The sequence below is a fragment of the Bacillus sp. NH11B genome (genome assembly GCF_001884205.1).
GTDB lineage: Bacteria > Bacillota > Bacilli > Bacillales > Bacillaceae_G > Bacillus_A > Bacillus_A proteolyticus.
In genome coordinates this window covers 1-57,671 of the sequence record NZ_MAOG01000017.1, presented here as the reverse complement: position 1 = coordinate 57,671, position 57,671 = coordinate 1, and the positions used below count along the sequence as shown (strand labels likewise).

Here is a 57,671-nt window from a genome sequence, read left to right as displayed (position 1 = left end):
AGGGAAATATTTAATGGTTTTATGTGTTATTTTACTCGCGTCGTGTGGTCAAGCCGAGCAAAAGAAAGAATCGAAACAAATAGAGGAGACAGTGAATGAAGTGAAAGAACCATTACAAGTAACTGTTATACAAAAAGGTACAGAAGAAAAAAAATTAAAGAAAATGGATGCGGAGTTAGTGGTAGATATTATAAACAAAGCAGAAAAACAAGAAGTAACAGGTAGCTTTGGTGAAGCAGAATATGAAATACAAATTAGTAGAGATGGGAAAATAGAAACGTATTATGCATGGTTAAGAGGAGAGGATCGACGGGGATGGGTGCAATATAAAAAAGCTATGTATATGCTGAATGAAAAAGATACGGAAAAACTTTTGGCTATATTTCCAAAGATTCCAGAACAAAAAGAAGATGAGATGCAGGTAGGGCCTTTAACGGAAATAACGAAAAAAGATTTGCAGATTACCGCGTTCCATATTAAAGCGGGTGATCAAAAAATGAATTATACAGTACGTTATACGATTTCACAATCACTATATAATAAGTTAGCGAAGGAACAAGAATATTATTTGCAATTGATTTTCCCGGAAAAGGTTCAAAAATTTATCGGAGCAAAAGAAAGTGAAATAATTGCAGCAGAAAAAGTAAAGGAAGGGTATAAACAGTATGAATTGAATGTTACTGTTCCGATAAAAGATGCTTCAGAATCACAATTAAAATCACTAGAAGCCTATTATGATAATTACGATTTGCAAATATTAAATAGTAAGAAAGAAAAAGTAGGAGCATTTCAAAACATTATTCAAATTGTTAAAGATTATGGTGAAAAAATGAACTTACAAAGATAAAGTGAAACTTTAATCAGTGGGGGATCCATCCCCTACTGATTATTAGCCTATACCAATCGGGCGTTTACGGGATAAATGTGAATCGTAAAGTCTATACAGATTTTCCTAGGAAATGATAAGAGAGGGGAAAGAATCCCCTCTCTATTACTTTGCTTTTGCAGATGGCTCATTCATTGATTTTCGTGTAATAAGAAAAGAAATCATAAGAGCGGAAAGAATGATAAGAGCAATAAATAAGTGATTTGGCAACAAATCTAATAATAATACGTAGCTAACGGTATAAAAAATAAGAGTTGAAGCTAAAAAAGATAGAGCGCCTATCATAAGGGATTGTAATTTCATTTGTAATACCTCCTTTCATTTGTATTTTTGGCTAAAAATGGATGTAATAAACATTATTTCTAACAATAGAAAAAAATATGTCATAATAAAGACAAGAATAGGTTTTGGTGAGTGTAAATGACTCAGTAAAGTGAGATAAAGGAGAGGAATATGAAAAAAAATAAAAAAGGGTTATAGGGAATTATCGTTGCAATAGGGTTATTTTTACTGTCTAAGTTAAAGTGGGTATTTGCCATTTTTAAGTTAGCAAAATTCTCAACAGTATTTAGTATGTTCTTATCGCTTGGGGCATACGCGGTTATATATGGATGGAAATTTGGGGTAGCGCTCGTTTATTTGTTGTTTGTTCATGAAATGGGTCATTTATGGGCCGCGAAAAGAAAAGGGATACCAACATCGCCGGCGATCTTTATTCCATTTATGGGAGCTCTTATTGGCATGAAAGAAATGCCGAAAAATGCAAAAGATGAAGCTTACATCGCCTTTATGGGGCCTCTTTTCGGCTTGCTTTCATTTTTACCGGCTATTCCACTATATATAATAACGAAAGAGCCATTTTGGGCGCTTATTATTTTGCTTGGAAGTATGATTAATTTCTTTAACTTAATTCCAGTTTCTCCGTTAGATGGTGGAAGAATAATTTCAGTTGTAAGTACGAAAATTTGGGGAGCAGGGCTAGTTGTACTACTTGGCTATTCTATTTACTTCAAAAGTATTTTAGGTGGATTTATTGTTATTATCGGTTGTATGGAATTGTATAGAGTAATAAAGAGAGATGAACCGATTAAGGAATTAGGATATAAAATCGATGGAATGAAAGAATATGTTGCTAGGCTTGAAGAGGAATTAAAAGAAACTGGTGCGGTGCATCGCACTATTTATATGATTCATCATGAGATGAATGTATTAAGACAAAGAGAGCGTGAGAAAGAATTAGAAACAGGAGAAATTCAAAAAATCGAAGTGCTAGAATACCTTTTACCAAAGTTTGAGCCGCTTGATTATGTCCCATATGAAGATGAAAAAGATGAGTATACAATTCATATAAGAGAAGCATTTGAAGTGTCGGAAAGAAAATTAAATGAATGGGGAATAGAAAAGGAACAACAAGAAAATTATTATAAAGTTGATACGAAAACAAAATGGACAGTTTTTGCTTGTTATATCGGATTAATGGCTATACTCGGTTATACAGCTTATGAAGGTTATATTGTTTTACAAGAGCATTTACCAAAGAGAAGTTTATAGAAAAATAGTGTCGAAATGACAAGAAGGATTTAAACAGGAATTACATTTCTGCGAGAGAATGTTACAAGTGTAACAGTACATTGTAATATTCATAGTAGAAAAGGAGTTCTGTATATGAAGAAATTGTTAAGTGTATTGGTAACTATTACTGTAATGGCAATAGCGAGCTATAGTCTTACGAAAGTACTACTGTATTATGCGAATAAGTCTGCTGGAGTAAATACAGTAGCACAAATAGAAGATGTGCAAGAGAAGAAGAAGACACTCGAGTTTGTTCGTACGACGCATGAAAGTTATAATAATTTCTTGAACTATGGTAAGGCAGAGGAATACACAGATGGGGATTGGAAACATTTTAAACAATGGTTTCAAGAGCAAGAACCTTCTTTAAAAAATATACATAAAGAAATAAAAAATGAAAAAATAAAACGTGATGTGAATAGAAGTTATGAAATTGTAAAAAAAGGTGTGGAGCTTCATAATATTGAGTATGTAGTCTATGCTCATCGCGTATATCATGACTTGGATATACTTGTAAATAAATATAAAGGTGAAACGAATGTGTGGGGGTATACCGAGTTTGGAGATGGGCAGAATATACAAGTAATTGAACAAGCGATACAAACGAAGTAGTAGGCTAGCTAGAATTCTAGTTAGTTTTTTTTTGAGCACTATTAATTATGGCTAATTAAAATTTACTTAATATGTGCATTGTTCATATATTTTTCACAAAAACACCATGCCAATAGTGATTAAAATCACAATATGTATTATACAATTCAGTTAAACTAAAATCAGTTAAAGAAATAGAGGAGTGGGATACAATGTTAAGTGCAAAAACAATTGAAATCGTAAAATCAACAGTACCGTTATTACAGGAAAAAGGCGTTGAAATTACAACGAGATTTTATCAAATTTTATTTTCGGAACATCCGGAGTTATTGAATATTTTCAACCATACGAATCAGAAAAAGGGAAGACAACAACAAGCATTAGCAAATGCGGTTTATGCAGCTGCAATGTACATTGATAATTTAGAGGCTATTATTCCAGTTGTAAAACAAATAGGTCATAAGCATAGAAGTTTAGGTATTAAAGCAGAGCATTATCCAATAGTAGGTACATGCTTACTACGAGCGATTAAAGAGGTCGCAGGCGCACCAGACGAAGTTTTAAATGCATGGGGAGAAGCGTATGGCGTCATTGCTGATGCATTCATTAGCATTGAAGCGGATATGTATGAAGAAGCTGCACATAAAGAAGGTGGATGGAAAGATTTCCGCAACTTTGTGATTGTTAAAAAGGTGAAGGAAAGTGACGTTATTACATCATTTTATTTAAAACCTGAAGATGGCGGGAAAGTTTCATCATTCATCCCAGGACAATATGTAACGATTCAAATAAATATTGAAGGTGAAACATATACGCATAATCGTCAATATAGCCTATCTGATGCTCCTGGAAAAGAATACTATCGCATTAGTGTAAAGAAAGAAAAAGGTGTAGATACACCAGATGGTAAAGTATCTAATTACTTACATGATCATGTAGGAGAAGGAGATGTCTTACCAGTAAGTGCACCAGCGGGAGATTTCGTGTTAAATATGGAGTCAACATTACCTGTTGTATTAATTAGTGGTGGAGTAGGTATTACACCGATGATGAGTATGTTAAATACGCTAATCGAACAAGAATCAAAGCGTAATGTATGCTTTGTTCATGCGGCGATAAATAGTAATACACATGCGATGAAAGAGCATGTTGAGACAGTAGAAAAAGAGTATGAACAAGTGAAAGCATATACTTGCTATTCTTCACCGACAGAGCAAGATGTGGAAATGAAGAATTTTGACAAAGAAGGATTCATTGAACGTGGATGGTTACAAACTATTATTCCAACAATTGAAGCAGAATTTTATTTCTGTGGCCCAGTACCATTTATGAAGCATATAAATGCTGCATTAATTGATTTGGGTGTTAAACAAGAGAACATTCATTATGAATTTTTCGGTCCTGCAGCAAGCTTACAATAGATTAACGTTGCTAAGCAAAAAACGAGGTATTATTTTACCTCGTTTTTTGCTTGTTCTCTTAATAAGCGATTTACTGTTTCGCGGCGTACACCTATAAGTTGACCAATTTCAGTTTGTGTTAATATTTCATAAATAGGGATGTCACCTAAATATAAGGTGAACCACTCTTGTAAACGATGAAGGCGCTCTTTAGGAGAGACAGTTGTCAATTGATCGATACGCTGTTGCATCATTCTTAATTTCGATTGTAATTGCGTAGCGATATTTTCATACGATGCAGGATTTTCCTGAAGTTGACCGTACCATTCATTGCTAATTATAGGCTCAACTTCTGTTTTCATTAAAGCGATAGCTGTACCGTGATATTCCTTCGGTGAAATTAAAGAATGGTGAGGTATCGTTTCACCAGGAACGATAATATTAAATAAAAATGGTGTTCCGTCTGCTTCTAACCGAATAACTTTTAATAAACCTGTTTTTATAAAATATAATGGACCGTCCTCACCTTGACGGAATAATACATCTCCCTTATGTAGAATCAATGTTAGCCCCCCATTAAAACATTTCTATTTCTTATATTTTAGCGTATATGTATCAAGACAATATGCTTTTTAAACAGCAATTTCATTGACGAAATGTATGCTATTACAGTAGTATACTATTTAGTGTGTAATAGTACTAGCAATGAATACGCTGTAGGGGGTTTAGTATATTGTTAGATGCGATGAAGATGACGGATATGAGAATTCCGGCGAATGCTACCATTCATGTAGAAGAGATGAAAGGTGGAGTCGTTTTATCCGTTGAAATAGACGGCCAAATTATTTATACGATGGCTTATGATGAAGAAACAGATAGTTATGCTGAATTATATGATCGAAATGATAAGAGGGCGTGCCAAGTACATGAAGACTTTATGGGATGGTCACTTCTTCACTAAAAAGATGTCAATATGACATCTTTTTTTATTGAATCGATAGATTATACAAAGAAATGAAATATAAGGATAAAATTTGTAATAAATGATTTTGCATTGTTAGCACTTTGTAACTGCATGCGACCTGTTTTTTCGCTATCATAAAGATAACAGTCGTAGCTATAGGAGTGATCAACTTGAAGAAAGTACATATTTCAAATTTTATGCTATTAAGTGTTTGTTTAGTTTTATTTGTTCTCCTAGGAGCCTTTTTATATTCATGTGTATAAGAAAAAACGCATTCTAGAAAGAACGCGTTATAAAAATGAAGTAATGATTAATCTAGTTCCAAGAATAATTAATGTGATACGTAATAAATTAATTACGGCATTACCACTTAATTTTGTGTTAATATAAGCCCCGATTTTTCCACCAATCCATGCACCAGGAATCAAAATTAATGCATAGATCCAGCTAACATTTCCAAGGGAGATGTGAGTTGCAGAACTTACAATTGCTGATAAAAATACGATAAACATCGAAGTTGCTACAGCAATGTGTGCTGGGAACGCAAAAAGGAGCATCATCGCTGGCACAAGTAAGGCGCCACCACCGATTCCGAATAATCCGGATATAAATCCAACTATAAAGGCAATAAAGATAGCGAGAAATGGTGGGAATTGATAGTCTACAGTATTTCCTTCTTTATCTGTAAAAGATCGTTTAATTACAGTCATATTTGATAGGGAAAGAGGTTTCAATTTGTCCCGTAACATAAGAAGAATGGAGACGAATATAAGAAAAATCCCAAAGTATAAAGAAAATGTATCTTGGTTTAAAAATTTGTTTGCCCATGACCCGATAATACCACCAGGGCCACTCCCGATAAATAAAATAAGTCCACTTTTATAATCTACCCGTTTATGTTTCATGTATGTAAGGGTAGAAGACAGCCCTGTAAAAACGACTGTTACCATAGAAGTTCCTACTGCGAGTTGTGGTGATAAACTGTGTAATCCAATTAATAACGGAACGATAATAATTCCGCCCCCAAGCCCTACTAGGCTCCCGACTGTCCCGGCGATTAATCCGATGAAAAGTAACATGATGTATTCCAAAATTGCCAACTCCTCTATATAACTTATCCAACAATCATTATACACGCTTTTTAATAAGAAATAGACTTGTTCACAAAAAAGTCGTCTTCCTAGAAAAATAAGGAAGACGACTTTTGATTAAAAGATTAAGTGTAATAAGTAGTAAAATAACGCAGCTAAAGAAGCTGAAATAGGAAGTGTAATTACCCATGTAATTAACATGCGTTTTGCAGTTCCCCATTTTACACCTTTCACACGATGTGAAGCACCAACTCCTAAAATAGAAGAAGAGATAACGTGCGTTGTACTAACCGGTAAGTGAATGAATGTTGCACCGAAAATAACAAGTGATGATGATAAATCGGCAGCTACACCATTTACAGGACGAATTTTCATAATTTGTCCACCGACAGTTTTAATAATTTTCCACCCACCGACAGAAGTACCAAGCCCCATTGCAGTTGCACAAGCTAATTGTACCCAGAAAGGGATGTCGTCAGAAGTATGATAGTTATTGGCCATAAGAGCCATCGTAATGATTCCCATTGCTTTTTGTGCATCATTCGTACCGTGTGTAAAAGCTTGTAATGCTGCAGTGAAGATCTGGAATATACGGAAGTTTTTGTTCGTTTTCGTTAAGTTAAAGTTTTTAAAGACGACTTTAAAAATACTATATACGATATAACCAATAACAAAAGCGATAATCGGTGAAATGATTAAAGCTTCAAGAATTTTTATAAACCCTTTATAGTTTAATGCGTTAACACCAGCAGCAGCAATTGCTGCACCAGCGATTGCGCCAATGATTGCATGCGAAGAACTACTTGGAATACCATAGTACCAAGTGATTAAATTCCAAGCTATTGCCGCAAGCAAAGCAGCTAAAATTACAAGAGAACCATTAGGTAAAGCAAATGGGTCAACTATATCTTTTGTAATAGTTTTTGCTACACCTGTAAATGTCATCGCACCTAAAAAGTTCATAAGAGCTGCCATAATAATTGCATGTCTAGGCTTTAGAGCTTTCGTTGAAACAGCCGTTGCAATAGCGTTTGCTGTATCGTGAAATCCATTGATAAAGTCAAAAGCTAAAGCGCAAATGACTACTAAAACGGTCAGTATCAAGAGTGTATCCATGATCAAACTCCTTACGCGTTCTTCATAATGATTGTTTCTAATACGTTTGCAACGCTTTGACAGCTATCAGCTACTTCTTCAAGCTCTTCGTAAATCTCTTTAAATTGAATAATTTTAATCGGATCTTTCTCGCGAGAGAATAAGTGCTTAATCGCATGACGGCGAATATCATCACATTGTGATTCGTAATCCTTAATCTTAATCGCATTTGTACGAATATCGACTAATTTCTTTTTAGACAGTAATTCAACAGAGTTTGCAATTTCAATCGCACATTGATTAATTGCTTCTACGAATTTAATCATGTATTCATCAGCTTCTGTAATAGAATACATTTCGAATAGACCAGCACTATGATCTAATCCGTCTAATACATCATCCATACTCATTGCAAGCTGTAGGATGTCTTCACGTTCAATAGGAGTAATAAACGCTTTGTTTAGCTCCATAATGATTTCGTGAATAAATGAGTCACCTTTTGACTCATATTCTTTCATGCGCATAGAAAACTCTTTTAAATCGCTAGCATTTTTAATTTTATACTCCACGAAAAACTGCGCGCCTTCTTTTAAATTTTCGGAAACATTCATTAGCATTTCAGAAAATTTATCTTTTTTTGATTTAAAGACCATTATTAGTTACCCCCACAAAAGTAATATATGTAAAATATATTGGCTAGTCAATTCTAACAAAAAACTGTCGTTTTTTAAAACATTTTATCGAAAAGTTTACAAAAACTTAACATAACTCACATTGTTGCATTAATAATATCAATACTAATGGTGAATATCTTACTTGTAGAATGTCCTTTTCTTGTAAAAAGTATGAATGTGAAAGAAAAGCTTTACACTATAGGAAAGACTACGTTATTATAATAAATTTAAAAGGAGGTATATTCTTCCTTTTAAAAAGAAGCGTGTAAACAAACGAAGGAAGTGAACGAATGAAATTGAAGAACACTCACTTAAAAAAAACGCTTGAGTGGTTCAATCAGAGGAAAAAACTACGCAATTCATTAATTGTATTGGGAAGTTTGCTCGTTACTCTATTTATTGCTGTAAATATAATAATTTCCATTCAAGATATATCTGAATTAAAACAAGCTGTACCACAACCGACTTTAATTTATGATGCAAATAATGAAGTTGCGACTAAATTAGCTTCTTCTAAAACAGAAGGGGTCAAAAGGAAAGATATTCCTGATATTATGGTTCAGGCAATTGTTGCAGTAGAAGATAAGGAATTTTTTAGTCATCATGGCATTTACTATAGTGGAATCATAAGCGCTGTATTTAAGAACATTACAGCTGGTGAAGTTGTGGCTGGTGGTAGTACAATTACACAACAACTTGCAAAAAATGTATTTTTAACACAAGATCGCACATACTCACGTAAAATAAAGGAATATTTTTTAACAAAAAAAATAGAGCGTACTTATTCAAAAGATGAAATTATAGAAATGTATATGAATCAAATTTATTTTGGTGAAGGTGCTTGGGGGATAAAAAGAGCAGCCAAATCTTATTTTGATAAAGATGTAAAAGACTTAACAATTTCAGAAGCTGCAACGATTGCAGGATTAATTAAAGCGCCATCTGCGTATTCGCCGTATAAAAACTTTAATAAATCCATTGAAAGACGTAATGTCGTATTAAGTTTAATGAAGGAACAAGGATATATTTCTGAAGAACAATATAATCAGGAGAAAGAATCAGGTCTTGTATTACGACGTGGTGTTGACGATAAATATAAGGGAAAATACTCTCAATACGTAGATTATATTGTTAGAGAAGCGATGGACAAGTATGAATTAACACAAAATGAAATTTTAGCAGGTGGTTATCGTATTTATACGGAACTTGACCCGAAAAAACAACAAGCGGTTGAAGATGTTGTGAATAATGATAGTTATTTTAAAGATAGTGGTTCAGATCAGCTTATGCAAACTGGAGTGGTCCTTATGAATCCCAAAACTGGCGGTGTTCCAGCTTTAGTTGGAGGTAGAGGTCCATATCAATTTTTACAGTTTAATCATGCGACACAATTAAAAAGGCAGCCCGGTTCAACGTTAAAGCCTCTTGCAGTGTATGTACCAGCGTTAGAGCAAGGATATGAAGTATACGATGTTTTAAAAGATGAACCATTTAATATTAAAGAATATGCACCACAAAATAGTGATCATACGTTCCATGGCAATGTGACAATGTATGAAGCAGTGGCAAAGTCATATAATGTTTCAGCAGTTTGGCTATTAGAGCAAATTGGATTAGATAAAGGATTGAAATCTTTAGAGCGGTTTGGTATTCCATTAGAGCCTGAAGATCGTACGTATCCGATTGCTTTAGGAGGTATGCATGTAGGGACTTCTCCATTTGTAATGGCTCAAGCGTATAGCACATTGGCAAATGATGGTGTCCAAGTAGAAGCTCATGCTATTAGAGAAATCCAAAATGCTGAAGGGGAAACGATTGGAAAATGGTATAAGAAAGAAACTCGTGTGACGAACGAGAAAGTTGCCCAAAAGATGACATACTTATTAAAAGGTGTTATTGAAAGGGGAACGGGTGAAAAAGCGAAAGTTAATAATATCGATACCGCAGGCAAAACGGGGACTACCCAGCTTGTAAATGGACCAAGCACTGGTGCGAAGGATTCGTGGTTTGTTGGATACACACCGGATTTAGTAGGTGCGATTTGGGTAGGGTATGATAAAACAGATAGTGAGCATTATGTGCCAGGAGGCAGCCAAATTACAACGACAATGTTCCGGGACATTATGAAGAAAGCGAATGGAAATCCAGCTCAAAAGGCATTTCAGTTATCACTAATACCTGAGGCGGATTATACAAAGCAATTAAAAATGATTGAGGAAGAAAAACGAAGGAAAGAAGAAGAGGAAAAACGAAAAGAAGAGGAACAACAAAGAAAAAAAGAGCAACAAGAGTGGTTTGACAAAGTGAAAGAGTGGATTCCATCATTTTGGTAAAAGAAAGAGGCGAATAACGAAATTCGCCTCTTTTTCGTATGGAAAATAAAGTGAAACTTTAATCGGTGGAAATCTTTGCATACCTTTACTAGTTATTAGTACATATCAATTGGGATAAATGATATTACTCGTTAAGTATAATATTCGTACTGCCAAAGGATTGAGAATCGTATGTGACGATTACGGTACCTTTACTAATAGGTTCGTAAGGTAATTCTTCTTCATAATTACCATTATTTTTATTGTGAATAGAAAGTGTGATTTCATCAATTTCTTTATTTGTATACTGATCTTTAATCGTTTCAGCAATTTGAAGTAGCGCTTCGTAACTAGAAGCTTCTGTAATAAGCATTCCTGTTATAACCTTTTTTTCATTTTGTGTGGAAGAGGAATACGGGATGTCGTTTTGTTTTGTATACAGAAGTTCGTATGGAACTGTTTTTCTTTCTGCTTTTGAAATGTTTGAATATTTTAGAGTTAAAAGAAATCCTATACATAAAATTATGCATACCATAAGAACAAACCAAAAACGTGTCAGTGATATAATTCTCATTATCATCCCTCTTTCATGTCTTTGTCTTCACTATTTATCATACAAAAAGAGAATTAAGCTAAAGTAAATTTGAAGTAAAGAAACGTAAAGAAGGAGTACTTATCCTCCAAAATAAGTACTCCTTTTTATTAAAAGAGAGATTTAACATACAATCAAAATAATACAAATTACTATAAACCAAATATTCTTGGTCTTTCAAAAATAAGATAAAAACTAAAAGTTAGTAAATTCGGAAGACTGATAGTGTAGCTGTTGTGTCACCAGTGTTAGGAATAGAAATAGTATTAGCTGTAGGTTGTACAGCGATTGTTGTACCAGCTTGTAAAGTAACGATTGTAGAGAAAGAAACAGCACTACCGATAACGTTAGTTGAAAAATTGCGAGTAGGTGGTTGACCGTTGAATGAAATACCGAACCCGAATGGTGAAGAACCCGGGAAGGTTGTAGATGCTGAGAAACTAATATCGTATACTCCTGTTTCTAGAATAGTTAAAGTATCTGAAGTGTCGTTAAAAATTATATTATTTATTTCAAAAACTTGATTGAATTGGATGTTTGTTCCAGGAGATATAGTTTGTGCATTGGAGTTTCCTATTGCTGCTATAGTTACAGGGATTGGTGTGCCCGCCGGTCCAGTAGCACCGGTAGCACCAGCAGGTCCTTGAGCACCTTGAGCGCCAGTAGCACCAGCAGGTCCTTGAGGTCCAGTAGGTCCTATTGTTCCTCCACCAAGGCAACCTGATCCATATTGAACTAGGATAGCTTGAATTTCTGTAATAAGCTTAACTAGTTTATCGATAGTACAGCAATCGATTTTGAATAACTTAGTAATATACAATAAATAATTAAGCAAACTTTGTAGCTCAACGTACAATGCTCCGCATGAGAAAGGTGAGGACTTTAGGATAGTTAATAAGTTAGCAATAATAGAACTACCAATTTTTTCTTGTGCAGGTGATAAATCTAAGCAACTGAGGAATTTTTGAAGATTATTCAGGAGAGCAATTAGTTTATCGATGTTTTCTTGAGAAGGGTTTTGAAATACAGCTTGAATACTATGACCAAGAGCTTGAAGAAGTCTAGCATACTCTTTTAGTTCTGCCTTAGAGATGTTAATATAACTGCAAGCTCTTACTTCGCAACAATCATTACCATAAAATACTTTCCCTTTCTTTTATAGAATAAATAGTCGTTACTATATAATAAAATGAAAACTAAACTGAATTCGTGAGGGACAAACTACTATTTCAAAAAAAATAAGAAGTTTACCTAAATTGTGAAAACAAAGAACAATGAAGAGATAGAGAAAGATTTATATGAGTTAAAAAAGAATAGGCTAGAATAAAAAAACTGCACGCAAATTGTTAAATTATATCTAACAATTTGCGTGCAGTTCGTGGAACAGCACAACCTTTTTAATGATTAATTCGTTCATAGTTCGCTTTAGGTAAAATTGGAATAGAAATAGTGAAAGTTGTACCGTTTTGATTACTAGACATTTTTAATGTACCGTTATGATTTTGAATAATTTTCTTCGTTACTGACAAGCCCAGTCCTGTTCCTGAATCTTTTGTTGAGAAGAATGGATCAAAGATATATTCTTGAATAGCTGGAGGAACCCCAGTTCCGTTATCTGTGAAAGTAATCCGAACAAAGTTATCTAGGCGATAACTAGAGATTTGAATGGAAAGAGGTCTTTCGCCTCGAGCATCGATAGCATTTTGAAATAAATTTAAAAAAACTTGCACGAGTTCATGGCGATCAATATTGACGAGTACACCATCTAATTCAGTAGAAAAATCATAGTCAATAGAAATGTTGTGCAAAAAAACTTCACTAGCAAGTAGTTGTTGAATATATTCGCGTAAAAACGTATTGATCGGAAAAGGTTCTCTAGTAAATTCACGCGTTTTTGAAATGGCTAAAAATTTTGTGATAATACTATTTGCACGATCTAGTTCAGGAATGAGTAGACTTTTAAACAATTCTTTATTGGATGGAGAAACGCTATCTTGTAGAAATTGCAAGTATCCACGTACCGTTGTAAGAGGATTTCGTACTTCATGTGCAATCCCAGCAGCAATTCGACCAGCTAGAGAAAACTTTTCGGCATCACGTTCTGTATTTAAATAATGAAATACACTAATAACTCGGAAAATCTCTCCATTATAATCACGAATAATGCGGTTGTTTACGATGCCGTAGTTTTTGTCCAATACTTCTTCATTATATATTTCGGTTCCCGTTTTTAACGTTTCAATAGCTTTAATTTGTTCTTCAGGTAAGTTTAATAACTGTTGAATTGGTTTCCCAATTATAGAATTTCGTATGACACCAAAATCATCTGCAGCAGCTTGATTACATAATGTAATGTTACCTTTATTATCAATAAAAGTGACGTGATGCGAAAATGCATCGAAAATATGAACAAAATATTTTTCGAGTTGTTCAAATAAAAATAGTGAATCGCAAGTAAGCTGAAAGGTAGGCTCTTTATCTTTTTGTTGTATGGGTTGAATAGAATGAGATGTTCTCGTTTTTTTTATTTGCAAACTAATATGTGGATTTTTATATGTGAAATGATGTGGTAATTGATTTACAAGCTCTTCATATAACCGCACTTTATTTTCTAACTCTTTTATTCGATTTTCATGAGATAAAATAATATCGTCTTGAAGCATAAATAAATAACCCCTCAATTTAAAAATTCTTCCATCTAGTATATCATATTTTTATATAGATACTCTTAAAGAAAGAGCTACTTTGTGAAATTGGTCGGATGGTATTTTTGTGAAGTAATATAGAATGAGTGTAGGCTGAAGTTGAGAAGGGAGGAATTCGTTTGCTTTTTATTGGAGTAACGGGATGGGGAGATCATGATTCTTTATATGTAAATCCCTATGAAAATAGAAATAAATTGCGAACTTATAGTGAACATTTTCCCATTGTGGAAGTAGATAGTTCATTTTATGCGATACAACCTGCGCGGAATTATACAAAATGGGCGATGGAAACGCCGAAAGATTTTTCTTTTATAGTAAAAGCCTATCAAGGAATGACAGGACATATGAAAGGGGAAATCCCTTTTTCTACGTTCGATGAGATGTTTGATGTGTATAAACAATCCATTCTTCCTTTAATAGAAGCGAATAAATTAAAAATGATTTTATTTCAATATCCACCATGGTTTGATTGTAAAGTGAAAAATGTAGATTTACTTCGATACACGAAAGAAAAAATGGAAGATTTACCATGCGCAATAGAATTTCGAAATCAAACATGGTTTTATCCAGAAATGAGAGATAAGACGTTACAGTTTTTAGAAAAAGAAAAATGGATTCATACAATTTGTGATGAGCCTCAGGCAGGAATAGGATCAGTACCGCTTGTATTAGAGGCAACAAACTCGGACATGGCGTTAATACGTTTTCATGGCCGAAATGTCCATGGTTGGCTGGATAAAGGAGAAAATTGGAGAGCGGTTCGCTGTTTATATCGTTATAATAGTAAAGAGTTGGCGGAATGGGTAGAACGATTAGAGCGATTGAAAAAGAAGACGAAGGATATATTTGTTTTGTTTAATAATAATTCAGGTGGAGATGCCGCGGATAATGCAAAACAATTGATGGAAATGTTGAATATTACATATGGTGAACCGAAACCGGAGCAATTAAATTTATTTGAATAAATACAAACAAGAAAAGCACTGCACAAACAGGGGGAATGTACAGTGCTTTTCTATATGAAAAAGAGGGGTAACAATGTTACTGAGCGTTTGGTTGATTCATCAATTGTTGGCTTCATAATAAATGATAATGGTTATCATTATCATAGTCAATAGTTTTTCGAAAAATAAATAAAAAACTTTTGATATTTTGAAAATAAATAAAAAAAAGAACAGCGATTACTGCTGTTCTTTTCCATTGACGAATTGTTGTAAATCAAAAGGAGTTATCGCTTGGATAAATTCCTTTGAGATAAGCGTTTGAACAAGAGTGCTTTCAGAAATGGTAGCACCTGTTTTCTTTTCATAAGATTTCTTTAATAAATCAAGTTTTTCAGCCGTTTCTTTCGGTAATTCAATTGTTAATGTGTTCATAATTTCTCCCCCTTACTATTAGAGTACCACTACAGTATAGGAGAGACAAGGAAAGAGAATATGAAATATAAAAAAGGTTACCAGATTTATAAATGGTAACCTTTTTTATGTATAAGAGTTATTAAGCAATACCGATATACTTTAAAGTTTTTGATGGAGTACTGTGGTCAAAGAAGTGTTGTAAAAATGCGATATCAACACCTGATTTGTATGCACAATAGCCCCAAGTTTTTCGAAGTGTATGTGAGCTAATCCCTTCTAATCCAACTTCTTTTGCAGCTTTGTTTAAAATGTACCATGCATGTTGTCTCGTAATAGACTTTGTCCCTTTTTGAGACTTTAATAATGGTTCATTGCGTTTCCAAGTTTTACGTTCTTTCATGTAGTCTTCGATTGCGTGCTGTAAGTCTTCATTTACAGCAAACCATTTATGTTTTTTTACTTTTTCATTGTAAAATAAAATGGAATGGCGAACATTTTCATTTTCATCGATTACATCACTGACTCTTAATTGTAAAATTTCACTTACTTTTAAGCCAGAATTTACAGCTAATACGAATAATAAGCCATCACGTTTCGAAGATTGTAAAAGTATATTTTTGATAGTTTCTAATTGTTTTTCGTTTTGAATAGGTTGTCCTGCTTGTTTCATTTCACGCACTCTCCTCTTTTATGTGTGTAAAGGAAAGGATTAACTTGTTTCTAACTATAAAGGGAGAGTGTGAATTTCATGTGAACTCCTAGTGAAATTAAGACAAATTATTTGACTTCTTTTACTTTTTGTAAATTAAAATAAAATACAACGCTATTAGTAGTATTATACACACCGTATTCGGCGTGATGGAGATCTAAAATGTTTTTCACAATAGATAACCCAAGACCAGTACCTCCAGTATGACGGCTACGAGAAGCGTCTAAACGGTAGAAGCGATCCCAAATCTTTTCAAGGCTTTCTTCTGGAATAGGATTACCTGTGTTTTCGATTTCAATTTTCACATTATCTTCCGTTTCTACAACAGAGACGTGTATTCTTTCTCCATCTGGAGTGTATCGAATTGCATTGCTAAGTAAGTTTACAACTACTTGCTCAATACGGCTACGATTTGCTTTAACAAATAGAGAAGAGTCAGCATGTATGTCCACTTGTAAATGTTTTTCCTCCATGCTAAATAATAATTTTGTATAGATTTGTTGAATTAATTCACCGATTGAGAATGTCGACATTTCTAGTTTGTACGTACCAGATTCAAGTTTTGCTAATTCTAACATTTCAACAATAAGCCTGTTCATATTATCTGTTTCTTCCAAAATAACATTTGTATAATATGTCGTATCTTTACTTACGCCATCTTGAATACCTTCAGCGAAGCTACGAATAACACTAAGTGGTGTTTTTAATTCATGAGATACACCAGAAATGAATTCTTTTCTCGTTTTTTCTAATTGACGTTCGCGTTCAATATCTTGTTGTAATTTTGTATTGGCAACATTTAATCGGTCGATTCGATCCTTTAAATTTACAGAGAGTGTATTAATACTACCTGATAACCCACCAATTTCATCGTCTGCTGTAACAGGTAACTTCTCGCTAAAATCAAAGTTGGCCATTTTTTTTGTAACGCGATTTATCTTAATTAATGGTTTAACAATGATTTTTGAGTAGTAGAAGGATAACAAAATAATAACGAGAAACACGATAATTAAGGCATAGACATAATAATCTTTTAAAACGAGCATCGCTTCATTAACGGGTTGTAAAGATGCTATCGCAAAAGCGTACTCCTTAATTTCTCCGTTTTCCATAATAGGCTTTACAAAGACACTGTTTTTTATATTTTCCCCACTATCTAAAATATACGTGTTTAATTGATTTGAATTAGAAGCACCTTGCCTAATAGTTCTTGCAAAATATTGAACAGCTTGTAATGTTTCAAAATCCTTTGCAAGACGAACCTCAGTTTTGGAAGGAAGCTGTAATTTAGATATTACCCCAGTAAAATCGATTGGAGAACCAGTATCATTATATCGATTTTTAAGTTTATTTTTAGATGGATTACCACTAATAGATTGAAAATCTGAATTGAATTGTTCATTTTCCCATCTAGTATTATTAGTTATTAATTCTAGAGGTGTTATCATATTATTCGGTTGGAGTAGTCCGTCTACATAAATTATTCCATCTTTTTTTAATCCTAAGTTTGCGAATTTATTATATTCTTCTGGTGTTAAAAGATTGTTAAGGGGGATGGAATAGGTTTTATTATTGTTAGGGTTAATCACATCAATGTAAAAACTGTTTTCACTTTTAATAATTCCGTTAGAATCTAAAAATTGGATTTCGGCATTTGTTTTATCATGAAATTCTTGTTTTAATTTTCTAGTGTCCTCAAAGTCTTGAGCGCTTTTTTCGTAATTATCTACGAATTTTTCAAAAGCCGTTTGAACGGTTTTTACTTTCTTATTAATATAAAACTTCTCTAAAAATAGAGATTGTCCAAGGAAAAAAAGGAGAAATATAATTGTAAATAAAGTTGATGTTAATAAAAATAGTTTAAAGACGATGCTTCTGTTCTTCACTGTTTCACCTCGTATGAAAAATACTGTAATATAAATGATTTCTTAATTATAACAAAGGTTATCAAAAAAATAGAGGGGAGAAATCTGTCTCTCTCTAAAGTAGTTTTTTATAGAAAGTCACATAAAGAGAAGGTGCAGTGACTGTCGAAGTATTGTAGCATAAAAAAGAACTCGCCAGACGTATGACGAGTTCTTTAGTGTACTATTGCTGAATTGCTGCATCTAAAGCGATTTCAATCATTTCGTTAAATGTAGTTTGACGCTCTTCAGATGTTGTTTCTTCACCAGTGAAGATGTGGTCGCTTACTGTTAATACGGATAATGCATTTACACCATATTTAGCTGCTAATGTGTAAAGAGCAGTCGTCTCCATCTCTACTGCTAATACACCGTAATCTCCAAGTTTTTTAACCATGTCCATGCTCTCACGATAAAATACATCTGCTGTTAATACGTTACCAACACGAACGTGTAATCCTTTTTCTGTTCCAGCATCGTAAGCTTTCTTTAAAAGATCAAAGTTTGCAGCAGGAGCAAAATCAAAACCTGGGAATGTTAAGCGGTTCATATTAGAATCTGTACAAGCCGTCATCGCAATAATAACGTCACGTACCTTAACATCTTTTTGAATTGCACCACATGTTCCAACACGAATTAAATTTTTCACGCCGTAGCTTTGAATTAATTCGTTTACATAAATAGAAATAGAAGGAACACCCATACCTGTACCTTGAACAGATACACGCTTTCCTTTATAAGTTCCAGTGAAACCTAACATGCCACGTACGTTGTTATAGCAAGTAACGTCCTCTAAAAATGTTTCAGCAATATATTTTGCACGTAATGGATCACCAGGTAATAGAATAGATTCAGCGATTTCGCCTTGTTTTGCTTCGATATGTACACTCATGAAAAGTCCTCCTTATTATGTATTGATAGAAATCAATATCATTTGCATTATACACTACGAATCCTGTCAATCAAAACCTTTTTAATATTTGTAATGTGTACAAAATAGGAGGATTTCATGAATCATCACCTAGAATATATATATAAGAAGTTTTGCATGGATAGAGACAATAAAAATGGTAGGTGATATTTTGAAAAATCTTGTCATTGGGCTTATTGCACTAGTACTTATTGTGGCAGGAGGATTTTACATAAAAAAATATCAAGAAACTGTAGAAACGACCGGAGATGTTCAAGAAGTGAAATGGGATGTGAAAAATAAAAAGGGAAATGAAAAAGCAGATATTTCGTTTCAATTGCTAAATAAAATGAATAATGAAGTTCGTGGTGTGAACGATCAAATTCGAGCGGTGATAGTGGATGGGAATTTGAAAAACATACAACAAACGAAGCCTATATTTGCTGGAAATGGATCGTATAAGCTATCTTCAGATATAGCAAAAGGTGAAGAGTACACGATATTTTTGTATGAAGATGAAAACAAGTCCGTGGAATCATTTTCTAAGAAAGATTTTGGTGAAGAAAAAAAGGAGAAAAACAAGGACAAGAATAAAAAGAAACTACCTGTCGATACTGTACTTACAAAAAATATAGGAGAGCATCAAGTGTCTCTTTTATTTGGTGCATTACATCCGAATGAGGCAACGACATTAACATTTCAGTTTCAAGCGAAAAAGGGAGAAAAGTTGAAATTAAATTCAGGAAGAGGAGAAGTCAACGCTCTTTATATAGTTGATGAGACGAGGGAGCATTTTTTATACGCGATTCCTGTTGATATGGATGAACAATTACAATATAGAATTACATTTCCTGAAGAAGGAACATATAAAATATGGGGAGATTTCTATATAAATGGTAAGAAGTATACAAAAGAGTTTAGTATACAAGTGCAAAAACGAAAAAACAGCTAAGTACTTAGCTGTTTTTTCGTTTTCCTATTAATTTTGTTACAGCGAGCATTGTAATTGGTAAAGAATGATTCTTTCGAAATGCTAAATATTTTCCACTCCATGCAGGTTTGTATTTTTCTTTGAAATGTCGTAAACCGCTGAAGCTATATGTGTAACGAACGTTATTAAATATTGCAGCGGCAACTCGTTCAGACCAGAACGATTGCGTTGATAAACCGACATTTGAGAGTGGTGCCATACCAATATTAAAGGAATGGTATTCATTTTCTTTTGCCCAGTGGAATAAGTGGATAAAAATTGCATCCATGATGCCGCTAGGAGCGTCTGGATAATAACGCATTAAATCAACGGATAATATGCCACTTTGATATACTGGCATAAAGGTTGTAAAGGCAATTATTTTTCCTTCTGCATCAGATAAAGTAGCGATAGGGGCACGGCTAATATACTCACGATCGAAGTACCCAAGTGAAAATCCTTTTTCTTTTTTTCCGCCAAGCCAAGCATCAGACACTTTCTTTAATTCCTCGTATAATTCGTCTGAGAATGGTGACTCATGAATAGAGAATGTATAACCTTCTCGTTCAAAACGGTTGAAAGTAGCTCGCATACCAGCACGTTTTTTCCCTGTTATTGTAAACGTATTTAAATCAACGACAGCCTCTTCGCCAAGTTTAAAGAAGTTATAGCCGAAATCGTGGTATAAGCTCATCCATTTACTTTCAATTTGATAAAATACGCAAATATACCCAAATCGATCAGCTTCAGCTAAAAATTCTTGCAACACAGTACGGTAGGAGGATGGATCACCAATTGGATCACCAAGTACAACAAGACGTTTTCCAGTAATTGAAAAGAGAAGAAGTGCTTTTCCATCACTACTAAAGAAGAACTGTTTATCTCCTAAAAAACCTAAATGACTAAGTACATTCCCGCCATGTTCCTCTAAGAAGTTTTCTAACCTTTTATCATTGGCTGGTTGCCCGGGAAATTCACTACGGTAACGATTGGCAATTAGTGAACCGATAAGTAAAAAAGTAGGAACGAAAAAGGCGGCTGCTAATGCACTTCGTTTAACTTGTGTAATATTCCGAACGACAAAATCAGGTTTGAAAGCTTCTTTTGCACCTGCAAATAAAATACCTAAGTTTTTATATAAATATAACGTTAGCAATAAGAATAGAAGAACTTTTACGACATCAGAAAGAGAGACTTCCATTTTTTCTCGTACAAATCTTTTACGAAGCATATATAATACAGCAAGTACGATTAATAAAATAAAGGTTTCTTCAATATCAATTCCTTTTAAGGTATTAAAGATTGCCGCTCCAATTAAAGAAACAATCGTCATATAGTAAGAACGCTTTGTTCCATAATATATTCCTCGTGAAAGAATAAGGAGGAGAATCCCAAATGTTAATGATAAGCTAAAAGAAAATTGAATTAGATGCTTTGGAGCTAAAATATGTAAGGCGTGAGCTCGATTGATACTTGTTGGTAGAATGGTTGACAAAATAACCATTAAGCCTGCAAATACTGTTAAAGCAGCGGATGCCCATGAACCTAATTTCCCTAAAAAATCACGTTGTAAAGTCCAAATCACACCAGTTGTTTCTAAAGCAGGTGCAATAAATGGTTTATCTTCAATTTTTTTAATGGCCGCTCCTGTCATTTCAAAGGCTGCAAAAATGAGACCAAGGCAGAATGGTAATATGTAATAGACAAGGCGATATAATAACATAGCAGGTAGTAGTACCCCTGTATCAACGCCATATTGTCCTAGTCCAGTTAAGAAAACAAGATCGAACGATCCAAGGCCACCGGGCACAAGACTTACGACACCGGCTAAAGCCGCAATTACATAGACACCTAAAAACTTTTGAAAGTCGATATCAATTCCAAACAATATTAATATGACATACATAACAATGCCGGCAGAGACCCACTCGACTAATGAAACTAATGAATATAAAACAGTTGGATTTTTCTCTTCTTCTTCATCATTCTCTTGTCCTTCAGTTTGTTTTGTTTTTCTATTTTTAATTTTAGAAAACCCAATATATATAGGAACGAAAAGAGCAAAGAAGATAAGAACAGGCCATAACCACGGTTTTTCGTGCAGAATAAATCTTGTATCTAATATTCCGATGAGACCGAGGAATGAAAGAATAGCTAATCCGTTAATAAATGCAGTTGTCATCCAGGCAATGCTTTTAATAAGTTTTCCATTATCTTTTATATGCGGACGATAGAGCATTGTACGTACACCAGCTCCAACAAGACCACCAAAACCGATAAATCCATTTAAAGTGTTAGCAATCCATGAAATGCGGAAAATCTTTTGTACAGGTATATCTGCTTTTAAGTAACGAAGCATAACAAAGTCATAAAAGAACATTGTTGATACGGCAAATGCACCGAGTGTAATTGCTAAAAAGACTCCTCCAGTTGGAATGTTTTTAATGGTTTGGATCGCTTCTAAAAAAGAAATACCTGCTAATTCTTTTTTAGCCTGAAAGAATACAATTGTTAAGACAACAAATGGGAAGATGATTTTCCCAATCTGTAAGAAACGTTTCCATGAAAACGACATAAATACAACTCTCCTTGTGTAAGAAAACTGAGACAATAATATTATTATGACAAACTTCAAGAAAAATAAAAAGGTAAATTCCTGTATAGGGAAGCTATTTTTTATATAGGTTATATTTAAAAGAATATTTCGTTTATCGGAAAATTGGGTTAAAATAAGGTGAAAGAAGGAAGAGAGGGGAAGTAGATGGTTATAATAGGTTATGCAGGATATGAGTTAGAAAAAGCAAAACCGAATACATCAGAAGATTTTTTTAATAGATCTGAAGTGACATATGTATTAAATAATCAAGAGAAAACCTTTTCTGTCTTATATGTTCGATATTTTGAAGAAATTTTACAAGAAATTACCCCTTTTGAAGGAAATCCAGTTTATAAAGTAGAAGAACAAGACGTATATTTACGAGATATTGTAGCAATCGCTTGTTTAGTGAACAATAAAGAGTTACGCGCGCAGAAGCGCTTGTATCTCAATGAAGTAACAGACTTTCAACGATACTTTGACGAAGGAACAGTGGTGAAAGTACAAGAAATATTAGCTGAATTACATAAAAATAAAAGAGTGGAAATAGCGTAAAACGGCAAAGGAGAGAGAAGCCATGTCTAATTTGATGGTTGAAAATCAAACAGAACAAGTTTCTATATTTTTAGAAGATGTCATTTCCTTAATAACTAATTATGTAAATTATCATACATTACCTTCTTTATTGGAGGAAACACCAACAGGAAACGAGCAATATTATAAAGGGATATTAGGGTCAATAAGGAGGCTTCTTGTTTTTTGTGAAGAAGGACTTGATGCATGTTTTGTTTTGCTGAATAGCCAGCCATTTCGAAAGACAGCAGCTGAAAAAGTTTTATATAAGATTTATCATCAAGTAATTGCAGAGTTTTTTTCACCAAAGAATGATCATTGGTATGAAAATAGTCGTTCCGCTTATACAGGGAAAAATTCTATTGTTTTTCAGCAAACACCACCTGGATCTATAGAACGAATGATGAAGGATTTAGAAGGGGAATTTCAATTGATGCGTGAAGAACTAGAATATTATGAGACAGATTATCAAACAAAAATGTTGCACAAATATTGATTAAGGAAAAGAAGCTAAGGACACTTAGCTTCTTTTCCTTTTGTCCAGTTATATAAGGGATTTTAATTGAATATAGTTAAAGTGGATAGCATCAAGGAGGTGTGACATGAGTCAGCAAGGTGTATTTACAGATTACTTTCATGAAGTAGAAAGTTGGTGTGAAAGTGTTCTTCAAGTATTAGATAGCCGTGCAATGGAAGTGTATGATGTCCATATGCTTGCTTATAAAATTCAAACGCTATTAGATCGTATGAAAGAGCATGAATACGACACAGATGCCGAGTTTATGTATGAAATAAGTGATGATGTAGAACATATTCAACACCATTTACAGGAGGTATTTGTGCAAGAAGGAGAGGAATATGAACTATGTGAAAGAGGGGATAGCGAACGAGCTGTTCCGATTGGGGGGCATACACTCCCACCATTACCTTATCCATATAGTGCGTTAGAACCGTACATTTCACGAGAAATTATGATGTTACACCATGATAAACATCATCGTAGTTACGTGGAAGGATTAAATAAAGCAGAGAAGATGATGGAAGAAGCGAGAAAAACAAATCAATTTGATTTAATTAAGCATTGGGAAAGAGAAGCGGCTTTTCATGGATCAGGTCATTACTTACACACGATATTTTGGAATAACATGAAAAAAGATGGTGGTGGAAGTCCGAGAGGGGCTTTTTCACAACAAATTGAGCAAGATTTCGGAAGTTTTTTACGTTTTCAAAAGCATTTCACAGAAGCAGCTTCTAAAGTGGAAGGTTCAGGATGGGCGATTCTTGTATGGGTACCCCGTTCAGGAAGGTTAGAAATTTTGCAAAGCACGCTTCATCAATTGTTTACACAGTGGGATACGATACCACTCCTTGTACTTGATGTATGGGAACATGCGTATTATTTACAATATCAAAATCGAAAAGATGAATATATTAAAAATTGGTGGAATGTTGTAAATTGGCCTGATGTAGAAAAGAGATTTGAAAGTGCAAAGCAAATTGAATGGACGCCGTATTAGACGCATATCCCATGCGTCTTTTTTATTGGAGGTGGAAGGAAGATTTCGTTCATATTTTAAAAGGCCAAGCATACACTTGTACAAAAAGTGCCAAAAGGACGTGGGGGGGAAATATGAGACGAATTTGTATAATAATTACGCTAATTATAATGTATGCAAGCGTTATGCCGATTCCTACATATGCAAAAATGAACGGTGGTGTCAGTGCTCGTAACGCAGTTTTAATGGAGCAACAATCTGGTCGTGTACTTTATGGGAAATTAGAACATGAGCCACAAAAAATTGCGAGTATAACAAAAATTATGACAGCATTGTTAGCTGCTGAATCAGGAAAAATGAAAGAACTAGTATCGGTGAGTAATGAAGCAGTACGAGTAGAAGGATCAGCAATTTATTTAAAACCTGGACAAAAAGTGAAGTTAGAAGATTTAGTCTACGGATTAATGCTTAGATCAGGTAATGATGCAGCACAAGTAATTGCTGAAAATGTGGGAGGAAGTATAGAAGGGTTCGTATATTTAATGAATGAAAAAGCGAAAGAAATCGGAATGAAAGATACGCACTTCTCAAACCCGCATGGCTTGGATGGGGATGGATCGCATTATTCGTCGGCTTATGATATGGCATTATTAACGAAATATGCAATGGGGAACGAGACCTTTAAGAAAATTTTTGGAACAAAAACGTATAAATCAGATTCTTGGGATTATCCGTGGAAAAATAAACATAAGCTTGTGACATCTTATTATGAATTTGCAACAGGAGGAAAGACAGGTTTTACGAAGAAAGCAGGACGGACACTTGTTACGACAGCTTCAAAAGATGGACTAGATTTAATTGTCGTAACTTTGAGTGCTTCTAGTGATTGGGATGATCATATGAATTTATTTGACAAAGGTTTTGAACGTTTCAAGCAAACGAAAGTTTTAGGACAAGGAGCACTCGCTGAAATAAATGAAAAGAAATATGCTAATCATGTTTATACGAAAAATAGTTTTTTCGTGCCTTTAACTGAAGAGGAAAAAAAGAGCGTGGTATTAAAAGTTGAACTCGATAAAAGTGTAAAACTTATGGATGGAGTAAAAGTTGGAAAGACAGATGTTTATGTTGGCAATGAGAAAGTTGGAGAACGGAATTTATTTTATAGTAAACGGAAGTTAATAGCTACAACGGGAATGTATTGGAATAATGTGCAAGAAATTTTTTCTTATATGATAGGTGTTGGGAACGATGGTTAATCTCGTCTGGGCAGCGATGGCGATCATAGGGATTGTATATGCCATGATAAACGGAACGATGGAAGAAGTAACTAAAGCTGTATTTGACGGGGCAAAAGATGCAGTAACAATTTGTATAGGACTTATTAGCGTTTTAGTATTTTGGCTTGGTTTAATGAAAATTGCAGAGGAAGCAGGGTTATTAAAAAAGTTAGTTACACTTTTTATGCCGATAGTAAAAAGGTTGTTTCCAGAAATACCGAAAGATCATCCGTCAATGGGATTTATTTTATCGAATATGATGGCAAACTTTTTTGGATTAGGTAATGCAGCGACCCCTCTTGGTATTAAAGCGATGGAACAATTGAAAGAGTTAAATGGAGGGAAGGATTCGGCCAGTCGCTCTATGGTGACGTTTCTCGCATTAAATACATCAGCGATTACTTTAATCCCTACTACTGTCATTTCGATTCGAATGACTTATGAATCAGCAAATCCTACCGAAATCGTTGGGGTAACATTCATTGCACAAGTACTCTCTATGATTGGAGCAATTTGGATTGACCGCTATTTTTACCGAAGAAGGAGTAGAAAGGGGCGGAAAAAATGAGTATTGTAAATACAATTTCATTATGGGTAATCCCTTGTGTAATCGGTTTTATCCTTTTATATGGCACGATAAAAAAAGTTCCGACGTATGAATCGTTTGTTGAGGGAGGAAAAGAAGGGATTCAAATTGCAGTTTCCATTTTACCGTTTATGGTGGGAATGCTTGTATCCATTTCGATTTTTCGAGCGTCTGGAGCGTTAGATGCGATGATATCTGTAATGAAGCCGATGTTAGACTTAATTCATGTCCCAGCGGAAATTGTTCCACTAGCACTTATACGTCCTATTTCGGGATCGGCTGGTTTAAGTATTACGACTGATTTAATTGCGACATATGGGCCAGATTCGTTTATTGGAAGATTAGCTTCAACGATGCAAGGTAGCACAGATACGACTTTTTATATTTTAACAGTATACTTTGGGGCTGTTGGTATTAGAAAAATGGGAGATGCATTAAAGGTAGGGCTTTTTGCAGATTTGATCGGAATTATTTGCTCGATTGTGTTTGTTTCTCTATTGTTTCGGTAATGCTATTCATTTTTTGCGCTATTTCGCTTATAATACGTATACGACCACTATTAACGTGTAGTTTAATAGTGGTTTTTTTATGCGGTATTTTTGACAAAATGATGAACTTTTATTGTGAGAAATATGAAAAATGTGGACAATAATAAAGGGTAAAAACATGATTTGACCTTTATATGTTTATTATCATCGCTATGTTGTTTAAGTGAGAAGGAGCGAATAGCCGTAAAGCGTATGCGGTTGCCAAGTCTTTCTAATGTAAGGTAAGATAAATTCGAGGTGAAAAAAAGAAATGGAACGATTACAAAAAGTGATTGCGCAAGCAGGTATTGCATCGAGAAGAAAGGCTGAGGAATTAATTCAGCAAGGAAAAGTGAAAGTTAATGGGAAAATAGTGAAGGAGTTAGGAACAAAAGTAACTCCTCAAGATAAAGTAGAAGTAAATAACATCCCTCTTGAAAAAGAAGAACCTGTTTATTTTTTACTATATAAACCAACTGGTGTAATTTCGAGTGTATCAGATGATAAAGGAAGAAGTGTTGTAACAGACTTTTTCCCTGAAATCAGACAACGTTTATTCCCAATCGGACGTTTAGATTATGATACGTCTGGCGTATTATTGATGACAAACGATGGAGATTTCGCCAATGTATTAATGCACCCGAGATATAAAGTTGAAAAAACATATGTTGCAAAAATTAAAGGACCATTAACAGGTGAGAAAATTCGCATGTTAGAACGAGGCGTTATGTTAGAAGACGGGAAAACAGCACCAGCAAATGTGAAAATTATTTCTTGGGACAAGCGTAAAGAGATGGCGATTGTACAATTAACAATTCACGAAGGCCGTAATCGTCAAGTACGTCGTATGTTTGAAGCGTTAGACTGTAAAGTAGTGAAATTAAAACGTGAACGTTATGCCTTTTTAGAAGTGGGTAGTTTGCGACCTGGTGATGCAAGAGAATTGACACCACATGAGGTAAAACAATTACGCGCACTTGCTTCTACAAAGCCAAGATAAGCTATAGAGTTAAAATTTCACCAGTGGAGTGCTCTGCTGGTGATTTATTCAATACAACATTTACAGAAAAGAATACATACCATTTACCGAGGAGAGGGGAGAAAAGATGAAGAAAAATCGCTTATTATTTCGTGTTATCATTCTGCTCATTTTAAGCGGTGCTGTAGGATTTACACTTTATCAAGGATTCTTTGCTAATAAAGAGAAAATGCAAATCGGAAAAGAAGCACCTAACTTTGTTGTGACGGATTTAGAAGGGAAGAAAATTGAACTAAAAGATTTAAAGGGTAAAGGTGTATTTTTAAACTTTTGGGGCACGTGGTGTAAACCTTGTGAAAAAGAAATGCCTTATATGAATGAATTATATCCAAAGTATAAAGAAAAAGGCGTTGAAATCATAGCGTTAGATGCAGATGAAACGGATATTGCAGTAAAGAACTTTGTGAACCAATATGGTTTGAAATTCCCAGTTGCCATTGATAAAGGACAAAAGATTATAGGAACATATGGAGTAGGTCCATTACCGACAAGCTTTTTGATTGATAAAGATGGAAAAGTAGTGGAGCAAATTATAGGTGAACAAACGAAAGAACAGTTAGAAGGCTATTTAAAGAAAATTACTCCGTAATAAAGAAAGCCTTTACATAAGAGGTGCATGTCAATAGCGCCTCTGATTTAAAAATTCTGAGTATTGCGGTAACTTGAGGTTAGAATATACAATAGTACATATAGATACAGGGGCGGTGAGAGTGTTGAAAGAAATTAAATGTGAATGTGGACATGTTAATCCGATAGGAACCATTTTTTGTGAAGCTTGTGGGAAACCATTTGAAAGCAATGAAAATGTAAAACTATTGGATATGCGCTATGAGGGGAGTGCGCGGAGATCTCTCACGCAAACAAAAACGATAGTCGATAAAATTTGGAGCTTTTTCTCTTCTGTAAAAGTGGGTGTATGGCTAATCGTAATAACTTTAGCTGCATCAGCGATAGGAACTATTTTTCCGCAAGAAATGTACATAACGCCAGGAATTGCACCAGCTGAATATTATAAACAAGAATACGGATTTTTAGGACAATTGTACTATCAATTAGGATTTAATAATTTATACGGTTCATGGTGGTATATGATTTTGATTGCTTCTATCGGTATTTCACTTGTGATATGTAGTTTAGACCGCGTTATTCCACTTTATAAAGCTTTAAAAAAGCAAGGCGTAAAAAGACATCCAAGCTTTTTAAAGAGACAGAGATTATATGGGACTGGTACACCTCAAGATGGTGATCTGGAAAGAGTGCAAAAGAATTTAAAGAAAAGAAACTATAACGTGAAAGTGGAAGACGGAAACGTTTTAGCAGAAAAGGGACGCTTCTCGCGTTGGGGTCCATATGTAAATCATATCGGTCTTATTATCTTTTTGTTCGGTGCAATGCTTCGTTTTTTACCGAGTATGTACGTAGACGAAGCACTTTGGTTACGTGACGGTGAAACGAAAGAAATACCAGGGACGGATGGACAATACTATTTGAAGAACGAAAAGTTTATCAAGGAAGTTTATGATAAGAGTAAGGACAAAGAAGTTTATGATGAAGCGATTGATCGCGTTGGTGATAAAATGATTGCGAAAAACTTCCAAACAAATGCTGTATTATACAAAGCGGTAGGAGAAAATATAGCGGGTCAAAAACCAAAATTAGAAAAGGTAAAAGAAGCGGAAATTCGCGTGAATGAACCACTGAAATTTGATCAATTTGCAGTGTATCAAGTGGATTATAAAGAAAGTGAATTTAAAAGTATGTCCTTTAACTTGCAAAATAAAGAAAATAATCAAAAGTGGGGACCGATTAAAGTAGATTTAACGAATCCTAAGGAAAAATATGATTTAGGAAATGGTTATTCTCTAGAACTATTAAGCTATTTTCCTGATTTTTATTTTGATGAGAATGGAAAACCAAATACAAAAACGAAATTACCAAACAATCCTGCATTTGTATTTAAAATGTTTACACCTGAAACACCAGATGGTGAAGTGAGTTTTGTTGGTATTCAGCAAAATATAGAACCTGATGGAAACAACAAATATAAAATGTCGTTTGCAGGTGTTGAAATGCAAAATGCAACAGCACTTACTGTAAGAAAAGATTTAACGCTTTGGATTCTCGGTATTGGAGGATTTATATTTATGGTTGGTGTCATTCAAGGTATGTATTGGAATCATCGCCGTATTTGGATACAACGTGTTAATGATGAATGGTGGATTGCAGGGCATACGAATAAAAATTGGTTCGGTTTAAAGAAAGATATTGAAAGAGTAATAGAAGGTACAGCAATTCCACAGCCAAATGATAAAGTAATTGATAAAAAAATTAGTTAAGGTGGGGAAACGATATGGTGCAAATAAGTAGTAACTTTCTCTTTACCGCATTTATTTTATATTTAATTGCGACTCTATTTTTTGGGGGAGCCATTAAAGAAAAGGGTCATAAATGGGCAAATGTAGGAATAACGATTACAATTTTAGGGTTTATAGCACAAACAGTATATTTTGTTACAAGGTGGATTGCATCAGGTCATGCGCCAGTTAGTAACTTTTTCGAATTCGGTACGTTTTTCGGTATGATGCTTGTCGGAGCATTTATTGTAATGTATTTTATGTACCGCGTAAGTATAATTGGACTATTTGCATTACCAGTTGCTCTTTTATTAATTGCCTATGCAAGTATGTTCCCGAGGGAAATATCCCCGCTTATCCCATCTTTAAAAAGTAACTGGTTACACATTCACGTGACGACTGCAGCAGCAGGACAAGCAATTTTAGCAATTAGTTTTATTACGGGCGTTATGTATTTATTGAAAAATGTAGATCAATCAACGAGAAGTAAACGTACATTTTGGTTAGAAACGGTAGTGTTCACACTTGTTTGTACAGTTGGATTTATTGCAGTAACGACAGTATTCTCCAGTATGAAATATGAAGCTAAGTTTCAATGGATTGATAAAAATGAACAACAAGTCGAGATGAAGTATAATCTCCCAGCTTTAGTTGGACCACATGAAGGGAAGTTACTGACAGAAAATAAACTAGAACCGACAGTCGAAGTTCCAGCAATTGTAAATGCGAAAAAATTAAATACTGTTATTTGGTCAGTAATAGTTGGAACACTACTTTATATTGTATTAAGACTCGTTTTACGCAAACGAGTATCAGCGGCACTTCAGCCACTAGTAAAGAATACGAATAGTGATTTACTAGATGAAATCGGATATCGATCTATTGCGATTGGATTCCCAGTTTTCACATTAGGTGCGCTAATTTTTGCGATGATTTGGGCTCAAATAGCATGGACGCGTTTTTGGGGGTGGGATCCAAAAGAGGTTTGGGCACTTATAACGTGGCTCTTTTATGCTGCAGTATTACATTTGCGATTATCTAAAGGATGGCATGGGGAAAAATCAGCGTGGCTTGCAGTAATTGGTTTTGCGATCATTATGTTTAACTTTATTGTAGTGAACTTAATCATTGCGGGTTTACATTCATATGCATAGAGAAATAAAATAGGAGAGTGTATGTCACTTTCCTATTTTATTTTTGTCAAATTTTCTTCTTTTTTGAGAAAAACATGACAAAGTAGCGGTTGATTTTGTAAAATGATGTCGAGGACATAATATACTGTTCAAATAAAATACATAGTTTTGGAAAAAAAATGAACAAACTTTATTATTCTTGTGAAGCATAATATGGAAAGTGAAACGTTTAAAAAATATTTTGTTAAATGAGAATAAGTGCAACATAATATTGTAGAAGGGTAGGTGTGAACCGTTGCGCTAAAATGCGTAGCGGGTAGAAATGGAAAATGAATCAAGAATATTAATTGTAGACGATGAGGATCGTATTCGTCGCTTATTGAAAATGTATTTAGAAAGAGAGCAATACACAATTGAAGAAGCGGATAATGGTGATACAGCTTTAGAAATGGCCTTACAAAATGATTATGATTTAATCTTATTAGATCTTATGATGCCTGGTAAAGATGGTATCGAAGTGTGCAAAGGGGTTCGTGAGAAGAAAGCGACACCAATTATTATGCTGACAGCAAAAGGTGAAGAAGTAAATCGGGTACAAGGGTTTGAGGTAGGAACTGATGATTATATCGTGAAACCATTTAGCCCACGTGAAGTAGTGCTTCGTGTGAAAGCGGTGTTACGTCGTGCTGTACCAACAACATTCTTTACACAAGATACAACGACGAAAGATGTTACTGTGTTCCCGCACTTAACAATTGATAACGATGCACATCGTGTTACAGCAGATGGTAATGAAGTGAATTTAACACCGAAAGAGTATGAATTACTATTATTCTTAGCGAAAGCTCCAGATAAGGTGTTTGACCGTGAGCAATTGTTAAAAGAAGTATGGCAATATGAATTCTTCGGAGATTTACGTACAGTTGATACGCATGTAAAGCGTTTACGTGAGAAGTTAAGTAAAAAATCACCAGATGCTGCGAAGATGATTGTTACCGTTTGGGGCGTTGGTTACAAGTTTGAGGTTGTGAACGACTGATGCTTTGGAGAAGTGTAGTAGGGAAGTTATGGATGACCATATTACTTCTCGTTTCGTTTGTTCTTGGATTTGTTGCGATTTTACTTTCGCAGTTTTTTAGAACATATTATGTTGATATGAGTGAAGCTAGGCTTCAAAAAGTTGCAACAAGTGTTTCAGAGTTAATTGAAGAAGGTGCCGATGTCAAAACGATTGAGGATATCGCCTACAAATTTTCTGACCCACTTTCAAGGATTATCATTGTAGAAGACGGTAAGGAAATTTCTTCTTCACCGAAACAAGAAGGATTAGTTACGCTTACAATGGATGATTTGAAAAATGATAAAGAATTAGCAGCTGTATTTACAGATAAAAAGGAAATCAAGAATAATATTAGAAAAGCCTCTAATAGTAGAAAAAATAAAAACACGGAAAATGATATTATGATTGTCGGGAAACCAGTGCAGTCAAAAAATCAAAGTGCAGTGTTTGTATATGAATCTTTACAAGTGCCGATACAAGGTATGGAGAGAACGACTGATTTTATTTTCTTATCAGCCGGGATTGCGATTATTTTAACAACTTTCTTTGCATTCTTCTTATCTACCCGAATTACAGCGCCGCTCCGTAAAATGCGTGAGGTTGCTTTTGAGGTAGCGCGCGGGAAATTTGATACGAAAGCCCCTATGGTGTCGCAGGATGAAATTGGGGAGCTCGCAACTGCTTTAAATCAAATGGGTAAGCAGTTGAAGTTTAATATGAATGCCCTGCAGCAGGAAAAAGAGCAGTTAGCTAGCATTTTGAGTAGTATGGCGGATGGTGTTATTACGTTAAATCAAGAAGGTGAAGTCGTTGTTATCAATCCACCGGCAGAAAATTTCTTACAAGTTTGGCAAGAAGAAAAAGAAGTAGAATTAAGTAAAAAACTTCCTTCTGAACTTGTTGAACTATTCCATCTCGTTGTAGAAAGCGAACAACAACAGGTTGTTGAAATTAATTTGCAAAAAGGTAACTACGTAGTTCTTATGACACCGCTTTACAATCAAACGAAAATTCGTGGAGCAGTAGCAGTATTGCGAGACATGACGGAAGAGCGTCGTCTTGAGAAAATGCGTCAAGACTTTATTGCGAATGTATCACATGAACTTCGTACACCGATGGTAATGCTTCAAGGGTATAGTGAAGCGATTTTAGATGATATTGTGCAAACAAAAGAAGAAATTAATGAGTTTGTTCAAATTATTTATGATGAATCTGTTCGTTTAGGTAAACTTGTAAATGAGTTATTAGATTTAGCACGTATGGAAAGTGGTCATGTAGAGTTACATATAGGTGAAGTTGATATTCATCCTTTTGTCGAAAAAATCGGCCGTAAATTCCAAGGGATTGCAAAGGATAAAGAAGTTCAATTAACAGTTGATTTCCAAAGCCCAATTGAACAATATCCGTTTGATGCAGATCGTATGGAGCAGGTATTGACGAATTTAATTGATAATGCAATCCGTCATACAAATGCGGGTGGACATGTTACACTTGTAATTAATACGGAAAATAGTGGCCTTGCTTTTGAAGTGCAGGATTCAGGTGCGGGTATTCCAGAAGAAGATATTCCATTCTTGTTCGATCGGTTCTATAAAGCTGACAAAGCGAGAACGCGTGGGAAAAAGGTTGGAACTGGACTCGGGCTTGCGATTGCTAAAAATATTGTTCAAGGTCATGATGGAAAGATTTCTGTATCCAGTGTCGTTGGAGAAGGAACTACATTCTCTGTATATTTACCAAATCGTATAATTTAGATATGCATGTTTTTTAAAAGTGATAATGAATAAAAGCTCTACTGTTTTTTATTTTTTTGTAAGTTCAATTAAATAAAGAATGGTAGAGTTTTTTCCTTTAATAATCAGTATGAAAAAAGAGAGGTGTCATAATAAAATGAAACTTTATACAAAAACAGGAGATAAAGGGGAAACGAGTGTAATAGGTGGCCGAGTGGATAAAGATCATATACGTGTGGAAGCTTATGGCACGATTGATGAGGCGAACTCTCATATCGGATACGCGCTGTCAAAATTGCAAGAGGAATGTTTTCGTGACATTTATAACGAGCTTGAAAATATTCAACATGAACTATTTGATTGTGGAGGAGATTTAGCAATAGTAGAGAAGAAAATTCCCTATAAAGTAACGATAGAGATGGTCGAGTATTTAGAGAGAAGAATCGATTCTTATACAGAAGAAGCGCCGCCATTAGAACGTTTTATTTTACCAGGTGGTAGCGAGGCATCAGCTACAATACACATTGCACGTACAGTTATAAGAAGAGCAGAACGTTGTATAGTGTCGTTGCAAAAAGAAGGAGAAACCAATGAAATTGTTCTAAAGTATGTAAATCGGTTATCTGATTATTTGTTTGCGGTAGCTAGAGTAATAAATGCGCGTTTACAAGTGAAAGATGTGGAATATAACCGCAGTGCACTTGTTTTTCGCAATAAAAAAGAGAAGGAAGTGGAGTAATTCACTTCTTTTTTTGTATACTTTTTTCTATAATATCCCACAATAGAGAAGGTATGACGGTTATTAGAAAACGGAGGATGTATATGAAAGCGTTAAAATGTGGCGTGGTGATATTGAGTATATTATTTTTATCTCAATTACATGTTTATGCTGAAGAGAATCAGTGGATATGGCCTGTTGATGGGCAGGTAAGTGATTATTTTGGGACAAGACATGGGAAACACTATGGTATTGATATAGCTGCGTCCATTGGAACGCCTGTTGTAGCTATTCAAAATGGTAAGGTGACAAAGTCTTATTTTTCAAGTAGTTATGGAAATGTTGTGTTTATTAAACATGGAGAATATGAGGCTGTTTATGCGCATTTAAATAAGAGATATGTAGTTCAAGGGGATAATATTTCAAAAGGAGAGCGAATTGGAGAGGTAGGGAATACAGGAGAATCGCGAGGAGCGCATTTACATTTAGAAGTGCATCAAGGAAGATGGACGATGGAGAAAAGGAATGCGATGAATCCGTTGCTTGTTTTAAATGAACAAAAAAACCAAGTAGTTTCATCATCATTATATGTTGTACAAAAAGGTGATACTTTAGTTAGTATTGCTCGGAGATTTAGTATGACAGTTGAGGAAATCAAAGTGAGAAATGGATTACGACAAGAGCGAATCTATCCGAACCAACAACTATACGTTAAGTAAAGGAAACTTCTCAAAGTATAACTTTTGAATAGATTTTTAAGAATACGATAGTAAATGAATTTATATCAACGTTTCGACAAGAAATGTTGACTTAGCAATAACATACGAAGATAAGAGTAACCTATTCGTAACGAAAAACCGTCCCAAAAAATCTTTTGGGACGGCTTCTTTTACCAAAAAATAAAGACACATATAAATCCAGAAATAGCTAAGTAGCTATATAAGTAAAAGACTTTTGTTCTTGTTTTTTCTTTTGTCCGAAATAGTACGATAGTTGGCTCGATTAGACCAATTGTAAGACAAAGTAAACCAAGAAGCATAAAGCCAATTGAAAGAGAATACAGGGCGATTTGTGGTGCTTGAAATGGAATCATCCATTTTAATAAAAATGCAATAAGTGCAGTGTAACAAATGCTACCGATGTATTTATTCAATGGTGTATTAGAACGGAAACCAGGAAGTTTCTTGGAAAAAGGACGGGAAACAACTTCCGTTTGTAAAGATGTATGTTCTTCAATTATTTTTTGAGCTTCTTTTCCTTTTTGGAAAAGGGATAAAATCCAGTTTCGCTCACCTTGAAAAATAAATTGAGAAGTTGTTAAATAGTGATCAACTTTTACCTTATTCCAACTCTTCCATGGATGACGCTCACGCAATTTTAATTTACTTTCTGTTTTTTTATCATACTGATAAATACTTATGCCATCTTGGTCAAAAGTAGCGTAGTATGTCTCTCTTGAGAATGTGCCTAGATCAATTGGACAGTAGAAAAGTAATTCTTTTTTTAAATAAAAGTATTCTTTTCTTAAGTTCTTTTTCATTGCTTCTCGAATAGAGTGTCTTTTATCTTTCTTCATGACATTTCCTCCATAACTCAGAAAATGTTCTTATCTTAACAATTCAACATCTTATCACTTTTAACGATATATGACTAGGGGATTCATAAGAGAAATACCGAATTATAAAAAATATGGGTTGTATTGTAAAATATATTGATTGTATCTTTGATTATATAAAATTAATAACTTATTTTTAATAAGTTACACTTTTTTTGTTCACAATACGATTATGTTGTTGTATAATGAAGTGGAAAATAGAATATCGGTCTATCTTCGGGGCAGGGTGAAAATCCCGACCGGCGGTGATGAACAGTTAATAATTTCGTTCTAAGCCCGCGAGCCGTTAAGGCAGGATTTGGTGTGATTCCAAAGCCGACAGTATAGTCTGGATGGGAGAAGATGGAGGTTCATGCGTTCAAAAAAGATAAGTATTTGAACGTCTGTTTGATGTGCCTTAAAATTCTCCCTTTGTGTAAATCGCAAAGGGTTTTTTCGTTCTATGAAAAAATAGGCATAGCAGAACCTTTCCACTTTCCATGAGAAGATCGATGGAAAAGGAGAGAGAAAGATGAAACAAAAAAACAGTGTAGTGCAGATGGTGAGTGTAGCGATGCTAAGTAGTATTGCGTATTTACTAATGATGTTGGATTTTCCATTCCCAGGGCTTCCGCCATTTTTAAAAATTGATTTTAGTGATGTGCCAGCTTTAATTGCGGCGATTATTTTTGGGCCGATTGCAGGAGTAATTGTAGAAGCGATAAAAAATATTTTACATTACGGGATTCAAGGAAGCTTAACGGGAGTGCCAGTTGGAGAAATTGCAAACTTTATTGCAGGGTGTTTATTTATTGGACCAGCAGCTTTCTTATTTAGAAAGTATCGTACTGTAAAAAGTTTAACGACAGGATTAATGCTTGGGACAATTACAATGGCGTTAATCATGAGTGTATTAAACTACATCATCATATTCCCAGCTTACACTTGGTTTTTAAATTCACCAGCTATGTCTAGTGATGCTATAAAAACAACGGTTGTAACGGCAATCTTACCATTTAATTTAATTAAAGGAATTGTAGTGACAATTGTATTTGTAGCGTTATTCTCACGCTTGAAAGTATGGGTGTTTGCAAAAATGAATAATGCATAAAATATAAAGTGAAACTTTAGTCAGTGGGGGTTTTGTTCATCCCCCGCTGATTATTAGCCTTCACCAATCGGGCCTTTACGGGCAGCACGACCCTCACCTAACTTATTTGCTTTCGCTGAATTTTGAGGTGGGGGTCTTACTGCTCGGCGAATAGTGGGATAAAATAAAACCATTAGTAGTATGGACTGCTAATGGTTTTTTATTAAGCAGAATGAAAATAGAAAACAAAAAATACCCCTCATCCATATGAGGGGCATTTTTTGAAGTTAATAAAAAACTATTCGAATTTTAAAGAGTCGCCATCAAATGATTCGTCAGCAACTTTAATTGAGTCAGTTGGACAGCCTTCGAATGCATCCATCATATCTTCAATTAATACATCTGGAATTTCAACGATACCTTGGTTATCGTCTAATGTCACAAATGCAATACCTTCATCATCATAGTCATAAATGTCTGGTGCAGCAGCGCCACAAGCACCACATGCAATACAAGTATCTTTATCAACGATTGTATATTTTGCCATCTTTTTTCCCTCCTGATAATATGTATGTGAAAAGTTCGTCAAAAAATTATAACCTTATTGTAAAACGGTTTTTAAAACTTTTCAACATAAAATTATAATGATAATGCTTATCAATTAGGGTGTCAACTTGTTTTTGAATTATTTCATAAGATTTTCAAAATACTTAAATGTTATTTCGTTTGATACAATAGAATATATACAAGCATGTAGTGTGAATATGATAAGTTAAATGCGATCGTATTGAAAAAGGAATGAAGTTAGACTGAAAGGTGGAAGCGGTAATGCAGCTACAATATACTTTATTATATTGTTTAAAACAATTGAATGGTGAAAGAACCGTTTCTTCGATTTATTATTTGTTAAAAGGAAAGAGATCGTCGCAAACATTACAAGATGGGAATATGTTTCAAATTTCTTTTTTGTTTGGGATTTATAAATCATTAAATAGAGCTGATTATGATCAAGAAGTTGCAAAGTTGTTACAGACGGATTTAGTGCAATCTATACATGATAATACATACGTGTTAACGACTGCGGGTATCATGCAATTAAACAAATGGGAAGATGAATTTGCCTTTCCGACGTATTTACATGGTTTACACTATGGTGAAATAGGTGAAACGTTTTGGAAGAGATTATCATTAATCGTTCAAACCATTTCGAATATACAACAGGCAAATGCGAAATTTATTCCAATTCAACAGGATACAGAAATAATGATGTGGGTGAAACGTTTTCTCACGGGAATACCATATACGAGAAATGAATTGGCTAAAAGATTGTGGAAGGAGATGCATACTCTTTTACAAAAAAATAATTCAGTAGAAGCGACAATCGTAACATACCGGTTAACTGGCTATGAACGTATTGGGTGTACTTTACAACAATTAGCGGAAATTACGAAACAAGATGTATTTCGAGTGTACTTTTTATTTTGGGGTACAATTCATTTCCTTATTCAAGAAGTTCGCAATAAAGAAAATGAATTTCCATTATTAGCTGAAATTATTTCTTATCCAAATGAGAAAGCTGATTTATTTAGCTTATCAACGAAAAAAACATATAATTTTTGGAGACAAGGACGCTCTTTAGAAGAAATAGCGACAATTCGGAATTTAAAGGTTGCCACGATAGAAGATCATTTTGTGGAGATTGCTTTACGAGAAAAAGAATTTTCTATTGAGATGTTTATGGAAAAAGAAAAAATAGAAAAAGTATCAAAAGTAATTGAAGCATTACAAACACGTAAATTGCGTGTGTTGAAGCAAGCGGTTGGAGAGGGAATCTCTTATTTTGAAGTCCGTCTTGTATTGGCACGGATGGAGGGTATTAATGAAGCTTGAGGAATATTTATATAAGTGGTTTGGATATTCTGAATTTCGTCCGGGGCAAAAAGGAGTTATTACGGACTTATTGGAAGGAAAAGATGTTGTAGCAATGCTTCCGACTGGAAGGGGAAAGTCAATGTGTTATCAACTTCCGGGGCTTCTGCAAGAGGGGACGGTGCTTGTTGTATCACCACTATTATCTTTAATGGAAGACCAAGTTACGCAATTAAAGTATGTCGTGAAAAATCGAGTTATTGCATTTAATAGTTTTCGGACGTTAAGTGAAAAAAGAGAAGCAATGAAAAAGCTATCTTTTTATAAATTTGTTTTCGTATCACCCGAGATGTTGCAGTCGGAACTCCTAATAAGAGAATTGAAAAAAATACATATTTCATTATTTGTCGTAGATGAAGCGCATTGTATTTCACAATGGGGATACGATTTTCGGCCAGATTATAAAAAATTAGATAAAGTAATTGAGAGTATCGGATCTCCAAATGTATTAGCATTAACAGCGACTGCTACAAAGGATGTACTGCAAGATATAGCGGAAAGTTTAAATCTAAAAAATGTCGCTGAGCATGTGTATTCAATTGATCGTCCAAATATTGCGATGGAAGTGCAATTTGTGGAAACGATAGAAGAAAAAAAAGAGGCGCTTTTTGAGCATATAATGTATTTGCAAGGACCTGGTATTGTTTATTGCTCAAGTAGGGCCTGGACAGAGCGTTTAACCGAGTACTTAAGAGGAAAAGGAATTACAGGTGTAGCTTTTTATCATGGTGGTATGGAACATGAAGAGCGTATGTTAATTCAACAACAGTTTATGAATGACCAGTTGCAAATTGTAATATGTACAAGTGCTTTTGGGATGGGGGTCAATAAGGCGAATACAAGATATATTATTCATTTTCAATATCCAACAAATGTAGCTTCTTATTTACAAGAAATTGGAAGAGCGGGGAGAGATGGTGAGCCAAGTATAGCCATTTTGCTATGTAGTCCATTGGATCATGATTTGCCAATTTCAATCATTGAAGATGAATTGCCAAGTAAATCACAAATACAATTTTTATTTTCGTTACTACAAGAAAGAATGTTTCAAACGAAAGTATTACCAATAGAAGATGTAGAAGAAATTTGTTATAATGCAGCAAGATTTAATGAACAATATTGGCGTTTTATCCGTTATCATCTCGAATATCTTGGAATCATACAACGGCGAAATCTTCTGCTAGAGAGCTTGTCAGATGAAATAATGCACAGATTAATAGCGGAAGTGGAAGTGAGATTGCGTAATAAATATAGTGAGCTAGAAAATATGAAGTCATGGATACAAGTTCAAGGATGTAGGCGTGAATATTTATTACAACAGTTCGGTTATAGAAAGGAAAAAGAGATAGAAAACTGTTGTGATTACTGTGGTATTACAAAAACAGAGTATAAAAAAAGACGAGCGCAACAGTCTGTTTTCGACTATAATTGGGAAACAGAGTTACAAAAGCTTTTCGGCCTAGGGAAGATGGAGGAATGATGAACATTCAAAGGCAAAATGTTGAAGATATGAGTCCGAGGGAAATAAGACTGAATCTATACATAACACAACTAATCATTATTGGCATTGGTTGTTTACTAGCATACATATTATTTCAAGATAAAAGAGAAGTTTATAGTTTATGGAAATGGGAACCGATTTCTATACTTGTACTAGGTGGCTTATTAGCGATTTGTATTGTGTTATTAGATTATGTTGCAATGCGAGTGTTTCCAGAATCTTGGTTTGATGATGGTGGCATTAACGATAGAATGTTTCAAGGAATCTCGGTCATGCATTTACTCGTTATCACGTTTATTATTGGCTTTGCGGAAGAGTTTTTATTTAGAGGTGTAGTGCAGACTCATTTTGGAATTGTAATAGCGAGTTTAATTTTTGCTGTGTTACATATTCGGTATATAACGAAGCCTTTTTTGTTTTGTTTCGTCTGCTTTATTAGCTTTGTTTTTGGTTATGTATTCGAGTGGACAGGAAATTTGTTTATAACAATCTTTGCACACTTTCTTGTTGATTTTATAATGGGACTCCAATTAAGAAAATAAATGGAAGGTGGTGGTGAACAACATGAGAAAACGAATTCCTAATTTTGAAGAGGAGTTAGAAGTTGAGCGAGTGGAAGAAGATGAAGGTTTACCGCCGCGTAGTGAAGTTCGTAGAAATAAAGAGAAAAAACCAAAATTTAAAATGAATCATATTTTCGTCCGAGTTTTAACATTTTTATTCATATTGTTACCTATTAGTATTCTATGGTATACAGATAAATATACACAGGTGAAAAATGATAGTAATAATGCTGGGAAAAGTGCGTTTGAAGTGATTTTCTTTGATTCAGCTAAGACTGAATCTCAAAAGCAGTCTGAGAAAGTAGCAACTCATATTGTGAAAGATGGAGAAAGTTTAGAAAGTATAGCGAAGCAATATTTCTCAGATGAAAATGGGATGGAAGTAATTAAAAAGTATAATGATTTGCAAGAAGACGAAGTGAGAGTAGGACAAGAATTAAAAATTCCTATAAAAGATAAGTCTGCGAAGTAAGAGAGCGAGTTAAATGAGTGATATAAAATAGCTGCATATAAAATGAAGGACTATACTTTACGAGGAGGGAGAGTAAAAATATATGACATGGATTATATTATTATGTACTCTCATATGCATTGGTTTTGTATGTCTTCTTGGAATGTATAAAGAAGCGATGCGTAATACTGTGCTGGAACATACATTAGTATTCGAAGAATTTCCGGAAAGTTTTCAAAAAGTTAATGTTTTTTTTATTTCGGATATTCATAGAAGGGTCATTTCTAGCTCGCTAATTGAACGAGTGAAAGGGAAAGCGGATATCGTAATTATTGGCGGCGATTTAGCTGAAAAAGGAGTACCTTTATCGCAAATCTCTTTAAATATTCAAAAGTTAAGAGAAGTAGCCCCTGTATATTTTGTATGGGGAAATAATGATTATGAAATTGAATATCACGAATTAGATGCTTTATTGTTAGAAAATAACGTGAAGGTATTAGATAATACAAGAGTTGTATTTGAGTCTGAATTAGGAGAGAAAATTTGCTTGCTCGGTATCGATGATGTTGGATTAGAACGAGATCGTTTAGATTTAGCATTGGCTGATTGTAAAGAAGAAGGTTTTCGCATTTTAATTAGTCACAACCCTGATATAATAAAAAAAATGTCTGGTAAAGAGCAAATTTCGCTCGTGTTAAGTGGGCATACACATGGAGGACAAATTCGGTTGTTTTCATCTGAAAAACATTTAAAGGGTGGCATATATAAGCATTTTAATATGACACTATTTGTTAGTAATGGGTATGGAACAACATTGTTTCCTCTTCGTTTTCGGGCACCTTCTCAAACGCATATCATTACGTTGTGTGGAGGGAAATAATGCCAACTTCAAATGGGAGCTATAATATAAAAGCTGTTTCGAATATACTCGGAATTCAACCGAGTACACTTCGCGCATGGGAAAGACGCTATCATATTATTGCCCCAAAAAGAAATCATGCGGGGCATCGTTTGTATACAGAAGAGCATATTCATATTTTGAAATGGTTAATGAACAAGGTTTCTGAGGGGATGATGATTGGACAAGCCGTTCAGTTATTAGAAGGGAATCGGTTGCAGAACAATATTCAAATAGAAAAAATTCCTGATAAAGAAGTTGTTTTAGTGGACGATATACTACAAGCTTTGTTAGAATTTGATGAAATTACAACTTCTGCATTATTAAACGAGGTTTTTAGTATATATTCAACGGAAAAAGTTGTTATAAGCATCGTTCTTCAAGTCGCAAACAAGTTGTTAATTTTAAAAAATAATAATGAGATTACAATGTTACAATTCAAATATGTTGTATCATTCTTACAAACACGTCTAGGAATGATTTATCATAATGCATCAGTGTATTCTTCCGTTAACAAAGTTTTCGTTTTGGAAAATAATATATTAAAAGGATTTATTTTCGCGACGTATTTACGAATAAAAGGATATCAAGCAATGTATATGGGGACAAGTTTAGATGAAGAAGGTATTTTACTAGCTATTGAACAATTGCAACCTAAGTATTTGTTTATATCTTTTGATGATGAACGAGAACTTGAAGAGGCAGTAAGATTTATTGATTTGTTGCAAGCAAAAAATAAAAATCTCTTTGTTGGTTTTATAGGAAGAAAAAGCATTGGGGATCAATTAAATCTTCAAAATATCCTTATTGGTAACACGAAAGAAGAATGGGATAGATGGATAAGAATGTCAGAATAGTTGTTCGAAAAGAACCATCTATTTTCTATTTCATATAATAAAAATTAGATGCAATGGTTACGTAGGGAGGGTATGAGATGAGACTGGAACGTTTAAATTACAATAAGATCAAAATTTTCCTAACATTTGATGATTTATCAGAACGAGGATTAACGAAAGAAGATTTGTGGAGAAATGCACCGAAAGTACAGCAACTATTCCGTGATATGATGCAAGAAGCAAATAAAGAATTAGGGTTTGAAGCGGATGGTCCGATTGCTGTGGAAGTATTTTCTCTACAAGCTCAAGGTATGGTTGTAATTGTAACAAAAGAAAATCAAGAAGTGGATACAGAAGATGAGTTCCGTGACGAGTTTATTGAAATGCAAGTGACTCTTGATGAAAGTGAACATATACTTTACGAGTTTGCTACATTAGATGATGTAATCAATTTGTCAAATCGCTTATATAACCTTGGTGTAACTGATGGGAAGTTGTATACATGGGATAATCGTTTTTATCTTTGGATAGAAGAAGAAGAGCAATTTCAATTATTGAAGGCGGATTTTATAGCTATTTTAGCGGAATACGGTAATCCGTCAACAGCAACAATTTATCGCATAATGGAATATGGTAAAGAATTAATGGATTCTCAAGCAATTGAACAAATATACAATTACTTTGTGAAAAAGCAAAACCTCAGCTAATGTAACGTAGCTTGAGGTTTTATTTTTATTCAGCTGAAGATTGGAAAATCTAAAATCTATAAAGCGAAGTTTAGGCAACAATACTAGCCGAACTGTATTTGAAAATTTGATCAGTATTTCTTGATGAAATATTGATTTTATTGAATGTGTTTTGGTGAAAATAAAAAACATTTAAATATTTAAGTGTTTTACTTTTCTAAAAGCAATAAAAGGACTATAATAATAGTGAAAACGCTTGCAATGCAAAATAGTTTGTATATATTTGTTAGCGTTTTCTATTGCATTCCAAATTTAACGGTGTATACTAGGCAATGAAGGTTTACTAAACAAGTGAAATTACAGGGGGTTTACTTACTATGGTAGCCGAAAAGGGAACTCAAACGAAAACACAACAACAAGGGGAACAACATTTTGAATTGTTAAATTCAACACAAATTGTAATTAATGAAGCATTAGAAAAATTGGGTTATCCAAACGAAGTATATGAATTATTGAAAGAACCAATTCGTATGATGACAGTGAAAATTCCAGTTCGTATGGATGACGGGACTGTTAAAATATTTACAGGATATCGTGCACAACATAATGATGCTGTTGGTCCAACGAAAGGTGGAATTCGCTTCCATCCAAACGTAACAGAAAATGAAGTGAAAGCACTTTCTATTTGGATGAGTTTAAAATGTGGTATTGTTGATTTACCATACGGTGGAGGTAAAGGTGGAATCATTTGTGACCCACGTGAGATGTCTTTCCGTGAATTAGAAAGATTAAGCCGCGGTTATGTACGAGCAATTAGCCAAATTGTTGGTCCGACAAAAGATATTCCGGCTCCAGATGTATTTACAAACTCACAAATTATGGCATGGATGATGGATGAGTATAGCCGTATCGATGAATTTAATTCACCAGGATTTATTACAGGTAAACCACTTGTATTAGGTGGATCACACGGACGTGAAACAGCGACTGCAAAAGGTGTAACAATTTGTATTCGTGAAGCTGCGAAAAAACGTGACATTGATATTAAAGGTGCACGCGTTGTTGTTCAAGGATTTGGTAACGCGGGTAGCTTCTTAGCTAAATTTATGCATGATGCAGGCGCGAAAGTAATTGCAATTTCAGATGCTTATGGCGCATTACATGATCCAAATGGATTAGATATTGACTACCTACTAGATCGTCGCGATAGCTTCGGTACTGTAACAAAACTATTTAATAATACAATTTCAAACAAAGAACTGTTAGAACTTGATTGCGACATTTTAGTTCCAGCTGCAATTGAGAACCAAATTACAGAAGAAAATGCTGATAAGATTAAAGCGAAAATTGTGGTTGAAGCTGCAAATGGCCCAACTACATTAGAAGCAACAAAAATCTTAACAGATCGTGGTATTTTACTTGTTCCAGACGTATTAGCAAGTGCTGGTGGCGTTACAGTATCTTACTTTGAGTGGGTACAAAATAACCAAGGTTACTACTGGACTGAGGAAGAAGTAGAACAACGTTTAGAAAAAGTAATGGTAAGATCATTCGATTCAATTTATGAAACATCACAAGTTCGTAAAGTAAACATGCGCTTAGCTGCATACATGGTTGGTGTTCGTAAAATGGCTGAGGCTAGTCGCTTCAGAGGTTGGGTATAATATATAATGTTTTGAGAAAACGTGATTTCCTTTCGAGGGGATCACGTTTTTTTGTTGAAGTATTAAATTGAGGTGTTGTATATGGAAAATGAAATGATGGAACGAGTAGAACAATTAGAAGAAAAGGTTAAGAGGTTAGAGGGAGAACTTGCAAGAACGATGGAAGCCAGAAAAACAAGTATCGTTCGGGTGTTCGGGGAAGGGTTACTGTTTTTAATATTTGGTTTGGTTGTAGTAGGGCCGATTATCGCCGTTGTAATCTCAATTCTTACTTGGCTTGCTGAAAAATAAAATAAAAACAAAAAGAACGCTTGTTCTGCACGAACAAACGTGCTATACTCTCCTTAGATAAACAAAACGGAAATGATTTTAAGGAGAGATAAATGATGAAAATGACAGTAGACCAAAGATTTATGATGCCAGCGGATGTTGTAGAACGAGTGGAAGTATTACGAAACAAGCAAAGTAAGCGTGGCACATTATTACAATCAGTAAATAAATTTTTCGGTTTAGATACGAAAGAAGATTGTGTTTGGTTTTACGGTTTTTATGGAGTGGCTGTAAGTATTTTATTATTTATGGTATTCACATCAAATATTTTCGATTTTATCTTCGCATAAGAAATATGCTATAAGGACATTGCTACCGAATACATATAAGGAAGTAAGGTAATCTTCTAAAGCGGGAGTTGGTAGTAATGGCGATGTTTCCTATAGAGCGTAACTATATTGGATATGGAAGTTCACGACCGGGAATTCCTCTTTCTAAAGTAAGGTTTATTGTAAGTCATGATACGGGGAATCCTGGTAGCAATGCGATAGGGAATCGAGATTACTTTAATGAAATACAACCGAAAGCTTCGGCGCATACATTTATAGATGATAAAACGATATTGGAAATTATTCCTATAAATGAAGTTGCGTATCATGTTAGATATGGTGTGCCGACGGATAATGACTTATATGGTTATGATGCGAATAAGGCTGCCATTGGGGTAGAACTTTGTTATGGCGGTGATGTTAACTTTTGGGAAGCATATACTCGTTTTACGTGGTATCATGCGTATTTATGCCAAAACTTCGGTTTGAATCCAAAAAAAGATATCGTATCACATAAAACATTGGATCCAGCTAGAAAGATTGATCCTGAGAATGTATTAGGGAAACAAGGTATTAAATTTCAGCAGTTTTTAGCAGATGTCTATCGGATGTATGTTTCGTTTAGATGACAAATATATGAAAAATGAATACAATAAAGATAGGTGCCTACTGCTGTAAGTAGGTTTTTTCTTGTTTATATAAAATAGAGCAGAGGTAGAAGACTAGGAGTGAACTGAGTATGCAAAAAGAGACAGTTATTATTATCGGAGGCGGTCCATGCGGATTAGCAGCAGCGATTTCGTTGCAAAAAGAGGGGTTAAATCCGTTAGTAATCGAAAAAGGAAACATTGTAAATGCAATTTATAATTATCCAACTCACCAAACATTTTTCTCCTCTAGTGAAAAATTAGAAATTGGTGAAGTGGCTTTTATTACAGAAAATCGTAAGCCATTTCGTAATCAAGCGCTTGCGTATTATCGTGAAGTAGTAAAGCGTAAATCTGTACGTGTAAATGCATTTGAACGAGTGGAACAAGTTCAAAAAGATGGTGATGTTTTTAAAGTTGAAACGACGAAGCGTGACGGAAACAAAGAAATATATGTGGCAAAATACATTGTTGTCGCAACTGGATATTATGATAATCCGAATTATATGAATGTACCTGGTGAGAAACTTGAGAAAGTAGCTCATTATTTCAAAGAAGGACATCCTTATTTTGATCGAGATGTCGTTGTAATAGGTGGTAAAAATTCAAGTGTAGATGCGGCGTTAGAGCTTGTTAAATCGGGTGCACGTGTAACAGTTCTATACCGTGGTGGGGAATACTCGCCAAGTATTAAGCCGTGGATTTTGCCGGAATTTGAGGCGTTAGTACGAAATGGGACAATTCAAATGCATTTCCATGCGCATGTAAAAGAAATTACTGAGCATACGTTGACGTATACAGTAGATGGTGAAGCAAATACAATTCAAAACGATTTTGTATTTGCTATGACGGGTTACCATCCAGACCACAATTTCTTAACAAAAATGGGAGTTCTGATTGATGAAGCAACAGGGCGTCCGATTTATACAGAGGGTAGTATGGAAACAAACGCTGAAAATATTTTTATTGCAGGTGTAATTGCTGCGGGGAATAACGCAAATGAAATATTTATCGAGAACGGTAGATTCCATGGAGATGCGATTGCGCACACCATTGCATCAAGAGGAGAATAAAAAGCAGCTGTCGAAAAACTCGACAGCTGCTTTTTTAATCGTGCATATACATATTTTGGATTGTTTCGTGAGAGTTTGTATTCTCTAATGCGACTAACAATTTAATACGTGCCTTTTGAGCGTTTAAACCGTATGTGAATATAACACCCATATCTTTTAGTTGTTTGCCCCCGCCTTCATACGAATATACATCTTGAACGATACCGTTGAAACAGCGAGACACTAATACAACAGGAATTCCTTTGCTTATTAACCGTTCTAAACTAGGAAGTGTTCGTGGAGGTAAATTACCTTGTCCAAGTGCTTCAATAACAATTCCGTCTACTGGTAGTGTTTCGATTGCTGATAATAATGTATCATCCATACCTGCGTATGCTTTTAGAACGACAACGTTTTTAGAAATCTGTCGTACTGCGCATGTTTCGTGATGCACTAAAGCATGATGGAAAACAACACCGCGTTTTGTTACCATGCCAATTGGTCCGTACTGTGGACTTTGGAATGTCGCGACATTACTTGTGTGCGTTTTTGTTACATTTGTAGCGCAATGTATTTCATCATTTAATACGACTAAAACACCTTTTTCAGCAGCTTCATTACTGCTAGCAACTTTTACAGCTGATAAGAAATTATATAGACCATCAGCACCTAATTCATTACTAGAACGCATTGCTCCTGTCACAATGATTGGGATGGTTGCTTGAACTGTTAAATCAAGAAAATAAGCTGTCTCTTCTAATGTATCGGTACCATGCGTAATGACTACGCCGTGAATATTATCTTGTTTTACTCTTTCGTCAATGATGACTTGTAATTGTAGCATTTCGCTAGGAGTCATATGAGGAGATGGAAGATGGAACACATCTTCGACAATTAAATCAACATCGCCTTCTAAATCAGGAATAAATTTCAAAAGAGGATTCTTTTCACCTGGTTGTACAACCCCAGTTTCTTTATCTTCTTCCATTGCAATCGTTCCGCCTGTGTGTAAAACTAGGATTCTTTTCAATGCTTATACCCCTTTCAAGTTGAAAAATACATTTAGAACATAACATGTTTTGAGTAAATTCGACAATGAAAATGTATAAAAGTATGCTTAGAAAATGACAATAAAATGAATTGCTTTAAGCGTTTGCTGGTAAGTGGTTATTAGATTAGGTTTTGTTTATATAAATTTACGAAATTAGATGTGTAAGTATAGAGGGGAAGGAGTGAGTTTTTTGGAAAAAGTGGAAAGAATTATAATTCGTATATTGCTGATTCAATTTATTTGTCTTTCTATTGTTCAACTACTTTTTATACATAAATCTTCAGTGAAATATTTATCGAAAATTGTTTATTACGAAGGTGTCGTCACGAAAAATAAGGCGCAAATCTTACAGGTGAATAAGTAGTTTTCATTTTCTTCTATGGTGGATTATGCTACAATAATTGAGGATTTAATGACGTGAAGCAAATGGGAAGAAGCAGGGGGAGAATACCTGCTTTTCGTTTTGTTTTATAAGTGAAAAATGAGGTGTTACAATGGATAAACGAATTTCGATTGCTATAGATGGTCCAGCAGCAGCTGGGAAAAGTACAGTTGCAAAAGTTGTTGCAAAAAAACTTTCATATGTTTACATTGATACAGGCGCAATGTACCGTGCTATTACATATGCAGCCCTTGAACAAAAAGTGGATCTTGAAAATGAAGAAAAGTTAATGGAAGTTGTAAAGAATGTGAATATTGAATTTCAGCAAGGGGAAAATACACAACTTGTATTTTTAAATGGACAAGATGTTTCTGAAGTGATTCGTACGCCTGATGTGACGAATCGCGTATCTATTGTAGCAAAGCATCGTCTTGTTCGTGAAGAAATGGTACGTCGTCAACAAGAATTAGCTGAAAAAGGCGGCGTAGTAATGGATGGCCGTGATATTGGTACACATGTACTACCAGATGCTGAAGTGAAAATCTTTATGCTTGCTTCTGTAGAAGAAAGAGCAGAAAGAAGACATTTAGAAAATATGAATAAAGGTTTCGATTCTAATTTAGAGCAGTTAAAAGAAGAAATTGCTAGGCGTGATAAATTAGATTCAGAACGTGAAGTTTCTCCTTTGAAAAAAGCTGATGATGCATTGGAATTAGATACAACTTCTTTATCAATTGAAGAAGTGGTCCAAAAAATTATGGGTATTGTTTCAGGAGTATTTGCGAAATAAAGAAAGAGGGCTATCCTCTTTCTTTATTTTTTTTGAAATGTAAAGGATACGTGAATTATAAGTCTCTTTTCTTGACAAATGGGCTAATTTGTAAGAAGTTAGTTACAGAGGAGAAAAACTGTCAGAATATATTCGCTATTATATTTCAAATCATACTTTCTTCAAGATGATTTTGCTGTATACTATTTGTATAGGTTTAATATGGTTCCTTGTGAACTGTATTGAAACAGAATATGTGATGATAAATTCTTAAACATGCAAATGAAAACATTTGTTTTCATTTCGTATATACATAAAAATGCTTTGTCAATTCTGTAGGGAGGTATTTCCATGGTAGAGAAAATGAATGAAGAAGTTATGAATTCAAAAGAATTACAAGTTGGTGACGTTGTTACAGGTTCTGTAACGAAAGTTGAAGAGAAACAAGTGCTTGTAAATGTTGGATACAAAACAGATGGCGTAATTCCGATTAGTGAATTAGCTAACGTTCATATTGAAAAAGCAAGCGATGTTGTAGAATTAGATCAAACACTAGAATTGAAAATTATTAAATTAGAAGAAGATGATCTTGTTTTATCTAAACGTGCTGTTGACGCAGAAAAAGCGTGGGTAGAATTACAAGAGAAATTTAATTCTGGTTATGTATTTGATGTTACTGTAAAAGATATCGTGAATGGTGGATTAGTTGTGGACCTTGGTGTTCGTGGTTTTATCCCAGCTTCACTTGTAGAAGTACATTATGTAGAAGACTTTGCTGACTATAAAGGGAAAACATTAGCGGTGAAAATTGTTGAATTAGACCGTGAAAAAAATCGTGTAATCCTTTCGCATAAAGCTGTAGTAGAACTAGAACTAGATTCTAAGAAAAAAGAAGCCATCTCTTCGTTAAAAGAAGGAGATGTTGTTGAAGGGACAGTACAACGATTAACGGATTTTGGTGCTTTCGTTAACGTTGGTGGTGTGGATGGTTTAGTTCACATTTCACAAATTTCACATGAACGTGTAGAACAACCTTCTGAAGTATTAGAGCAAGGTCAAAAGGTAAAAGTAAAGGTGCTATCTGTTGATGCGGATACACAACGTATTTCTTTATCAATTAAAGCAGCTCAGCCAGGACCTTGGGAAAATGTTGCTGGCGAAATAAAAGCTGGAGATATTCGTGAGGGAGTAGTAAAACGCCTTGTTACATTCGGTGCGTTTGTTGAAATTTTACCTGGTGTTGAAGGGCTTGTACATGTATCTCAAATTGCAAATCGTCACGTGAAAAATCCAAATGAAGTATTGGCAATGGGGCAAGAAGTAAAAGTGAAAGTGCTTGAAGTCCATGTAGCGGAAAAACGTATTTCTTTAAGCATAAAAGAAACGCTTGAAGAAAATAATGTAACAGAAGATTATAGCCAATATGAGCCAAATGCTGATTCAGCTACTTTCCAGTTAAGTGATATTATTGGTGAACAACTGAAAAAATTAAAGAAATAAAGAGGGGTACAAGTGGTAAGGGCAAAACGTAAATTAGATCATATTGAATATGCTCTTTCTACTGGTCAGTCTCGTACGCATGGCTTTCATGATATTGATTTTGTGCATCAAAGCTTGCCAAATTCAAGTTATGACACTGTAACATGTGAAACAAAAATCGGCGAACTTTCACTAAGTTCGCCGATTTTTATCAATGCGATGACTGGTGGTGGAGGAGAGCAAACGTTACATATTAATGAGCAATTAGCATATGTAGCGAAACATCATAACCTTGCTATGGCTGTAGGTTCGCAAATGGCAGCCTTAAAAAATGAAAGTGAGGCGGCTTCGTATAAAATCGTCAGAAAAGTAAACCCAAATGGCATTTTCTTTGCTAATTTGGGGAGTGAGGCAACTGTCGAACAGGCGGAGCGTGCCGTTGATATGATTGAAGCGAATGCACTGCAAATTCATTTGAATGTCATACAAGAGTTAACGATGCCAGAAGGAGACCGTGATTTTACGGGTGTACTTCAGCGAATTGAACAAATTGTGTTAAACAGTAAAGTTCCTGTCATTGTAAAAGAAGTAGGATTTGGAATGAGTAAGGAAACAGTACAGCAGTTAGCGAGTATAGGTATAACAGCAATTGATATTGGTGGACAAGGTGGTACGAATTTTGCTGCTGTTGAAAATGAAAGAAGACAGCGAATGCTTTCTTATTTTAATAACTGGGGCATACAAACTGTTACCTCGATTATTGAAGCAACCTCTACAAATAATAACCTCTCTTTTATTGCATCTGGGGGTATACAAACAGCGCTTGACGTGGCAAAGGCAATCGCATTAGGGGCGAATACAACTGCGTTTGCTGGATACTTTTTACGTGTTTTAATGCAAGATGGTATCGAGAAGTTAGTGGATGAAATCGATCTTTTACATACAGATTTAAAATTTATTATGACAGCTCTTGGCGCGAAGACGATAGAAGAGTTACAATCTGTACCTCTTGTTGTAAAAGGCGAAACCTATCATTGGTTAATGCAGCGTGGTATTGATACTACGCATTATAGTAGGAGATAAAAAAATCAACCGTGTGGTTGGTTTTTTTATAAAATAAAGAAGTGAGATATTGCGCTATATAATTCTATGAATGAAAAAAGAGCATATATTATGATTGAGATATTAATACGAAAACAAAAGAATTTATTAAAAAAATACGAAAAAAGACGGTTTCATACAATACTGAAACCGTCTTTTTTTATTTTTAGTGCTGATTTTGCTTTCGAGCTTGCTCCGGTGTATCAAGACTAGTTGCACCAGGATATTGAAGTGATTGGTCGCGATCAGATTCAACGCGGCGTGATTCTCTTAGCTTTCGTTCTTGGCGATCTTTACCCATTGTGAGTTCCACCTCCTTATTAAAAGTTTTGCTGTTATGAGAAAAACTATGCACAAAGAAAAGGTAGGATTAACTTTCATAAAAAGTTCCCATAATGGAAAACATAGGAGGTGAAATGATGGATGGGAGTACTTTTTATTTTGTGGCTTGGATAGGGTGGATTGTCGTGACCTTTTTTATGAAAAAAGAACCTATTCGTTGGAAGATAGGTGTTTGTATATTAATTTTTATTATTTGTTCCCCGTTAAATGTGACGATTGCTTCTTTTACTGTATCGGTAAATGCCCTTTTGCTTTGTATTATTTCTTTTGTAGGCATCACACTATACTCTATTTGGAAAAAATTATACACCTTACTTTCGGCGCTTATTATTGCAATGTTATATACAAGTTTCCATTTGTTAGAAGTATATGATCCGATTTGGATTGTGGTTGATAGGTTGTTGCTGCTAAGTGGTGCACTTGTGTATGCATCAATTTTATTGTACGGGGATCGCATATTAAGATTGTGCACCTTGTATATAGGGATGTTACAAGGAGAGTTGTTGGTGACGCTTATTTTTCATAAATTACATTTTCCTTATGAATATGGCAGTTTAGCCTTTTTTGATGTTGTTGCCGTTTCTACTTTATTTATGGCGATTTTACTATGGATTACAAAAGTATCAGTATATATGGAACAATTTAAGAGGAAAACGCGTAAAAGAAGGGCGAGGGTAATACATGACTGAATATACACCAGCCATTTTATGTGGCGTAATTGCCGGGACGGTAACTAGGGTGTTAATGCTTCGTACCGATACGAGGCAATATCCGACGAGGCTTCACGGGAAAATTATTCATATTGCGATGGGGTTAATTGCGGCTGCCTTAGGGGCAATTGCGATTCCGTCTATTTTGAAAAAAGATTTTTCTGCAATTACATTTCTTACGTTAGCGGCGACGCAATTTCGTGATGTGCGTAATATGGAAAGAAATACGCTTCAACAATTAGATGGATATGAGCTCGTACCACGTGGTAATACATACATTGAAGGGATTGCATTAGTCTTTGAAAGTCGTAACTATTTGGCGATGTTAACGTCGTTTGTAACAACGTTTGCGTATATAGGATTCCATTCATGGATTGCTGGGGTAATTACTGGTATGGTAAGTTTTTTCATTGCGAGAAAATTAATGTCAGGTAAAAGGCTTCATGATCTTGTAGAAATTGAGCACGTTCCACTTCGTTTTGAAGGAGCGGGACTTTATATTGATAATATTTACATTATGAATATTGGATTACCAGCAAGGCAAGAAGAAATTATGAAATATGGAATGGGTTTTATTTTAAAACCGAAATCAATTGATGCGATGGTTACAATTGCAAATTTAGGACAACGGCAAGCTATTTTACATGATGTCTCTGTTGCTCTAGGGATATATAGGGATTCAGGTACACCAGCACTTGTACCGTTAGCAAAGCGTGATTTAGAAGATGGAAGAGTTGGGATTTTTGTTTTGCCGCAAGACCAAGATGCCGAGAAAGCGATAGGTGTCATAGGGAATGTGCCAACGCTAGAAAGTGCTGTTCATATGTCATCGGAAGCCCCGAAAGGAAGGGAAGATAAAAGATGATGTTAGAAAGTGTTATTCTCGCAGTAATTACAACAACACCGGAAAAGTTTGCAGGTGGAGCTCCCTTATTTACTTGTGAGACGACAGAGGAACTAGAATTTGTTGCGAATAATTTAGAGGCGATATTAGATGGTATTGCGCATCGCTTACAAGAGAATGTATATATTATTGTGAAACATTAGCAACGTGTGTTATAATATGAGGTGTTTTGATACGTTGAGAAATATTCTGGAATGCAAATCCCTTCTTGCACAAAGAAGGGTTTTTTACATAATAAACAGAAGCAAGTTGAAAGGATGAAAGTATATGCCGAAACCAGTAATAGCAATAGTAGGCCGCCCGAACGTGGGAAAATCTACTATTTTCAATAGAATTGTTGGAGAAAGAGTTTCAATCGTAGAAGATATACCAGGTATAACGCGAGACCGTATTTATAGTGCGGGAGAATGGTTAAATCATGAGTTTAACATTATTGATACAGGTGGAATTGATATTGGAGACGAGCCGTTCTTGACACAAATTCGTCAACAGGCGGAAGTAGCGATTGATGAAGCAGATGTTATCATTTTTATGACGAATGGTCGCGATGGTGTAACTGCAGCAGATGAAGAAGTTGCTAAAATTTTATATCGTTCTAAAAAACCTATTGTACTTGCGGTAAATAAGGTTGATAATCCAGAAATGCGTAGTGATATTTATGATTTCTATGCATTAGGATTCGGTGAGCCATTCCCGATTTCAGGTACACACGGTTTAGGACTTGGTGATTTGTTAGATGAAGCTGCAAATCATTTTCCGAAGATTGAAGAAGAAGCGTATGACGATGAAACAATCCGTTTCTCTTTAATTGGACGTCCAAACGTAGGGAAATCATCACTTGTAAATGCACTTCTTGGTCAAGAACGTGTAATTGTAAGTAATATAGCAGGAACGACACGTGATGCTGTTGATACGCCATATAGCAAAGATGGTCAAGATTATGTAATCATCGATACAGCTGGTATGCGTAAAAAAGGGAAAGTATATGAAAGTACAGAAAAATATAGTGTACTTCGTGCACTTAGAGCGATTGAACGTTCTGACGTTGTTTTAGTTGTTTTAGACGGAGAAGAAGGAATTATTGAGCAAGATAAAAAAATCGCTGGATATGCTCATGATTCAGGACGAGCTGTTATTATCGTTGTAAACAAATGGGATGCAGTGAAAAAAGATGAAAAAACAATGAAAGCATTTGAAGAAAACATCCGTGCTCATTTCCAATTCTTGGATTATGCACCGATTGTATTCTTATCTGCGAAAACGAAAAAACGTACACAAACGTTATTACCGGTTATCAATGAGGTAAATGAAAGTCATAGCATCCGTGTACAAACGAACGTATTAAACGATGTAATTATGGATGCGGTAGCGATGAATCCAACGCCGACTCATAATGGTAGCCGTCTGAAAATCTTCTATGCGACACAGGTTGCGGTAAAACCACCGACATTTGTTGTGTTTGTAAACGATACAGAATTAATGCACTTTTCATATGAGCGCTTCTTAAAGAATCGTTTACGTGAAGCGTTCGGTTTTGTAGGAACGCCGATTCACATTATCGCTCGAGCAAGAGACTAATGGAGAGGATGTGATTTTATGACAAAAATCACAGTAATAGGAGCAGGTAGCTGGGGAACAGCGTTAGCGATGGTATTAGCTGACAATGGACATGATGTACGTATTTGGGGAAACCGTCCTGAACTCATGAATGAAATTAATACGAAACATGAGAACAGTAAATATCTTCCGGGGATTACATTGCCAAGCACAATCGCAGCCTACTCTTCTTTAGAAGAAGCGTTAGTAGATGTAAATACAGTACTGCTAGTAGTACCGACGAAAGCGTATCGTGACGTATTGCAAGAGATGAAGGGGATTGTTACGGAACCAATTACTTGGATTCATGCAAGTAAAGGAATCGAGCCAGGTACGTCAAAACGTATTTCGGAAGTGATTGAGGAAGAAATTCCAGAGAACTTGATTAAAGATGTTGTTGTACTGTCTGGACCGAGTCATGCTGAAGAAGTAGGTTTGCGCCAAGCGACGACTGTTACGTCTGCAGCCAAACGTATGGAAGCGGCTGAGGAAGTACAGGATCTGTTTATGAATAGCTATTTCCGTGTGTATACAAACCCAGATATCGTTGGAGTTGAGCTCGGTGGTGCGTTAAAAAATATTATCGCATTAGCTGCTGGGATAACGGATGGTCTAGGGTTAGGTGATAATGCAAAAGCGGCATTAATGACACGTGGTTTAACGGAAATTGCTCGTTTAGGAAGAAAAATGGGCGGAAATCCGTTAACGTTTGCTGGTCTAACTGGTATGGGAGACTTAATTGTAACTTGTACAAGTGTTCATAGCCGAAATTGGCGCGCTGGAAATATGCTTGGAAAAGGACATTCTTTAGAAGAAGTGTTAGAAAGCATGGGAATGGTTGTAGAAGGTGTAAGAACAACGAAAGCTGCTCATGAGTTGGCAGAGAAAATGGAAGTTGAAATGCCTATTACAGCTGCTTTATATGACGTGCTATTCAATGGGAATAATGTGAAAGATGCAGTAGGCTCATTGATGGGACGTGTTCGAAAACACGAGGTC

The 57,671-nt window shown here is 34.9% G+C and carries 60 protein-coding genes, 1 pseudogene and 1 riboswitch (1 of these 62 running past the window's edge); of the genes and pseudogenes, 44 read left to right on the top strand and 17 right to left on the bottom strand.

The window, feature by feature from the left end:
* Positions 1-847 carry the 3' portion of a YhfM domain-containing protein gene (locus BAU27_RS04045; protein ID WP_071770166.1) on the top strand. The gene continues 5 nt to the left of window position 1, outside the view, so the window shows 847 of its 852 coding nt (coding positions 6-852); its start codon lies off the left edge, out of view; its stop codon occupies positions 845-847.
* A 144-nt stretch (positions 848-991) separates the two neighbouring features.
* Here the strand turns inward: BAU27_RS04045 and BAU27_RS04040 are convergent, their stop codons facing one another.
* Entirely contained in the window at positions 992-1,189 is a 198-nt protein-coding gene (locus BAU27_RS04040) for a hypothetical protein (protein ID WP_000776285.1), read from the bottom strand.
* 180 nt (positions 1,190-1,369) lie between these two features.
* Here BAU27_RS04040 and BAU27_RS04035 point away from each other — a divergent pair, with 180 nt between their 5' ends.
* The 3 genes from BAU27_RS04035 (at position 1,370) to hmpA (ending at position 4,470) form a co-directional block, all read left to right on the top strand.
* Positions 1,370-2,437 (top strand): site-2 protease family protein, encoded by a 1,068-nt coding sequence (locus BAU27_RS04035; protein ID WP_254797935.1) that lies wholly within the window; start codon positions 1,370-1,372, stop codon positions 2,435-2,437.
* Between the two features lie 114 nt (positions 2,438-2,551).
* Positions 2,552-3,070 carry a hypothetical protein gene (locus BAU27_RS04030; protein ID WP_071744857.1) on the top strand — a complete coding sequence of 173 codons (519 nt, stop codon included), beginning with the start codon at positions 2,552-2,554 and terminating at the stop codon, positions 3,068-3,070.
* A gap of 191 nt (positions 3,071-3,261) precedes the next feature.
* Positions 3,262-4,470: an NO-inducible flavohemoprotein gene (gene hmpA / locus BAU27_RS04025; RefSeq protein ID WP_071744858.1), complete on the top strand. Its 1,209-nt coding sequence runs from the start codon at positions 3,262-3,264 to the stop codon at positions 4,468-4,470.
* 29 nt (positions 4,471-4,499) lie between these two features.
* On the opposite strand, the gene BAU27_RS04020 is transcribed toward hmpA, so the two are convergent.
* The gene (locus BAU27_RS04020; protein ID WP_071744859.1) at positions 4,500-5,012 is read right to left on the bottom strand and encodes a Crp/Fnr family transcriptional regulator; all 513 of its coding nucleotides are present in this window, start codon (positions 5,010-5,012) and stop codon (positions 4,500-4,502) included.
* A gap of 170 nt (positions 5,013-5,182) precedes the next feature.
* Here BAU27_RS04020 and BAU27_RS04015 point away from each other — a divergent pair, with 170 nt between their 5' ends.
* On the top strand, positions 5,183-5,410 hold the full coding sequence (locus BAU27_RS04015; protein ID WP_000883005.1) for a hypothetical protein: 228 nt from the start codon (positions 5,183-5,185) through the stop codon (positions 5,408-5,410).
* 293 nt (positions 5,411-5,703) lie between these two features.
* Here BAU27_RS04015 and BAU27_RS04010 read toward each other — a convergent pair whose 3' ends face one another.
* The 3 genes from BAU27_RS04010 to BAU27_RS04000 all read right to left on the bottom strand — a co-directional run bounded on the left by BAU27_RS04010 (position 5,704) and on the right by BAU27_RS04000 (position 8,252).
* On the bottom strand, positions 5,704-6,504 hold the full coding sequence (locus BAU27_RS04010) for a sulfite exporter TauE/SafE family protein (RefSeq protein WP_071744861.1): 801 nt from the start codon (positions 6,502-6,504) through the stop codon (positions 5,704-5,706).
* A 117-nt stretch (positions 6,505-6,621) separates the two neighbouring features.
* Positions 6,622-7,620 (bottom strand): inorganic phosphate transporter, encoded by a 999-nt coding sequence (locus BAU27_RS04005; protein WP_071744862.1) that lies wholly within the window; start codon positions 7,618-7,620, stop codon positions 6,622-6,624.
* A gap of 11 nt (positions 7,621-7,631) precedes the next feature.
* Positions 7,632-8,252 carry a DUF47 domain-containing protein gene (locus BAU27_RS04000; protein ID WP_000231445.1) on the bottom strand — a complete coding sequence of 207 codons (621 nt, stop codon included), beginning with the start codon at positions 8,250-8,252 and terminating at the stop codon, positions 7,632-7,634.
* Positions 8,253-8,563: 311 nt separating this feature from the next.
* On the opposite strand from BAU27_RS04000, the gene BAU27_RS03995 reads away from it, so the two are divergent.
* On the top strand, positions 8,564-10,606 hold the full coding sequence (locus BAU27_RS03995) for a transglycosylase domain-containing protein (protein WP_071744863.1): 2,043 nt from the start codon (positions 8,564-8,566) through the stop codon (positions 10,604-10,606).
* A gap of 124 nt (positions 10,607-10,730) precedes the next feature.
* On the opposite strand, the gene BAU27_RS03990 is transcribed toward BAU27_RS03995, so the two are convergent.
* From BAU27_RS03990 to BAU27_RS03985, 3 genes and pseudogenes are all read right to left on the bottom strand, one after another.
* Positions 10,731-11,159, bottom strand: coding sequence for a hypothetical protein (locus BAU27_RS03990; protein WP_071770165.1), 429 nt, complete (start codon positions 11,157-11,159; stop codon positions 10,731-10,733).
* Positions 11,160-11,379: 220 nt separating this feature from the next.
* Positions 11,380-12,330, bottom strand: a pseudogene (locus tag BAU27_RS30730) (Gly-Xaa-Xaa repeat protein); the annotation flags it as partial.
* A 244-nt stretch (positions 12,331-12,574) separates the two neighbouring features.
* Complete coding sequence (locus tag BAU27_RS03985) at positions 12,575-13,840, bottom strand: PAS domain-containing sensor histidine kinase (RefSeq protein WP_071770164.1); 1,266 nt, start codon at positions 13,838-13,840, stop codon at positions 12,575-12,577.
* A 161-nt stretch (positions 13,841-14,001) separates the two neighbouring features.
* Here BAU27_RS03985 and BAU27_RS03980 point away from each other — a divergent pair, with 161 nt between their 5' ends.
* Complete coding sequence (locus tag BAU27_RS03980) at positions 14,002-14,847, top strand: DUF72 domain-containing protein (RefSeq protein ID WP_071770163.1); 846 nt, start codon at positions 14,002-14,004, stop codon at positions 14,845-14,847.
* Positions 14,848-15,063: 216 nt separating this feature from the next.
* Here BAU27_RS03980 and BAU27_RS03975 read toward each other — a convergent pair whose 3' ends face one another.
* The 4 genes from BAU27_RS03975 to deoD form a co-directional block, all read right to left on the bottom strand.
* Positions 15,064-15,258: a DUF3924 family protein gene (locus BAU27_RS03975; protein ID WP_002149425.1), complete on the bottom strand. Its 195-nt coding sequence runs from the start codon at positions 15,256-15,258 to the stop codon at positions 15,064-15,066.
* Positions 15,259-15,379: 121 nt separating this feature from the next.
* Positions 15,380-15,910 carry a tyrosine-type recombinase/integrase gene (locus BAU27_RS03970; protein WP_071744867.1) on the bottom strand — a complete coding sequence of 177 codons (531 nt, stop codon included), beginning with the start codon at positions 15,908-15,910 and terminating at the stop codon, positions 15,380-15,382.
* Positions 15,911-16,017: 107 nt separating this feature from the next.
* Positions 16,018-17,835, bottom strand: coding sequence for a sensor histidine kinase (locus BAU27_RS03965; protein WP_071770162.1), 1,818 nt, complete (start codon positions 17,833-17,835; stop codon positions 16,018-16,020).
* A 202-nt stretch (positions 17,836-18,037) separates the two neighbouring features.
* Positions 18,038-18,745 (bottom strand): purine-nucleoside phosphorylase, encoded by a 708-nt coding sequence (gene deoD / locus BAU27_RS03960; protein WP_000110707.1) that lies wholly within the window; start codon positions 18,743-18,745, stop codon positions 18,038-18,040.
* Between the two features lie 175 nt (positions 18,746-18,920).
* Between deoD and BAU27_RS03955 the strand changes: the two genes are divergently transcribed.
* Positions 18,921-19,715, top strand: a complete 795-nt coding sequence (locus BAU27_RS03955) for a hypothetical protein (protein WP_071770161.1) — start codon at positions 18,921-18,923, stop codon at positions 19,713-19,715.
* A 4-nt stretch (positions 19,716-19,719) separates the two neighbouring features.
* Here the strand turns inward: BAU27_RS03955 and mprF are convergent, their stop codons facing one another.
* Positions 19,720-22,308, bottom strand: coding sequence for a bifunctional lysylphosphatidylglycerol flippase/synthetase MprF (gene mprF / locus BAU27_RS03950; RefSeq protein WP_071770160.1), 2,589 nt, complete (start codon positions 22,306-22,308; stop codon positions 19,720-19,722).
* Between the two features lie 186 nt (positions 22,309-22,494).
* On the opposite strand from mprF, the gene BAU27_RS03945 reads away from it, so the two are divergent.
* The 14 genes from BAU27_RS03945 to BAU27_RS03880 all read left to right on the top strand — a co-directional run bounded on the left by BAU27_RS03945 (position 22,495) and on the right by BAU27_RS03880 (position 35,547).
* Positions 22,495-22,884, top strand: coding sequence for a hypothetical protein (locus BAU27_RS03945; RefSeq protein ID WP_071744871.1), 390 nt, complete (start codon positions 22,495-22,497; stop codon positions 22,882-22,884).
* 22 nt (positions 22,885-22,906) lie between these two features.
* The gene (locus tag BAU27_RS03940) at positions 22,907-23,398 is read left to right on the top strand and encodes a YpuI family protein (RefSeq protein ID WP_071770159.1); all 492 of its coding nucleotides are present in this window, start codon (positions 22,907-22,909) and stop codon (positions 23,396-23,398) included.
* 106 nt (positions 23,399-23,504) lie between these two features.
* The gene (locus BAU27_RS03935) at positions 23,505-24,419 is read left to right on the top strand and encodes a superoxide dismutase (protein ID WP_071744873.1); all 915 of its coding nucleotides are present in this window, start codon (positions 23,505-23,507) and stop codon (positions 24,417-24,419) included.
* A 113-nt stretch (positions 24,420-24,532) separates the two neighbouring features.
* Entirely contained in the window at positions 24,533-25,657 is a 1,125-nt protein-coding gene (dacB, locus tag BAU27_RS03930; protein WP_071744874.1) for a D-alanyl-D-alanine carboxypeptidase DacB, read from the top strand.
* Positions 25,650-26,246 carry a spore maturation protein SpmA gene (gene spmA / locus BAU27_RS03925; RefSeq protein ID WP_071744875.1) on the top strand — a complete coding sequence of 199 codons (597 nt, stop codon included), beginning with the start codon at positions 25,650-25,652 and terminating at the stop codon, positions 26,244-26,246. The genes dacB and spmA overlap by 8 nt, the downstream gene beginning before the upstream one ends.
* The gene (gene spmB, locus BAU27_RS03920; RefSeq protein ID WP_002201161.1) at positions 26,243-26,773 is read left to right on the top strand and encodes a spore maturation protein SpmB; all 531 of its coding nucleotides are present in this window, start codon (positions 26,243-26,245) and stop codon (positions 26,771-26,773) included. The genes spmA and spmB overlap by 4 nt, the downstream gene beginning before the upstream one ends.
* Positions 26,774-27,062: 289 nt before the next feature.
* Entirely contained in the window at positions 27,063-27,791 is a 729-nt protein-coding gene (gene rluB, locus BAU27_RS03915) for a 23S rRNA pseudouridine(2605) synthase RluB (protein ID WP_071744876.1), read from the top strand.
* 106 nt (positions 27,792-27,897) lie between these two features.
* On the top strand, positions 27,898-28,419 hold the full coding sequence (gene resA / locus BAU27_RS03910; RefSeq protein ID WP_071744877.1) for a thiol-disulfide oxidoreductase ResA: 522 nt from the start codon (positions 27,898-27,900) through the stop codon (positions 28,417-28,419).
* Between the two features lie 121 nt (positions 28,420-28,540).
* A complete protein-coding gene (gene resB, locus BAU27_RS03905) occupies positions 28,541-30,166 on the top strand; it encodes a cytochrome c biogenesis protein ResB (protein ID WP_002011755.1) in 1,626 nt (541 codons plus the stop codon).
* A gap of 14 nt (positions 30,167-30,180) precedes the next feature.
* Positions 30,181-31,338: a cytochrome c biogenesis protein ResC gene (gene resC / locus BAU27_RS03900; RefSeq protein ID WP_002011757.1), complete on the top strand. Its 1,158-nt coding sequence runs from the start codon at positions 30,181-30,183 to the stop codon at positions 31,336-31,338.
* Between the two features lie 301 nt (positions 31,339-31,639).
* Complete coding sequence (gene resD, locus BAU27_RS03895) at positions 31,640-32,356, top strand: DNA-binding response regulator ResD (RefSeq protein WP_000426861.1); 717 nt, start codon at positions 31,640-31,642, stop codon at positions 32,354-32,356.
* Positions 32,356-34,131 carry a sensor histidine kinase ResE gene (gene resE, locus BAU27_RS03890; protein ID WP_083595866.1) on the top strand — a complete coding sequence of 592 codons (1,776 nt, stop codon included), beginning with the start codon at positions 32,356-32,358 and terminating at the stop codon, positions 34,129-34,131. Before resD ends, resE begins: the two co-directional genes overlap by 1 nt.
* Before the next feature lie 136 nt (positions 34,132-34,267).
* Positions 34,268-34,849, top strand: a complete 582-nt coding sequence (locus BAU27_RS03885) for a cob(I)yrinic acid a,c-diamide adenosyltransferase (protein ID WP_071770158.1) — start codon at positions 34,268-34,270, stop codon at positions 34,847-34,849.
* An 83-nt stretch (positions 34,850-34,932) separates the two neighbouring features.
* A complete protein-coding gene (locus BAU27_RS03880; RefSeq protein WP_071744880.1) occupies positions 34,933-35,547 on the top strand; it encodes a peptidoglycan DD-metalloendopeptidase family protein in 615 nt (204 codons plus the stop codon).
* A 170-nt stretch (positions 35,548-35,717) separates the two neighbouring features.
* On the opposite strand, the gene BAU27_RS03875 is transcribed toward BAU27_RS03880, so the two are convergent.
* Positions 35,718-36,404, bottom strand: coding sequence for a hypothetical protein (locus BAU27_RS03875; RefSeq protein WP_071770157.1), 687 nt, complete (start codon positions 36,402-36,404; stop codon positions 35,718-35,720).
* 247 nt (positions 36,405-36,651) lie between these two features.
* Positions 36,652-36,791: riboswitch (FMN riboswitch) on the top strand.
* Between the two features lie 163 nt (positions 36,792-36,954).
* On the opposite strand from BAU27_RS03875, the gene BAU27_RS03870 reads away from it, so the two are divergent.
* Positions 36,955-37,533: an ECF transporter S component gene (locus BAU27_RS03870; protein ID WP_000810848.1), complete on the top strand. Its 579-nt coding sequence runs from the start codon at positions 36,955-36,957 to the stop codon at positions 37,531-37,533.
* A 277-nt stretch (positions 37,534-37,810) separates the two neighbouring features.
* Here BAU27_RS03870 and BAU27_RS03865 read toward each other — a convergent pair whose 3' ends face one another.
* Complete coding sequence (locus tag BAU27_RS03865; protein WP_001151994.1) at positions 37,811-38,059, bottom strand: ferredoxin; 249 nt, start codon at positions 38,057-38,059, stop codon at positions 37,811-37,813.
* 281 nt (positions 38,060-38,340) lie between these two features.
* On the opposite strand from BAU27_RS03865, the gene BAU27_RS03855 reads away from it, so the two are divergent.
* The 12 genes from BAU27_RS03855 to BAU27_RS03800 all read left to right on the top strand — a co-directional run bounded on the left by BAU27_RS03855 (position 38,341) and on the right by BAU27_RS03800 (position 48,359).
* Positions 38,341-39,402 (top strand): YpbB family protein, encoded by a 1,062-nt coding sequence (locus BAU27_RS03855; RefSeq protein ID WP_071744882.1) that lies wholly within the window; start codon positions 38,341-38,343, stop codon positions 39,400-39,402.
* On the top strand, positions 39,392-40,921 hold the full coding sequence (locus tag BAU27_RS03850; RefSeq protein WP_071770156.1) for a RecQ family ATP-dependent DNA helicase: 1,530 nt from the start codon (positions 39,392-39,394) through the stop codon (positions 40,919-40,921). The genes BAU27_RS03855 and BAU27_RS03850 overlap by 11 nt, the downstream gene beginning before the upstream one ends.
* Positions 40,921-41,484: a CPBP family intramembrane glutamic endopeptidase gene (locus BAU27_RS03845; protein ID WP_001025786.1), complete on the top strand. Its 564-nt coding sequence runs from the start codon at positions 40,921-40,923 to the stop codon at positions 41,482-41,484. Before BAU27_RS03850 ends, BAU27_RS03845 begins: the two co-directional genes overlap by 1 nt.
* 22 nt (positions 41,485-41,506) lie before the next feature.
* Positions 41,507-41,977 carry a LysM peptidoglycan-binding domain-containing protein gene (locus BAU27_RS03840; protein ID WP_071770155.1) on the top strand — a complete coding sequence of 157 codons (471 nt, stop codon included), beginning with the start codon at positions 41,507-41,509 and terminating at the stop codon, positions 41,975-41,977.
* Between the two features lie 82 nt (positions 41,978-42,059).
* Positions 42,060-42,836, top strand: coding sequence for a metallophosphoesterase (locus tag BAU27_RS03835; RefSeq protein WP_071744885.1), 777 nt, complete (start codon positions 42,060-42,062; stop codon positions 42,834-42,836).
* Positions 42,836-43,711 (top strand): MerR family transcriptional regulator, encoded by an 876-nt coding sequence (locus BAU27_RS03830; protein WP_071770154.1) that lies wholly within the window; start codon positions 42,836-42,838, stop codon positions 43,709-43,711. The genes BAU27_RS03835 and BAU27_RS03830 overlap by 1 nt, the downstream gene beginning before the upstream one ends.
* Before the next feature lie 77 nt (positions 43,712-43,788).
* Positions 43,789-44,397 carry a genetic competence negative regulator gene (locus BAU27_RS03825; protein ID WP_001235405.1) on the top strand — a complete coding sequence of 203 codons (609 nt, stop codon included), beginning with the start codon at positions 43,789-43,791 and terminating at the stop codon, positions 44,395-44,397.
* Between the two features lie 356 nt (positions 44,398-44,753).
* The gene (gudB, locus tag BAU27_RS03820; RefSeq protein ID WP_071744887.1) at positions 44,754-46,040 is read left to right on the top strand and encodes an NAD-specific glutamate dehydrogenase; all 1,287 of its coding nucleotides are present in this window, start codon (positions 44,754-44,756) and stop codon (positions 46,038-46,040) included.
* 81 nt (positions 46,041-46,121) lie between these two features.
* Positions 46,122-46,331, top strand: a complete 210-nt coding sequence (locus BAU27_RS03815; protein WP_071744888.1) for a hypothetical protein — start codon at positions 46,122-46,124, stop codon at positions 46,329-46,331.
* Positions 46,332-46,423: 92 nt separating this feature from the next.
* The gene (locus BAU27_RS03810; RefSeq protein WP_002075213.1) at positions 46,424-46,660 is read left to right on the top strand and encodes a DUF3961 domain-containing protein; all 237 of its coding nucleotides are present in this window, start codon (positions 46,424-46,426) and stop codon (positions 46,658-46,660) included.
* 77 nt (positions 46,661-46,737) lie between these two features.
* The gene (locus BAU27_RS03805) at positions 46,738-47,268 is read left to right on the top strand and encodes a peptidoglycan recognition protein family protein (protein WP_001240643.1); all 531 of its coding nucleotides are present in this window, start codon (positions 46,738-46,740) and stop codon (positions 47,266-47,268) included.
* 110 nt (positions 47,269-47,378) lie between these two features.
* Positions 47,379-48,359, top strand: coding sequence for a YpdA family putative bacillithiol disulfide reductase (locus BAU27_RS03800; protein WP_071744891.1), 981 nt, complete (start codon positions 47,379-47,381; stop codon positions 48,357-48,359).
* A 34-nt stretch (positions 48,360-48,393) separates the two neighbouring features.
* On the opposite strand, the gene ansA is transcribed toward BAU27_RS03800, so the two are convergent.
* Positions 48,394-49,368: an asparaginase gene (ansA, locus tag BAU27_RS03795; RefSeq protein ID WP_071744892.1), complete on the bottom strand. Its 975-nt coding sequence runs from the start codon at positions 49,366-49,368 to the stop codon at positions 48,394-48,396.
* A 211-nt stretch (positions 49,369-49,579) separates the two neighbouring features.
* Between ansA and BAU27_RS32200 the strand changes: the two genes are divergently transcribed.
* The 4 genes from BAU27_RS32200 (at position 49,580) to BAU27_RS03780 (ending at position 53,102) form a co-directional block, all read left to right on the top strand.
* Positions 49,580-49,753: a DUF5359 family protein gene (locus BAU27_RS32200; RefSeq protein WP_083595865.1), complete on the top strand. Its 174-nt coding sequence runs from the start codon at positions 49,580-49,582 to the stop codon at positions 49,751-49,753.
* A gap of 130 nt (positions 49,754-49,883) precedes the next feature.
* Positions 49,884-50,561 (top strand): (d)CMP kinase, encoded by a 678-nt coding sequence (gene cmk / locus BAU27_RS03790; RefSeq protein ID WP_071744893.1) that lies wholly within the window; start codon positions 49,884-49,886, stop codon positions 50,559-50,561.
* A 330-nt stretch (positions 50,562-50,891) separates the two neighbouring features.
* The gene (gene rpsA, locus BAU27_RS03785; RefSeq protein WP_071744894.1) at positions 50,892-52,040 is read left to right on the top strand and encodes a 30S ribosomal protein S1; all 1,149 of its coding nucleotides are present in this window, start codon (positions 50,892-50,894) and stop codon (positions 52,038-52,040) included.
* Between the two features lie 12 nt (positions 52,041-52,052).
* Positions 52,053-53,102, top strand: a complete 1,050-nt coding sequence (locus tag BAU27_RS03780) for a type 2 isopentenyl-diphosphate Delta-isomerase (protein ID WP_071770153.1) — start codon at positions 52,053-52,055, stop codon at positions 53,100-53,102.
* A 184-nt stretch (positions 53,103-53,286) separates the two neighbouring features.
* Here BAU27_RS03780 and BAU27_RS03775 read toward each other — a convergent pair whose 3' ends face one another.
* Positions 53,287-53,421: a YpzI family protein gene (locus BAU27_RS03775; protein WP_000513901.1), complete on the bottom strand. Its 135-nt coding sequence runs from the start codon at positions 53,419-53,421 to the stop codon at positions 53,287-53,289.
* A 118-nt stretch (positions 53,422-53,539) separates the two neighbouring features.
* Here BAU27_RS03775 and BAU27_RS03770 point away from each other — a divergent pair, with 118 nt between their 5' ends.
* From BAU27_RS03770 to BAU27_RS03750, 5 genes are all read left to right on the top strand, one after another.
* Entirely contained in the window at positions 53,540-54,151 is a 612-nt protein-coding gene (locus BAU27_RS03770; RefSeq protein WP_071770152.1) for a YphA family membrane protein, read from the top strand.
* Positions 54,144-55,037, top strand: a complete 894-nt coding sequence (locus tag BAU27_RS03765; RefSeq protein ID WP_071744902.1) for a YIEGIA family protein — start codon at positions 54,144-54,146, stop codon at positions 55,035-55,037. Before BAU27_RS03770 ends, BAU27_RS03765 begins: the two co-directional genes overlap by 8 nt.
* The gene (locus tag BAU27_RS03760) at positions 55,034-55,219 is read left to right on the top strand and encodes a capping complex subunit for YIEGIA (protein WP_071744903.1); all 186 of its coding nucleotides are present in this window, start codon (positions 55,034-55,036) and stop codon (positions 55,217-55,219) included. The genes BAU27_RS03765 and BAU27_RS03760 overlap by 4 nt, the downstream gene beginning before the upstream one ends.
* Before the next feature lie 124 nt (positions 55,220-55,343).
* Positions 55,344-56,654 carry a ribosome biogenesis GTPase Der gene (der, locus tag BAU27_RS03755; protein WP_001125887.1) on the top strand — a complete coding sequence of 437 codons (1,311 nt, stop codon included), beginning with the start codon at positions 55,344-55,346 and terminating at the stop codon, positions 56,652-56,654.
* Between the two features lie 18 nt (positions 56,655-56,672).
* Positions 56,673-57,671 (top strand): NAD(P)H-dependent glycerol-3-phosphate dehydrogenase (locus BAU27_RS03750; protein ID WP_071770151.1); only part of this gene is annotated, 999 nt, incomplete at its 3' end.

Bases quoted from the DNA above. Each gene is read 5' to 3' on its own strand.
- der (WP_001125887.1), top strand. From the start codon at position 55,344: ATGCCGAAACCAGTAATAGCAATAGTAGGCCGCCCGAACGTGGGAAAA.
- BAU27_RS03845 (WP_001025786.1), top strand. From the start codon at position 40,921: ATGAACATTCAAAGGCAAAATGTTGAAGATATGAGTCCGAGGGAAATA.
- resA (WP_071744877.1), top strand. From the start codon at position 27,898: ATGAAGAAAAATCGCTTATTATTTCGTGTTATCATTCTGCTCATTTTA.
- BAU27_RS03955 (WP_071770161.1), top strand. From the start codon at position 18,921: ATGGTAGGTGATATTTTGAAAAATCTTGTCATTGGGCTTATTGCACTA.
- BAU27_RS03945 (WP_071744871.1), top strand. From the start codon at position 22,495: ATGGTTATAATAGGTTATGCAGGATATGAGTTAGAAAAAGCAAAACCG.
- BAU27_RS03770 (WP_071770152.1), top strand. From the start codon at position 53,540: ATGGATGGGAGTACTTTTTATTTTGTGGCTTGGATAGGGTGGATTGTC.
- BAU27_RS03775 (WP_000513901.1), bottom strand. From the start codon at position 53,421: ATGGGTAAAGATCGCCAAGAACGAAAGCTAAGAGAATCACGCCGCGTT.
- BAU27_RS03850 (WP_071770156.1), top strand. From the start codon at position 39,392: ATGAAGCTTGAGGAATATTTATATAAGTGGTTTGGATATTCTGAATTT.
- BAU27_RS03830 (WP_071770154.1), top strand. From the start codon at position 42,836: ATGCCAACTTCAAATGGGAGCTATAATATAAAAGCTGTTTCGAATATA.
- resD (WP_000426861.1), top strand. From the start codon at position 31,640: ATGGAAAATGAATCAAGAATATTAATTGTAGACGATGAGGATCGTATT.
- BAU27_RS03855 (WP_071744882.1), top strand. From the start codon at position 38,341: ATGCAGCTACAATATACTTTATTATATTGTTTAAAACAATTGAATGGT.
- BAU27_RS03870 (WP_000810848.1), top strand. From the start codon at position 36,955: ATGAAACAAAAAAACAGTGTAGTGCAGATGGTGAGTGTAGCGATGCTA.
- BAU27_RS03880 (WP_071744880.1), top strand. From the start codon at position 34,933: ATGAAAGCGTTAAAATGTGGCGTGGTGATATTGAGTATATTATTTTTA.
- BAU27_RS03815 (WP_071744888.1), top strand. From the start codon at position 46,122: ATGGAAAATGAAATGATGGAACGAGTAGAACAATTAGAAGAAAAGGTT.
- BAU27_RS03835 (WP_071744885.1), top strand. From the start codon at position 42,060: ATGACATGGATTATATTATTATGTACTCTCATATGCATTGGTTTTGTA.
- spmA (WP_071744875.1), top strand. From the start codon at position 25,650: ATGGTTAATCTCGTCTGGGCAGCGATGGCGATCATAGGGATTGTATAT.
- BAU27_RS04000 (WP_000231445.1), bottom strand. From the start codon at position 8,252: ATGGTCTTTAAATCAAAAAAAGATAAATTTTCTGAAATGCTAATGAAT.
- BAU27_RS03935 (WP_071744873.1), top strand. From the start codon at position 23,505: ATGAGTCAGCAAGGTGTATTTACAGATTACTTTCATGAAGTAGAAAGT.
- BAU27_RS03940 (WP_071770159.1), top strand. From the start codon at position 22,907: ATGTCTAATTTGATGGTTGAAAATCAAACAGAACAAGTTTCTATATTT.
- resC (WP_002011757.1), top strand. From the start codon at position 30,181: ATGGTGCAAATAAGTAGTAACTTTCTCTTTACCGCATTTATTTTATAT.
- rpsA (WP_071744894.1), top strand. From the start codon at position 50,892: ATGGTAGAGAAAATGAATGAAGAAGTTATGAATTCAAAAGAATTACAA.
- BAU27_RS03875 (WP_071770157.1), bottom strand. From the start codon at position 36,404: ATGAAGAAAGATAAAAGACACTCTATTCGAGAAGCAATGAAAAAGAAC.
- BAU27_RS04030 (WP_071744857.1), top strand. From the start codon at position 2,552: ATGAAGAAATTGTTAAGTGTATTGGTAACTATTACTGTAATGGCAATA.
- BAU27_RS03970 (WP_071744867.1), bottom strand. From the start codon at position 15,910: ATGAAACAAGCAGGACAACCTATTCAAAACGAAAAACAATTAGAAACT.
- deoD (WP_000110707.1), bottom strand. From the start codon at position 18,745: ATGAGTGTACATATCGAAGCAAAACAAGGCGAAATCGCTGAATCTATT.
- BAU27_RS03995 (WP_071744863.1), top strand. From the start codon at position 8,564: ATGAAATTGAAGAACACTCACTTAAAAAAAACGCTTGAGTGGTTCAAT.
- BAU27_RS03805 (WP_001240643.1), top strand. From the start codon at position 46,738: ATGGCGATGTTTCCTATAGAGCGTAACTATATTGGATATGGAAGTTCA.
- dacB (WP_071744874.1), top strand. From the start codon at position 24,533: ATGAGACGAATTTGTATAATAATTACGCTAATTATAATGTATGCAAGC.
- BAU27_RS04040 (WP_000776285.1), bottom strand. From the start codon at position 1,189: ATGAAATTACAATCCCTTATGATAGGCGCTCTATCTTTTTTAGCTTCA.
- BAU27_RS03990 (WP_071770165.1), bottom strand. From the start codon at position 11,159: ATGAGAATTATATCACTGACACGTTTTTGGTTTGTTCTTATGGTATGC.
- resE (WP_083595866.1), top strand. From the start codon at position 32,356: ATGCTTTGGAGAAGTGTAGTAGGGAAGTTATGGATGACCATATTACTT.
- BAU27_RS03885 (WP_071770158.1), top strand. From the start codon at position 34,268: ATGAAACTTTATACAAAAACAGGAGATAAAGGGGAAACGAGTGTAATA.
- spmB (WP_002201161.1), top strand. From the start codon at position 26,243: ATGAGTATTGTAAATACAATTTCATTATGGGTAATCCCTTGTGTAATC.
- hmpA (WP_071744858.1), top strand. From the start codon at position 3,262: ATGTTAAGTGCAAAAACAATTGAAATCGTAAAATCAACAGTACCGTTA.
- mprF (WP_071770160.1), bottom strand. From the start codon at position 22,308: ATGTCGTTTTCATGGAAACGTTTCTTACAGATTGGGAAAATCATCTTC.
- BAU27_RS03765 (WP_071744902.1), top strand. From the start codon at position 54,144: ATGACTGAATATACACCAGCCATTTTATGTGGCGTAATTGCCGGGACG.
- BAU27_RS03825 (WP_001235405.1), top strand. From the start codon at position 43,789: ATGAGACTGGAACGTTTAAATTACAATAAGATCAAAATTTTCCTAACA.
- BAU27_RS03760 (WP_071744903.1), top strand. From the start codon at position 55,034: ATGATGTTAGAAAGTGTTATTCTCGCAGTAATTACAACAACACCGGAA.
- BAU27_RS04005 (WP_071744862.1), bottom strand. From the start codon at position 7,620: ATGGATACACTCTTGATACTGACCGTTTTAGTAGTCATTTGCGCTTTA.
- gudB (WP_071744887.1), top strand. From the start codon at position 44,754: ATGGTAGCCGAAAAGGGAACTCAAACGAAAACACAACAACAAGGGGAA.
- BAU27_RS03800 (WP_071744891.1), top strand. From the start codon at position 47,379: ATGCAAAAAGAGACAGTTATTATTATCGGAGGCGGTCCATGCGGATTA.
- BAU27_RS03865 (WP_001151994.1), bottom strand. From the start codon at position 38,059: ATGGCAAAATATACAATCGTTGATAAAGATACTTGTATTGCATGTGGT.
- BAU27_RS03975 (WP_002149425.1), bottom strand. From the start codon at position 15,258: ATGAACACATTAACAATTGAATTACCGAAAGAAACGGCTGAAAAACTT.
- rluB (WP_071744876.1), top strand. From the start codon at position 27,063: ATGGAACGATTACAAAAAGTGATTGCGCAAGCAGGTATTGCATCGAGA.
- BAU27_RS03810 (WP_002075213.1), top strand. From the start codon at position 46,424: ATGATGAAAATGACAGTAGACCAAAGATTTATGATGCCAGCGGATGTT.
- cmk (WP_071744893.1), top strand. From the start codon at position 49,884: ATGGATAAACGAATTTCGATTGCTATAGATGGTCCAGCAGCAGCTGGG.
- BAU27_RS03985 (WP_071770164.1), bottom strand. From the start codon at position 13,840: ATGCTTCAAGACGATATTATTTTATCTCATGAAAATCGAATAAAAGAG.
- BAU27_RS03840 (WP_071770155.1), top strand. From the start codon at position 41,507: ATGAGAAAACGAATTCCTAATTTTGAAGAGGAGTTAGAAGTTGAGCGA.